Raw genomic sequence first — 57,671 nt, 5'->3', positions numbered from 1 at the left:
CTAACGTGAGTGGTCGACTTTCGAAAACTCTGGTTGACGTGACCGACGGAGATGCGAACGTCATCTTGGACGTAGTCGCAGACGATGCAGGCGTCGGCTTCCATCCGCAGTCCAGGGTTCCGCTCAGATTTGACTACATCTCCAACCGCGGTCACCTCACGAACACCTCTACAAGTCGACGCCAAGCGCACTTCACCACAGAACTCACCTTTGCGAAGTACGAAGTGAGGCCCGGTTCAACGACCACTCGCCGTATCACTCTTGGCCCGATTCCTGATGCCAACGGAAATGAGAGCTACTGGGAAGGAAACGTCACAGTCGCCACGCGCCCCTTGCAGGGCAAGCGCCCTATTCTTGAATCCACAGCCCAAGGATTGCTAGCGACATGGGCGACCCACATCGACCCCCTTGGTATTGAGGAATATGAAGTGGAGTTCGCGAATCCCGTCTCGACCTATGTTCTTCGGACCACTGCACTGGACGGGCTTCGTTCGAGTTTGCCCCAGGGGTCCTACACGGCGCGGGTGCGGGCTCGAAACACCCTCGGCTGGGGAGAGTGGAGCGCGCGTTCGCCAGAGACATACTTCAATGGCCCGGTCCAGGGACAGGTTCCCACCATCATCGGGACCTCCACCGTAGGCAGCACACTTACCGCGGTCCCCGGGACCTGGTCACCGACCGGCGTCGGGCTGGCCTACCAGTGGTCTGCGGACGGCACCCCTATCCTCGGGGCCACCAACAGCACCCTGCACCTCGCCCCCAACCTCGCGGGCAGGTCCATCACCGTTGCCGTCACCGGGACGAAGGCCGGCTACACCACCGTGACCAAGACCTCCACGACGGTGAAGGTCACCACGCCCGCGATCAAGGTCGTACCCTCAGCGCCGACATCGGTCGCTGCTACCGGTAGCTACACCATTCCCTCCAAGGCTGGGGTCAGATACATGGTGAATGGGACGGCGAAGGCACCCGGCACCTACATGTCCGGTTACGCGAACATCAAGATCACTGCCGTCGCGCAGCAGGGATATATCCTGTCGGGGACCGCCTCCTGGACCCTGGATCTGGCTAAGAAGACCGCGGTGGCCGCAGCGCCTACGGTCAGTTACGCAAACAAGACGATCACAATCCCGCGCGTCACAGGGGTCGCGTACTTCATCGATGGGATCGCCAAGGCAGCGGGAAACCACAAGGTCACGACGAACGCGACGGTGAGCGCTAGGGCATCCGCAGCGAACTACGTGGTTTCCGCCAAGGCCTGGAAGCATGATCTGCGAACGGCAGTTACCCCCACCAAGCCGGTGTTCAGCGCCTCCGCCAACACCGTCAAGATCCCGGCCAAGACCGGTGTCGCCTACTACGTCAACGGCGTTCGCAAGGCCGCCGGGACGCACAAGTACTCAGGCACCGGAACCGTGGTGGCAAAGGCCAGCACCGGCTCCTACAAGCTTGTCGGCACCGTGTCCTGGAAGTTCGACAACCGCAACGCCGTCACCCCCACCAAGCCGGTGTTCAGCGCCTCCGCCAACTCCGTCAAGATCCCGGCCAAGACCGGTGTCGCCTACTACGTCAACGGCGTTCGCAAGGCCGCCGGGACGCACAAGTACTCAGGCACCGGAACCGTGGTGGCAAAGGCCAGCACCGGCTCCTACAAGCTTGCCGGCACCGTGTCCTGGAAGTTCGACAACCGCAACGCCGTCACCCCCACCAAGCCGGTGTTCAGCGCCTCCGCCAACTCCGTCAAGATCCCGGCCAAGACCGGTGTCGCCTACTACGTCAACGGCATTCGCAAGGCCGCCGGAACCCACCGTTACACCGGAGCAATAACCGTCACGGCGAAAGCCATCACCGGCTCCTATAAGTTGGCGGGAACGTCGAAGTGGACCGCGAAGCTGTAGCACTTGCGGACAATTGCCGGGTGCTCACGTCGCCAGGTGACAGAACCCTATAGCCAGCGAAGGCTGAACTTGCCTAGTCCCGAAGATCCGGACTTGGTGAGTTGTATCGAGAAAGTGTGAATTAATGGCTGATTTGAAGTTGTTTAGGATCGCAAACGGCACCGCTACCGAGCTTCCATCAAGCAGCGTGGCTTTGGAACGCGATCTGCAGGTGCTTCTCGAAAGCAATCTGGAGGCGTTCTTTGGCGTAAGGTTTTTAGCCAGCGAGTACTCAACCGGCAAGGTTCACCGGGGACGCATCGACTCCCTCGGGTTGGACGAGAACGGGTCTCCCGTGATCCTTGAATACAAGCGGACCATCAATGAAAACGTCATCAACCAGGGATTGTTTTACCTCGACTGGCTAATGGACCACCAAGCGGAATTCCGGCTCCTGGTCGAAGACAAACTTGGTCGCGATGCTTCCATGAGAATTGATTGGTCGACCCCGAGGCTCGTGTGCGTGGCGAACGACTTCACCAGGTACGACGAACATGCGGTGAAGCAGATTGATCGCAACGTGGAGCTCGTTCGGTATCGTGACTTCGGCTCCGATCTAATGGCCATCGAATTGGTGACGACCACATCTGCTACATCCCTGACTCGCAGGATCGTTGCACCCGAGTTACCTGAGTTACCTGGGTCTTCGGGGCAGGTCGCAACCGGCGGCAGGAGACGAAATGCGGGAGATCTCCTGTCGCGGGCCGATGATGAGCTGAGAAGCCTCTATGAAGCGTACGAGGAGTTTGCCCTCTCCCTGGGTGATGATGTGGTCAAGAATGAACGCCAGGATTATTTTGCCTTCAGGAGGCTCAAGAATTTTTCGTGTGTTGAGGTGCACCCAACATCGAAAAATCTGCTCATCTATTTGAAACTCGACCCGCAGACGGTCCAGATGCAGGACGGCTTGATCCGAGATGTTTCCAGCATCGGCCATTTCGGCACCGGGGACGTGGAGTTGCGCATCAAGGACAGAAACGCGTGGGAACTCGTGGAATCACTGACTCGACGGGCATACGAAGCGAATTGACGCCCGCTAGCCGAACTCTCGAGATTTTTTCTTGCAAGGTGTCCGCCCCGGCCCTTTACTATCGCGCTCAAGGAAGGCAGGCCCGGCAGCAGAAATGGGATGACTATATAGCGCTGCAAAAAGAACGTAGCACTTGGAGATGTCCCAGCCTCCACGAGTGACGCACTTCCATCGGATGCAGTCGCAACAAACGATCCGATGATGGGATGCTGACCCGCGTGTCTCCACGCCGAAATCGAAGTGCGGTGAACCGCCGAATTTCGGGAAAACCAAAATTCTCAACATTGTGTCTCGTGTCCTATTTTTCCAAGCAGGCGAAATCCAACCGTTGATAAGACCCGGGGAGTGGGTTTAGCCGGTATTGGTTGTGCGCGGGTCGGTACCGTGGATCAGAATGCCTTGGTGCGGATGTTCGCTTGTGGTAATCCGACGATCGTGATCGACAGCTCCTCGTCCCGGGGCCCGCCACCGGCCGGCCCACAGGATCTGCCCGGTGAGGCCGCTACAGCCAGGCCACCCCCGGGCATCCCGAAGGGATCATCCCGCAAGCCAGCGACCTCGTGTGGACGGGTGCCCAGCCCCTCCAAAAACCCCGGAAACCTGGGGATTTGATTTTCCCTTGAAGCCCTACTATATTTCTTGGCATGCGGGGAGAAGAACGAATTACCCCCCCACGTTGAGGAAGGCGCAGTTGATTCCTTTGGGGGAACCCGCACAGCAGTACCCGGCCGTCGGACAGCTTGAGACGGCCACCGCAGTAATGAAGTACCAGCAGTACCCAAAGGGCGTGGTCCTCGACAGCTTGAGACGACCACAGCAGTAATGCAGTAGCCGGAGGGCGTGGTCGTCGGACAGCTTGAGACGACCGCAGCAGTTCAGCAGGACCGGCAACCCCGGCAGTACAGAAGTATCCGCAGTACAGCAGTAGCCGGAGGGCGTGGTCGTCGGACAGCTTGAGACGACCGCAGCAGTTCAGCAGGACCAGCAACCCCGGCATTAGCAGCAGTACAGCAGTACCCGGCCGTCGGACAGCTTGAGACGGCCGCAGCAAAACCGGCAACACCAGCAGTAAATCAGTAAAGCAGTACCCGGAGGGAGCGGTCGCCGGACAGCTTGAGACGACCACAGCAGTACCAGCAACACCGGGAAGTACCTGCAGTACCGGGCCGTAGGACAGCTTGAGACGGCGACCATAGTAAAAGCAAAAACAACCCCCTATGGGCGGGCTGGTGATGAATTCGCATTCATCACCGGCCCGCCCCTTTCCGTTCTTGCCAAAGTTGGCGTCACTCACCAGGTGCGCGCCACCGGGGCAGGAACCGGAGCCGGCACTATCCAAAAACCCACCTTGCCTCCTTAGGTGTCCCTCTGCCGCTCGTGAGTGCTTCCCCATGGGGGCGGGTTTGGGTAGCAATGGCGTGAAATGTGGACTTCGGCGCTCTGTGAAGGTTTTCGGTTGTCGTTATTTGTCGTTAGTTGCCGATGACGAGGATGCTTGCAGCCGCTTCGATGACATCGTCGATGATGGTGTAGAGCTGGTTGAAGCGGATGGGCTTCCGGGCGGGGTGCGTTATGCAGCGATCACGGAACGCCTCCACTTAGCGATCAAATCCACGCCGGTAACTGTCGAGGAACTGCCAGAAATCGATCCCGTCTTTCCAGCCGCATCATGAGCGGAACGGGGGCCAGTGGCCGATCCTGGCCACTTTTGGTTATGGTTGGCCACCAACCCAACCCCCCCCAACAATTTGAGGGCGTCAGAACGCCGATTAGCTGACATTGAGTGCCGCACCTACGCCGGATAGGAAGTTTTCATGACCACACCTCCCGTCACAGCTGAGAAAGCTGCTGAAATCCGGAAACGGTTTGCAGCAGGAATCAGCAGGGTTCAACTCGCCAAGGAATTTGAGCTGAGCCAAACCGTCATCGGGCAGATTCTCCGCAACGAAGTCGTGGGCAATGATTCACAAAGTGAAGGGTTACGCACGGCACGCGTCCACAACCGGACGAATCCACGCGGCCAAAAACACGCACCGCGAAAGAACTGGTACTAATCCCGTGAAATCCTGGGGTGCCAGCCACCCAGGATTTCACGGCTGGACCCTCACAAGCGGAGGGGCTTCCGGGCCGGGTGCGTTTGCAGCGATCACGGAACGCCGCCACTTAGCGATCAACTCCATAGACAACGTGGTCTCAACAAGGTGTCTCTTGGTATCCGGTGCAGGGAAGGCCGGACCGGATGTTTGGTGGGACATGTCTGTCGGCATGGGGATCTGGGGAGGGCGCCGACAGCGTAATTGGGACTCACTGGCATCGACCCATGAGGGGCGTTGCTAATGCTTCACCTCCAACCAGTGGTGAAGCGGTAGCCGTTTCCTTGGCGAAGGCAAGTGCCGTTGGTCCGGGGCCACGCACAGAACCCCAGGGCATCGTTAGTTCATCGGCTTGTATGAGCGGTCCTCAAGCATCTCGAAAAGCTTGGGCGTATCGTTCTCGGCGGCGATGGCCTGCATGAAGTGACGGTCCAGGTTTCCGGACAGCGTCACCATGTACGGGCGGTTGCGACCGAGACGCTCGAAGATCTTATGCATCATGTCCGTTGCCAGGCCATGCTTCCGGTACTCGTTGTCGACGAAGAAGCCGCTGAGGTAGGTGAACTCGGGTTTGCGCTCCCAGCGTTTGTAGGTCGCTTGGCCGACAATGCTCCCGTCCTTGGTGAATGCCGCCAGCTGGCCCCATGCATCGGTCGGTGTTTCCCCCACCCAGCGAATAGTGATGTCGTCCATGCTCGAATTATGGCAGGCCAGCATTAAGCAAAACAAGATCCATGATTACCGCTTGTCATTCTGGGGTATACCCCTGTCTGGCGAGCTGAAAACCGTGCGGAACTGTCCTGATTGGATCAAAATTCGATCTATTGACAGTCCTTTCGCGTGCTCTTTGAATCTAACTGGACACGCCTAAAATGAGCGAAAAGGCGGAACCGCAAGTGCCGAACACCGGCCTTCGTGGGTGACATATCCGACCATTCGCCTCATCTTCACACTGAATTAGGGAAACCCGCTGATTCGTACGGGCTGGTTAGCGGCCCTTCGAGGGTGCTGATCGTCACGGTTCACGAATCGTTGCCCAGCAGGCTTCGAGGTAAGCAACGACTCTTAGATCTCCGCATCCGTGTGGGACGATAACGAATAGCGGAGACAATCTGGGCAAGCACTATCGTCCGCGGCCTGAGGTTGTTATTAGTGTCGCTACCGCCGCCTATGGTGGATTCTGATTGGGGAAGGGACAAGACGTGACCACTGATAACAAGGCACTAGTGCCAGTATGGACGCTCGCTACAGAAGCCGTGAGCCTCCCGAACGTGCTAGGCGATGAGGGCATGACACCGGCCCGACTTGCAGAACTGCGAACAGTCCTTGCAACGCTTGCTGATTCCCCCATCGCCACGCTGGAAGCGCATCCGATGCCGGCCACGCGCGAACGCACCGGAGGGATTGTGCTTCATGCAACCAGTCCACTCGCTCAGCAGCTGTCGCAGCTCGTGGCTCAGACAGCGAAGTCAGCGCCTGCGAAGCTGAACGTCGCCACTACCGGTGAGGTACTTTACCGAATGGTGGTACCGGCAAAGGTCGCCGCACAAGTCGGTGAGGGACTCGTGAAGCCCATGGTTTCGAAGGCCGTTGCGGGGGGTGTGCATAGCGCGCTGCGCGACTCCGTCGGCATCGTATCCCAAGCTACGTTTGTGCCCGTTGCTGGCAAGGCCGCTGTCGCAGGTGCTGCAACAGGTTCGGCCGCCACCGCTGGTGTGGCCGTGGCCAGTGCCGGAGCATTGACAGTGGCCGCGCCTCTTGTGCTGATGGCCGTCGCGGTCAGTGTCAGCGCCTACGCCGATCACCAACGCCAGAAAGCGATCGAGCGAATCACAGACCTCGTGGAGCAGTTACACGAAGCCGATCTCGAGAACGAACGCAACGTGTTGGACGCTTGTAGTGAAGCGATTGACAATGCGACGTCGGTTCTCCTCGACGACAGCAAATTAGGCCTATCGCTAGGACTTGACTCCGCATCGCTCGCGATCAACACTGCGATCTCAGGAACCCGGACCCGGCTCAATAAATGGCGAGATGCTTTAGCTGCGCTGCCCGAGGGCCCGGTCGAAGTCGGTGCATTGACAAAATCATTCCCAGGAATCACTGATGAAGGCGGGACATTCCGCGCCCACCTAGAACTTGCACGACTCGCTATTGCTCTCAAACGCCGAGTGCTCGTGCTTCAAGCAGTAGAACACGCTCAGCAGGATACGAACAATCCATTCAAGAGCTTCACTGAAAGTTTGCATGCCAACGAGCGTCGCATCGACGAGTTGGAGTCAGACATCTACTCAGTCTTACTTCGACTGTCGACTCTTGAGGTGAAGCCTCACCGCGGGTTCCGAAGCCAGGTGTTCACACACGGCAAGGTCGATGACCTCCTTAAAGCCGTATATCGCCTTCGTGCTTTCGGCGATGGCCTCAACGTGGGGATCCATCAAGCTGATGTTGCGATTGAGATCGAACGAAACCGCGACGGATCGCTTGTAGTGTTCCCTGCAGTCGCTGCCTAACAGGATGCCGCGCGCATACTGATTGACCTACCTCGGTCTCAGCAAATAGAGTCCTCGCAAGCCGTTCCATGCTACTCAAAATCTACGCGATGACTAGCTCATTTCTCTATGAAGACGAAGGGATTTGATTGGAATCGGGGACAGGGATCTGATACTTCCAGAAGGGCCCTCATGCTGGTGGTGTGGTGCGGTGGCGGACTCCAAAGAACACCGTTTCAAGGCATCGCAATTGAGACGAATGTTTAGGAATTCCGAGCACCTATGGTTTGCCAATTCCAAGCGTCCGACGCGTATCAACGGCGCTGGAGCAAAAGCAGTGGTGTTCCCGAAGGTGATGTGCCAGGTCTGCAATAACGTTCGGAGCCAGCCTTTTGACGGCGCCTATGACCACTTCGTTAACTTCGTCTGGGAGTACCCGGAATATTTCAGGACTCGATCGAAATTTGGCATGCTGGAAATCTTTGATGGAGACGCTAGCGGCAGCGCAAACTTAGCGCGTTACTACATCAAGAACATCGCCTGTCGTATTGCAGAGATTGGTTTTGAAGTCCCGCATCAAATAGTTGATTTTATGGATGGGGCTCCTAGAATTCTGGGTGGAACACTGGTTCTCTACAAGGATTTTTCAGCTTTCGATTATTTTTCCGAGCAAGGAACTCAAGGACATTTTCCGCGTGCCAATCGCATGCACAATCCAGAATCCTCGGCCCAAGGACCACTGGCGGTATTTCGTGCCGAGATACAAGATGGCCCAATTGGTGCACTTTTCTGGTGGGATGAAGTGACCCCGACCGGAGTCGTTTTTTCTTCACAGCCGCTCACATACTTGCGAGCACGACAAGACTTGCCGCATCTGGAGCTTCACGATTACTCCGATCTCTATGATTGATTTTGATGTGAAACCAAAACTGTGAACGCCACAGAGAGCCCTCGCTGTTAAAGCGCCCGGGTTCGGTGGAGGGAACCAAGTCGCCAGCCAACCATGTCCAATGCCCTTAGCGGAGTGACTTTGGGACCATCTTGCGGGGCCAATGCGGCGAGCTTTTCCCATGCAGGCAACTGGTCGATGAGATCGCGCTGTATGTCAGGCAAGAGGGCGCGGAGGAATCCCGCTCGTGAGCGTCTCGGGTCAGTGGGTATCGGTGGATCCCCGATCTCCTGGTAGCACTGGCGAATGCACTCATCATAAAGCGGCAGCAGCTGAGGCCTTTTCCGGTGCAAGACCTTCGCGAGCTTGGTCAGCCGAACGTGCGGTTTGGGGAATTCCCAAGCGACATCGAACAGACGGGCAATGGCCTCAAGAGTATCGGAATCGGCATCCTCGAAGCTGCCGGTGACCTTGGGATGTTCCAAGCGGAGGTTGAGCTCCGGGAGCATGTCCGCCATGCCGTAGTACGAGATAATCGCTCGCTGTCCCGCATTCAGTAAGGAAACAGCCGGAAGATCCGCCAGTCCAAGCTCCGCACTCGAATGCCCGGGGTATCCGTCATAGGCGGGATATGACCAGGTGAGATTCTTGTTGCTGGTGTATTCCAGGATGTAGGAGACTGCGTCGTCCCATTTCATGGTGGCACCGCCGACGCGCAATGGTTCATTCATACGGCGAGTCTAAAGGTGCCACAGACTATAGAGGGTGGATGGCGCGATGAATGCCGTTTGTCTTGTCAAAGGATCCCCTTGATGAGGCCACGAGTAGCGTGGGGGCTTTGCCGAGGATGTGTGGTTCAGTCCTCTCAGTGCATCTCAACAATGTGTCTCAGGTAGCTTGTTCGCAACGAAATCGTAAGCCGCCATTACTGGGACATGCACTGGAGCGCGCCAATCCGCCTGCCGGCCACGGCCTGCCAATATCCATCAACTGTAATATAAGAGAAGTGGAGAAATTTATATTTTAGGAATATGGGGAACTGATGTATTTGTCAGAAATTTCTATTGAGAACTTCCGCCAGTTTGGGGCAGGAGACAATAGGTGCATAGTCCCGTTCCGTCCTGGGGTGACGGCACTGGTTGGAGAAAATGATGCCGGGAAATCGGCGATCATCGATGCCATTCGCTTTGTTCTGTTGACGAGGGATTCTGAGTACGCAAGCGTGCAGCATGAAGATTTTCATAATGCATCAGATGGCGAACCCTCGAATGTTATTACGCTCACCTGCCGTATAGCGGCTCTGAGCACCGCCGAACAGGGGGCTTTCGCAGAGTTCCTTTCGTTCGAACATGATCCGGCGGGCCAAGAACGAGCTGTACTTTACATCCAATGGCAGGCGAAAAAGGTAACTTCCGCACCTACAGCGCGCCGGTGGGTCGACATAACGGTTACGTGCGGCCGTGATGGTAGGGGACCAACATTGGATTCAGCCGCACGCCAACTGCTGTCGGCAGCATATCTGAAGCCCCTCAGGGACGCTTCCAGGGAACTATCGGCAGGTCGTCGGTCGAGACTGTCGCAGGTACTCGGCAACATGGAAAGCATCAAGAACGGGAAACGCTTTAGTGACACCCAGCCCCCATCCACGGCAACTGAAGCAATGGATCTTAGCCTTGTCGGGATCTCTCACTACACGAAGCATTTGGTCAACAACCACGAAGGGATTGTTGAAGCGCGTGAAACGCTGAATCAGAACTATCTGTCGCGTATGCAATTGTCCGGGAATTCCGCGATCGGAACGATAAGCGTGTCGGAAGGAGGCAAAGACGACGCAGTTCTCAGGCAATTGCTGGAACGTTTAGAGCTTGTTCTACAGGACGGTCCTGGATTGCCTGCCCGGGGGCCTTACGGCCTGGGTTCCAACAATCTCTTGTTCATGGCTTGTGAACTTTTGCTACTGGGTAGTGAATGGGGTCTTGGTAGTAATGGGGACGGATTGAGCGCTAAGCCCTGCTCGGGCGCGAGGTAGCGTGGTGATATGCCGACTGATCAATATTTGACCGAGGAACAAACGGTGGTGTTCGGGCGGTTCGTAGGCGAACCATCTCCGGCGGAGCTGGAGCAGTTCTTCTATCTCGACGCGGCTGACCTGGAAGGGATTGCTGAGCGTCGCGGTGAGCATAATCGGCTCGGTTTTGCGCTTCAGGTTGGGACAGTGCGGTTCCTGGGGGCGTTCCTGTCGGATCCGCTGGATGTTCCGTGGTCCGTGGTGGAATATTTGGCGGCACAGCTCCGAATCAATGATCCGTCGGTGATCAAGCGGTACCCCGAGCGGGTTGCGACTCCGAACGCTCATGCGCGGGAGATCCGCCGGCTCTATGGCTATGGGGACTTCACGGGAGCTGCGGTCGAGGATCTGAGCGAGTTCGTTTACTCGCGCGCCTGGACGCACGGTGAGGGGCCGAAGGCGTTGTTCGCCCATGCGGTGGCCTGGTTGCGTCGGAAACAGATACTCCTTCCTGGAGTGACGAGACTATTGAAGTCGGTTCAGGCTGCCCGTGAACGTGCAGTGTCGGAGCTGTACGAGCGACTGGCTGGGGCAGCAATGGCCGCGGATCCTCAGTTGCCGGGACGTTTGCTTGGATTGCTGGCCGTTGATGAGGGTGCCCGTGGGTCCAGGTTAGAAGCATTACGCGCAGGGCCTGTGAGGTTGTCCGGGCCTGCCTTGAACAAGGCCCTGGCGCGGGTCGAGCAAGTCAGGGCCCTGGGGATTGGCGCGGTGGAGACTTCAGGAATGCCGGCATCCCGGTTACGGGCGCTGGCACGGTATGGGGTGGAAGCAAAGGCGCAGTCGCTGCGCCGGTTGGCGGAGCCGCGCCGCACGGCCACGTTGGTTGCGACAGTGGAAGCGTTGTCAGTGGCGGCGGTCGATGATGCGTTGGACTTGTTCGATGCACTGATGGCCTCGAAGGTATTGGGACCCTCGAAGAGGGCTGCGGTCGCGGCACGGTTGGAGACACTGCCGGAGCTGGAGAAAGCCTCGGCTGTTCTTGCCCGTGTCGGGCGTGAATTGGTCTGCCTGCTGGAGGAAGCGGGCGAGCAAGTCGATGTAGCGACGGTATGGGCCCGGCTGGAGAAGGTCGCCGCAAGGGATCAGATCGCGCAGTACGCCGACACGGTCGGTGCTCTCATCCCGGACGCCTCGGGACTGGAGGGCGCGATGCGTGTGCAGGTGGCCCGCCGATACCGGACGGTTGCCCCATTCCTGGGGTTGTTGGCTACCGTGTTGCCACTGCGGGCAACGGCAACGGGACAGCCTGTGCTTGATGCCCTGGCCGGATTGGAAGCCCTGCGTGGCCGCCGGCAGCTCCACAAGGACGACGTTACCGAGGCCTTGGTACCGGCTGCCTGGCGCGCGGCGGTGTTCGGTCGCGACGGGGTAGAAGTTGACCGGGAAGCATGGGTTTTGTGCGTGTTGGAGCAGCTACGCGTTTGCCTGCGCCGTCGGGACGTGTTTGCCACACCATCGACCCGGTGGGGCGACCCACGCGCCCAGCTGCTCGATGGTGAGCAGTGGGAGCAGGTACGCGATCGGGCGCTGACCAGCTTGGGCCTGGAAGGGCCGGCTGCCGAGCACCTGAACGATCGTGTTGAGGTGCTGGATACGGCCTGGAGGAGCTTGACGGCAAGCCTCGAGGAAGTGGGCCCGAACGGTTCGGTACGGCTGGAACCCTCAAGTACGGACGGGCGCACACGTTTGAAGGTTGACCGTCTGGATGCCTTGGAGATCCCGGACTCGCTGCGTGAACTCCGTGGGCAGGTCGCCTCGATGCTGCCACGGGTGGATCTTCCCGAGCTGCTGCTGGAGGTTCATTCCTGGACCGGGTTCCTCGACGCCTACACCCACATCGGGCAGTCCAAGGCCCGCATGGATGATCTGCCGCGCTCGGTTGCGGCGCTGCTGGTCGCAGAGGCCTGCAACGTTGGCCTGACACCCGTGGTTGCCGAGGGACACCCGTCCCTGACGCGCGCTCGGCTCGGACACGTGGATGCCAACTACCTGCGCAGCGAGACCCACTCCGCCGCAAACGCGACCCTAATCAAGGCCCAGGGTGAGATCCCTGTCGCCCAGGTGTGGGGTGGTGGGCTGCTGGCCTCCGTCGATGGTCTGCGGTTCGTGGTCCCGGTACGCACGATCAACGCTGCCCCGAACCCGAAGTATTTCGGCCGAGGACGCGGGCTGACGTGGTTCAACGCGGTCAACGACCAGGTGGCCGGCATCGGCGCCACTGTCGTGCCCGGCACCGTGCGTGATTCACTCTACGCGCTGGACACGATACTGAACCTCGACGGCGGTCCCCGACCAGAAACGATCACCTCGGACACGGCTTCCTACTCCGACATGGTCTTCGGGATCTTCGCCCTTCTGGGTTACCGGTTCTCGCCACGGATCGCCAACCTGTCCGACCAACGCCTCTGGCGCGCAACCCCGCGTGGCACCACGGACTCCGATTACGGGTCGCTGAACGATGTCGCCCGCAACCGGATCAACTTAGCCAGGATCGCCGCACACTGGGATGACATGACCCGCGTCGCTGCGTCTCTGGCGACAGGGACGGTGCGCGCCTACGACTTGCTGCGCATGCTCTCCCGTGACGGCAGCCCGTCCCCACTCGGTGCCGCGATCACCGAATATGGGCGCATGGACAAGACCATCCACCTGCTCGCCCTCATCGACCCACTCGAGGAAACCTACCGACGAACGACCCATACGCAGCAGACCGTCCAGGAATCACGCCACCGCCTGGCACGCGCGATCTTCCACGGGCGGCGCGGACAGATCTACCAGCGCTACCGTGAAGGCCAGGAAGACCAGCTCGGTGCACTCGGCCTGGTCCTGAACGCCATCGTGCTCTGGAACACCCGCTACACCGATGCCTCCATCAATGCACTGCGCGAGGCCGGCAACCTCGTGGACGACGCCGATATCGCCCGCCTGTCCCCGCTCGGCGATCAACACGTCAACATGCTCGGTCGCTACGCCTTCACCACCACCACACCAAGCGGGCTCCGCCCCCTGCGTATCTCCCCTGATAGTGCTGACTGAACCATAGGTAGCGGGGTCTGATACTGGTATGGACCAACGTTGCTCTGAAAGTAACCAGTCCCGCAAGGGGAACCTTGAACGGGACAGCTTTGCCTACGCTCGCTGTGCCATGACACTTTTCCGGGCGGTGAAGTCCACCAAGGGGACCAAGGCATGATGCTGATTGGCCTGCGATTGCTAGGGGAGGCCACGCTCGGGAGCGTGGCCTCGCGCACCGATGGGCCCGGACCCGTTGTCGGGGGATCCGGAGCCCCTGGTGAGCGCTGCGAGGGCATTTAGACGCCGGCGTAGGAGTGCAGCCCGTTGAAGTAGAGATTCACGACGGTGAAGTTGAAGACCAAGCAAAGGTAGCCAATAATGCTCAACCATGCCGAGCGTGCACCGGTCCAGCCGCCGGTTGCACGGGCGTGCAGGTAGCCGGCGTAGACAACCCAAATGACGAAACTCCAGACTTCCTTGGTGTCCCACCCCCAGTAGCGGCCCCACGCTGCCTCGGCCCAAATGGCACCGGCCATCACGGTGAAGGTCCACATCACGAACGCCACGGTATTGATGCGGTACGCAAAGTTTTCGAGGGCGGCGGCGCCGGGGACCAGGCGCATGAACGGCAGCTTGTCACTCTTGCCGGCCGCCAGCGCATCCATCCTGGCGTGTTGCACCAGCTGAAGGACGTTCATGGCGAAGGTGATGGTGAACAGGGACGAGGCCAGCACCGCAATAGAGACGTGGATGATCAGCCAGTAGCTCTGCAGGGCGGGCACCAGGTGGGCAACCGGGGTGGGGAAGCCCATGGTGGCGCCGCACAGCATGACGGTGACCAGGCCGATGACGAAGGTGCCCATGAAGCGCAGATCCTTCCTCAACAACACCAGCACGAACACCAGGGCCACCAGGAAAGAACCGGTGGACAGGAACTCGTACATGTTGCCCCACGGCACCCGGTGCGCGGCAATGGAACGGCCTGCCACCGCGAACCCCTGCAGCAGCACGCCCAGCCAGGTCAGCGAGACAGCAACCTTCGCTGCCATGCGCTTCGCGGAGACGGCGGTGTAGTCCATGGAGTCATTGACCAGTTCGTTCTCCGCACCGCCCGAGGGCGGTGTTCCCACGGCACCGGCCGCCACGAGGACCTTCTTTTCCGAGGCGAGCGTTGCGGCGTCGATCTTCCGGATGAGTTTGCTGGACTTGGCAAGGTCCCACGCGAAGGCGATGAAGGCTGCCGCATAGACGATTGCTGCCAGCAGCATGAACAGGTCGCTGTACTGACCCAAGGCCACGTTGATCGTGGGCATGTCGTTTTCCATTCGTTCTCCTAGACTCCGGCTCGCTCAACGGCGGGCCACTGCTGTTCAAGGAGCTTGCGCAGCTCCTTGGCCTCGGATTCAAGTCCGTGGTCTTCTCCGCGGGCCAGCAATCCGTATTCGATGACCCGCTCTTCACGGCCCGAGCCGTCAACGGAGGTCTTGATTTTCACCCAAGCACGGCGACGCGGGGTGAAGAGCGAGATGCCCAATCCCAACAGTGAAAGGGCTGCAAAGACCGCGACGGGGCGCTTGCTCGGGTCGTAGGCGATGTCCACGCCGATATAGCGCTTGAGTCCGTCAAAGGAAATGCTTCCCTTGCCGTCGGGCAATTCGTAGGTCTGCCCGGCACCTAGCACGATGCCGCCGGCCTCGAGGTCGCGGTTGTTCATCTCGGTGAGCCGGTCGGTTTCCAGCACGTAGACGTTTTGCGGCATGCCGTCATCCAGCCCCAGGTCCCCATAGTAGGAATTCAGCTGGAGCTGCGGGTTAATGGCGTTCGGGTCCCCGGAAATCGCGAACCCTGTCTCGTCCGTCATCGCGGTGGGCAGCAGAAATCCCTGGAACCCCAGCTGGTCCGGCTTCGCATCGGGGGCCTTGATGACCATCAGGGAGGTGTACATGCCATCCTGCGGCACGGAGACCACCGGGCCGCTGAAGGCAACGTCACCGTCGCCGTCACGTACGGTGACCACCGGTGCGTAGCCGTTGCCGACCAGGTACATGTCCGCGCCATCGATGCGCAGCGGGTGGTTGACTCGGATCGTTTCCTTTTCGGGTTCGGCGTCGGGGCTGCGGCGGGTTTCGACCTCGGCGGTGAAATCGAGGGGCTGGCCGAAGTGCGTGGTCGATTCGCGGTCGAAGGTGACGTTGAACTTCTCGAGCTTCACCGAGTAGGGGTCCAAGGAGTCTTCCTGGAACCAGGTGCCGGGGGTGAAAGCGTCGTAGGACACCAGGGAGTTGACGAACGTGTCCCCCTCGACCAACAGGTGCTGCCCGTTGTAGCCAAACGCCCCACCGATACCCACCGAGGCCAGGAGTCCCACCAGGGACGTGTGGAACAGGAGGTTGCCGATTTCCCGGGTGTATCCCCGTTCCGCGCCGACCGACGGGTTGGCCCCCTCGGTGCGGGCTTCGGAGCGGTATCCGCGTTTCTTCAAGAGCGCCGCGGCTTCCCTGGCGATTTGCGCGTCGCTGAGACCGGACTCGGAGGCCGGCTGGATCCGGATGGCTCCATTCTGCGGCAGGCGGTCCAGCCGCGAAGGCGTCCGTGGCGGCGGGGTTCGCAGCGCCTGGGCGTGCTTCTTGACCCGGGGCAGGATGCACCCGATCAGGGAGATGAACAGCAGCAGGTAGATCGCCGAGAACCACACCGAGGAATAGACATCAAAGAGCTGGAAGCGGTCAAGCCACTGGCCAAGTACCGGCTTGTTGGCCAGATAGGTGGTCACCTGCTCCGGGTTCACCGAGCGCTGGGGAAAGAGCGAGCCGGGCACCGCCGCCACCGCCAGGAGCAGCAGCAGGAAGAGTGCGGTGCGCATGCTGGTGAGCTGGGTCCAGGCCCAGCGGAGCATCCCAAGGAACCCGAGGGCCGGGACCGCAATGTCTTTTTTAGAAACTTTTTTCGCCATTAGATGGGCAACCTGACCTCATTGGTGAACCAGTCCTGCAATTGCGTGACCCACGAACCCCACAGGCCGGTGGCCATCAGGAGTCCCAGCAGTATTAACATGCCGCCGCCGAAGCGCATGATCGCCAGTTGGTGGCGGCGGAAGAATTTCATGGCACCCATGCCGCGGCGCAGACCAAGTGCGATGAATACAAATGGCAGGCCCAAGCCCATGCAGTAGAAGAACGTCAGCAGCGCACCCTTGGCGGGGTTCGGGTCGATTCCGGAACTCATCGCGAGGACTGCCGCCAGCGTTGGCCCGATGCAGGGAGCCCAGCCCAGGCCGAAGGTCACCCCGAGCACCGGTGCCCCCCAAAGCCCTGCGGGTGGTTTGCGATGGATTTTCGCATCGCGTTGCATGAAGGAAAAACCGCCCATGAACACCACGCCCATGAGGATCACCACCAGACCAAGCAGCTGGGTTACCCAAGAACCTTCGAATCTCATCCAGACGGCGATCTGTGAAAAGACCACGCCCGCCAGGACAAAGACGGCAGTGAAACCGAGGATGAACAGGCCAATGCCCGCGACCATGCGACCACGCTTCTGTTCGGCGAGGTCGGCGCCGGACAGGCCGGTGACGTAACCCAGGTAGCCAGGCACCAGGGGCAGCACGCACGGGGACAGGAAGGAGACCAGTCCCGCAAGGATGGCCACGGGGACCGCGAGGATCAGCGAACCGTCCTGCACAATCTCTGCAAACTGGTTGCCCCCCTGTGCAGGAATTGCGAGGGAAGCAACGAGCGATGAAAGCATCACAGGGCCTCGGTGAGGGCGGTATCGATCAGGGCCTTGAGCGTACTTTTTTCTGCAGCACCCAGAATGCGTGCCGCGACCCTGCCCTGCCTATCCAGCACCAGGGTGGTGGGCACCGCTTGCAACGGAACGTACTGGGTCATGGCCAGCTGGATCGCGCCCTGGGTGTCCTGCACCGAGGGGTAGGTGATGCCGAAGGTGCGCTCGAACGCCTCGGCGGCCTCCTTCTCGTCGCGCACATTGATGCCAATGAACTCGACCTTGCCCTCATATTCGCTGCTGAGTTCCACCAGGTGCGGGGCCTCAATGCGGCACGGTGCACATGCCGCGTACCAGAAGTTCAGCACCGTTGCCTGGCCCACCCAGGTGGCCGAATCAATGGCTGTTCCGTCATAGGCCACCGCGCTGATCTCGACCGGGGCCGTGCGTGAGCCGGGACCGTATTCCTCCACCGAGCCATCGCCGGCTATGTAGTTCTTGTTGTTTCCCTCCCGCGCCTGCTTGGCCAGGGAGTCCTCATCTCCCACACATGCCGCCAGTGGCAGGACAGCGGCGCCAAGCACGGCTGCACGCAGGAAAGCGCGGCGTCCCGCATGCTTCAAGGGGGACGGAAGGGGGTCGGTCATGATTTCTAGCTCCTGGGATGTTCGCAGCGTTGGCCAAGAGGTCCACGCTGGGTATATACATTGCGGACTGCGAGGCGGGTTCCGGTATTACCGGCACCGTCCCCACCGTGGATTGCTGGGGTTATGTGGCAACCTGTTCCAGTTCGGTTTCGGGGTTCGGGGATTGCGGTGACGAAAGCGTGCCGGCCCTGTCCTTGCCGGAGGTGGACTTGTTAGAGTCCAAAGGCCCCTCCCTCGACGAGGATGAACACCCCGAGGCCGATGAGGACGAGAGGGAACAAGATGTGTTCCCAGCGTTCCAGGACCTCGGCAATCGGCCGGCGCGTGGCAAGGAACTTGGCCAGCACCACGAGAACTGCAACCAGTGCGAGGAAGGCGATGCAGTATGCCACCACGGCGGTCGGTCCCACGCTGAGGAAAACCGGAACATAGACCCCGATGTTGTCCCCGCCGTTGGCGAAGGTGACAGCCGCGACAGTCAATACCCCCACGTTCTTGCCAGCGACTTTGGCATCATCGTCGTCGTCGGCTGCCCGCCAGGCTCGCCAGGCTCGCCATGCCGCCCACAGGCCGAGGAACAGGGGGATGAGGCCGAAGTAGGGGATCGCCTGGGGAGGGAGGAATACCCCAGCGCCCAGCGCCACGAGGACGGCCGTGGCGAGGATTCCGCCAAAGCCGAGATACTGGCCCGCCAGGATCCGGGCCGTTGTCCCACGCTGTCCGGCACCGCGGGCGAAGAACAATGAGAGCACGATGATGTCGTCGATGTTGGTGGCCATGAACAGGCCGATGGCCTGCAGGATGGAGGGGATGAGATCCATGGTGTCCTTTCAGGGTGGGGGATCGGTGGCGCCGCCTGGCTCCGGTGGCGCCACCGGTATTTTGTCCGCGCTGCGCCGGATTGCGGCAGGGCGAGTCGGACGGACTATCCGGGATTTTCTTCCGGTTGGCGCCTGAACGCCCCGAGGACCATCAAGGCGGCACCCGCGGTGACAAGGACGTCTGCGAGGTTGAAGGTGGGGAACCATCCGCTGTGCAGGAAGTCCACGACCCCGCGCCCGTCCAGCCGGTCAATGAAGTTCCCCAGTGCGCCGCCGAGCAACAGGGCCGCGCCCGTGCGGGAGAGCCCGGTCATGGCCGGTTCGGAGGCCAGCAGGAACCAGGACAGGGCCGCGATAATCAGCCCGGTCGCGGCCGCGACTGTCCAGGGCGGGAGGGATGCGCCGAGGCTGAAGGCCACCCCGGTGTTGTAAAACAGCCTGATGTCCAGCGGCCCCAGGCCCAGGGACTCGCCCACGGTCAGGTTTCTCTCCGCCACCCACTTCGAGACAAGGTCGGTGGCGGCGAGCAACGCCGCCCCGCCCAGCATCACGGTCCGGGACCGGGACCGGAAGTGGCCGGACCGCCCTCCTGTGGTCCGCTCGGCTGCCGCGCTCATGCCGCAGGCTCCAACACGGGGCCGGGCTGCCGGGCGTCAAGCTGGTTTTTCCGTGCTATCCGTCCGGCACGCACGCCGTTGGCGATGACAAGGATCTCGGCCAGCTCGTGGATCAGGACCACGGCCGCCAACCCGAGGATCCCGAACAAGGCAAGCGGGATCAGGAGGGCGATCAGCAGCAGGGACAGCCCGACGTTTTGCAGCATGATGCGGCGGGTCCGCCGGGCGTGGTCCAGCACCTGGGGCAGGTGGTTCAGGTCCTCGCCCATCAGTGCGACATCGGCGGTCTCGATGGCGACGTCGGTGCCCATGGCACCCATGGCGATGCCGGTGTCGGCCGTGGCCAGGGCAGGGGCGTCGTTGACGCCGTCACCGACCATGGCGGTGGGCCGGTTCGCCTTGAGCCGGCGGATGATGTCCGCCTTGTCCTCGGGGCGCAGATCGGCGTGGACCTCGGTGATGCCGGCGTCCTTCCCCAGGGCGTTGGCGGTGATGGTGTTGTCGCCGGTGAGCATCACTGTCGTGTAGCCGGACCGGGTAAGCCGGGCGATGACTTCGCGGGCTTCGGGGCGAAGCTCGTCGCGGACCGCCACGGCTCCCACTACCTGGCCGTCCTGTTCAATCAGCACCGCCGTGGCACCGGCCCGTTGCATGCGCTCCACATCCGCGGCCAGTTCACCGGGCTCGATCCAACCCGGGCGGCCCAGGCGCACCTTTTGCCCGTCGAGCAGGCCTTCCAGTCCGGCTCCGGGGACCGTGTCCACGTCGGTGACGTTGGCCCGGTCCGGGGTCGCGGCGAGGATGGCGCGCGCCAGCGGGTGCTCGCTGCGTTCTTCGAGCCCGGCGGCCAGCGCCAGCACCTGCGCCCGGGTCGCCGGGCCGGCGGTGGCGACGTCGATGACGGCCGGTTGGTTGCGGGTGAGGGTGCCAGTCTTGTCCAAGGCGATGGTGCGGATCCTGCCCAGGGTTTCCAGCGCCCCGCCGCCCTTGATCAGCACGCCGATGCGGCTGGCCGCACCGACGGAGGCCACGACGGTGACGGGCACGGAGATCGCCAGCGCGCAGGGCGAGGCGGCGACCAGCACCACCAGGGCGCGTTCGAACCAGAGCACCGGTTCCCCGACGATGAACCCGAAGACGATGATCAGGCCCGCGACGATGAGGATACCCGGGACGAGCCGCTTGGCGATGGAGTCGGCCAGGCGTTGGCCGGGGCCCTTGCGGGACTGTTCGGCCTCCACGATGTGCACGATGCGTGCCAGGGAGTTGTTCTCCGCGGTGCTGGTGACCTCGACCTCCAGCGGGCCGGTGCCATTGATGGAACCGGCCCAGACCTCGGTTCCCGGACCGGCTTCGACCGGCACCGATTCGCCGGTCAACGCCGAGGTGTCCAGGGAGGTGCGCCCGGTGACGATCCTGCCGTCCGTGGCGAGCCGTTCCCCCGGGCGCACGACCATCCGATCCCCGGGGACGAGTTCTGCCGGGGATACGGTGAACTGGGTGCCGTGGCGCAGCACCGTTGCCTCGGCCGGGACGAGGTCCAACAGGGCGCGCAGACCCCGCCGGGTCTTGGCGAGGGAATATTCCTCCAGGCCTTCGGAGATGGCATAGAGGAAGGCGAGCATCGCTGCTTCCTCGATTTGTCCCAGCAGCACCGCGCCCACCGCGGCGATCGTCATCAGGGTGCCGACGCCGATCTTGCCCCTAACCAAGCGCCGCAGCGTGGAGGGAACGAAGGTCCAGGCCGCGACCAGCAACGCGATGATTTCCAGCGGCAAGGTCAGCCACTGCGGGCCCCCGACCAGGGAAGTGATCCAGCCAGCCAGCAGCAGCACCCCGGACACGGCGGCGGCACGGACCTCTCTCACCTGCCAGAAGCCTTCCGCTTTCTCTTCGCCTGCCGTGCCGGGGGCCATTGTTTCGTCGCTGCAGCCGCAGGTGTCGCTCATCGGGCACTCTCCTGGATGGTGTCGTTTTCCCTGGCGGCGGTGCCATAGGTCGGGCACAGGCTCACCGCGTTGCCGGTCGCGGCCAAGAGGATTTCGGCCTGGGCCAGCATGTCCATGAGCTCGGGACGCGTCAGCGAGTAGTAGACACTGCGGCCCTCTGCGCGGCCCTCGACGAGTCCACAGTCCCGCAGGCAGGCCACGTGCGTGGACACGGTCGATTGGGCCAACCCCAGCTCATGGGTCAGTTGGCTGACCCTGACCTCACCATGCGCCATCCGCTTGACGATGGCGAGGCGGGCTGGATCGCCCAGGGAATGGAACAGGGCGGCTGCCGGGTCAAGCCCCTTGCAGCCGTCTTCACCGCTATATTCAATCGTCATACATCGATCATATCGTAAATTACGATATATCGAGTTTGATGAACGCAGTGGAGGCTTCCAGGGCACGCTCCTGACCTCGACTGACGGGAGCGTCGGGGGTCGAGAAGGCGTAGTCGGGCCGAATGCTGGATGCCGAGTGAGGTGGCTTTCACCCGACCTCGGAAATGGATCACTATACATTGGATCATGTACCGTGGTGTTTGATGAAAAGCGCAACCCCCACGCATACCTCGGCCTTGACGCAATTGGGCCACGCCCTGTCGGACGGGACCCGGACCCGGATCCTGTTGGCCCTGCGTGACGCCCCCGCGAGGCCCTCGGACCTGGCCACGGAGCTGGGCGTCTCCCGGCAGTCGATGTCGAACCAACTCACCTGCCTGCGCGGATGCGGACTGGTTGCGGCCCAGCCGGAGGGCCGCAACACCTGGTACCGGTTGGCCGACCCACGGCTCGGATCGGCCTTGGGTGATCTGCTGGAACTCGTCCTCACCGTGGACCCGGATTGCTGCACCCCCGAAGGATGCACCTGCCGGTGACGGGACAGCCGATCATCAGGGAACCGCATTCCTCCTTGCCGCGGTGCACCGAACAGCCGCGCCCGGCTACGGCCATTCCACCCCACACTCCCCACCCGTCCGGCCTGCCCTAGTGCACGCCGGCCACAGAACGGAACACCACGTGAGCACTCCCATCCCTCCCAGCACCCGATCCCCGAAGAAACCCAAGATCGTCGTCTGGATCCTGCTGGCCGCCGCCGTTGTCGCTGCGATCATCGGCTACGCCGTCGCCCAGGGAAACTCCAAGGCCGCTTCCCCCCAAGCAGCCGACGCCGCCACCACCGAACAGCAGGTCGTGCGGGAGAACAGCCGGGTGCTTTCCCAAGCACCAAGCGAGAAGGCGGTCCTGGTGGAGTTCCTGGACTTCGAGTGCGAGGCCTGCGGTGCGGCCTACCCGTTCGTCGAGGAGCTGCGCGCCGAGTACTCGGAGAACGTCACCTTCGTCCAGCGGTACTTCCCGCTGCCAGGGCACCTGAACTCCATGAACGCCGCCGTGGCCGTGGAGTCCGCGGCGCAGCAGGATGCCTACGAGCCGATGTACAAGAAGATGTTTGACACCCAGGCCCAGTGGGGCGAATCCGCCGACAACAAGAGTGCCCTGTTCCGCACCTATGCCGAAGACCTGGGACTGGACATGGCCGCCTACGACGCCGCCGTCGCCGATCCTGCCACCGAGGAACGCGTGAAGCTCGACGTCAACGACGGCAAGGCCCTGGGCGTCACCGGGACCCCGACGTTCTTCCTCGATGGGAAGATGCTCAATGTGCAGACCCTGGAACAGTTCAGGGCCGCCGTCGAAGCGACGGCCGCCAACTAATCCGCCGTCGCCAGATCCGGAAGAAGACTCCATGAGCACACCTGTCACCGCTGATCCCGTAGCCGGCCCCCGGGACCCGGCGATCCGGGTGCCCCGCTTCGCCCGCCCCCGCACCTTCGGCTTCGTGCTGCTGGTCACCGGGGCGGTGGGCTGGGTCGCCTCGGCCATCCTCGTCCTGGAACGTCTGGCCTTGTATGAGGACCCGGGCCACGTGACCAGTTGCGATGTAAACCCGTGGGTGTCCTGCGGGCGGGTCATGGGAACCTGGCAGTCGGAACTCTTCGGCTTCCCCAACCCGTTGATCGGCATCGTCGCCTTCGCCCTCATCCTGGCCACCGCCATGATGGTGCTCTCCGGGGCTGCCCCGGGGCGCTGGTACTGGGCCGGGCTGCAAGCCGGAGTGAGCCTGGGGATGGTGTTCGTTATCTGGCTCTGGAGCCAGGCCCTGTTCGAGATCTACATCCTGTGCCTGTACTGCATGGTGGTGTGGGCGGCGATGATCCCCTTGTTTATCCTGCTCACGGTCCGCAACCTCGTCCACGGCGTCATTCCCGCGCCCCGGGCCGTGACCAGGTTCGCCGCCGAGTGGGCAGGCACCCTCGTGGCCATCGCCTACGTCTTGGTCGCAGGGTCGGTCTTTCTGCGATTCCTGCCCGCTTTCATCGGCTGACCGGTCACCCAGACAATCGGGGCCGTCAACCGCATTTTCTGCCAACCCATGGAGAGCCTAGAGATGTCCGTCGAATTAAACTCCGTGGTGTCGTGCCCGTCGTGCGGCGTAGCCACTTCCGTTCAGATGCCGACCGACGCATGCCAGTTCTTCTGGGTATGCCCCGGCTGCGGGGAGCGTCTACGCCCAGCGGTGGGGGACTGCTGCGTTTTCTGCTCCTATGGAACGGTTCCCTGCCCACCCAAACAGCAGGAGCGGGGTCTGCTCTAAGCGGGATACACCGCGACTGGACGTAGCATGTCGAGAAACGGTCATTTGACGACATCCCGAACCTGTCGGCGACACGCCGCGGAAACCATGTCGGAAACCCGTGCCGGAAATCAACGTCGTCAAACCATGCAGCACCGGTATTATCGACACATGTTGATCGGATACGCGCGGGTCTCCACCGCCGACCAAAACCCTGACCACCAAACGGATGCCCTGGCCCGCGCCGGCGTCGACCCGGCAAACATCTACCTCGACCATGCCAGCGGTGCCAAGGCCAGCAGGCCCGAGCTCGACAAGGCCCTCGCCTCGGCCAACCGCGCCGGCGACCAGCTGGTCATCACCCGCCTGGACAGGCTCGGACGCTCGGTGCTCCACCTGGTGACCCTCGGTGCGGCCCTCCGCGAGCGTGGTGTGGGATTACGTGTCCTTGAGCAGGGCATCGACACCACGACCGCGGAAGGACGTGCGATGTTCGGAATGCTCTCCGTCCTGGCCGAACTGCAACGAGAACTCATCGTCGCCAACACCCGCGACGGACTCGCCGCCGCCCGCGCCCGCGGGCGAACAGGAGGAAGACGCCCGAAGCTCACCCCCGACCAGGCCCACCACGCCCAGCAGCTCTACGACGCGGGGACCCATACGGTCCAACGCATCGCCGACCTCCTCCAGGTCCCGCGCTCCACCATCTACGGGCACCTCGACAAGGCAAGCATCGGACGGCGCCCCACCGCCAAAGCGACCCTGGAGGCTTAGCGCTCAATCCGTCCCCATTACTACCAAGACCCCGGTTCCTGGGGGTCATCGATGATCAGGGCCCCATAGAGGGCACGTTCTCGTTGCATCTCCACGTGCGAGTGGTACCAGTAGGTGCCCGGGTGCGGCAACTTGAAATCATAGGGAAAATTCGTGCCGGCGCCGATTTCCTTTTGAGTGAGGCCCGGTACTCCGTCGGCATCATTACGCATTGCGAGCCCATGCCAGTGGATGCTGGTGGACTCGGTGAGTTTGTTGGTGACGGTGACGTTGAGCTGGTCGCCGACGGTGCCGCGCAGAGTGGGGGCGACGAGGGAATCGTTGTATCCCCACGTGGTGATGGCCCTCCCTGCCCGGGTTGTGGACAAAGGCCCCGCAGTGAGCGTTTGGCTGACGGTCTTGCCGGTGCTTACCCGCCGGGCTTCGTAAGTGGCGATGATCGGGTGGGTGGGCAGAATCCGAGCGGCTCCTGCCTTGGTAGGGAGTGTGGGTGTGCAGGCGGCTAGGGCTGCCACTGCGGTCGTTGCGATGGAGAGCCCGAGGAAAGAACGACGCTTTAGTTGTTGGGTCATGAATGAATCCTTTGAAAAGACGACTGCATAGGCAGGTAAGAGAATGGCTAGGTGCCAGCGCCCATGTGCACCGGTGGGGCAACAGGACATGGGCCTGCCGGTGGTGGATCTAAGGAATCCCGGATCCACCACCGGCAGGGTCAACTCTGATGGGCTGTTAAAGGTCCGCGAGTAGGTCCTGCATGTCTTTTATTTCGGATTCTTGGGAGGAGACGATGGTCTGGGCCAGGGTCACGGCGTCCGCGTTCTTGCCATCTGTGACCTCGGTCTGGGCCATCTCCACGGCACCTTCGTGATGGGCAATCATTTGGGTCAGGAACAGTTTGCTGGCTTCTGTGCCCTGGGCTGCGGTGAGTTTGTCCAAGTCGGCATCGGACATCATGCCGTCCATGCCATGGTTTCCGGCCCTGGTGGTCGGCTCGGACCATCCGGTGAGCCAATCGGTCATCTTTTGGATTTCCGGACCCTGCGCGGCCTTGATGTCCTGGGCCAACGTCTCGATCTTGGGGTCCATGCCGGTTTTGGCCAGCATGATGTCGCTCATCTCCACTGCTTGCTCGTGGTGGGGAATCATCATCTGGGCGAACATGGTGTCGGCGGAATTGTGCTCCACGACGGTGTTGGCCGCTGAGCTACTGGAGGTTGCCGAGGTGCTGTGGTCCATGCCCGGCATGTTCTCACCGGTCCCGGTGGAGCATCCCGCCAAGGCGATGACAGCGGCCAATGCGGTGGTTGAAAAGACTAAGAATTTCTTCACAAGGATCATTCCTTCGATAAAAGGGTTTCGAGAGGTAAACGGCGCCCCATGGGGCGTATGACTGAGGTCCTGTCGCTGAGGGGGCAGGGGAATTCGTCGGTTTACGTTCGAATGATCGAGAGCCGGGTCAACGAGGGAGGATCGGGAATCCGGCCCTTTGACTTGGGGCCCGGGATGCTGGTGAATGCGGTTCTCGGGTGGGCCCAGGTGAGTATCCCCGGCAGAGGAACGACCAGTAAATCCGGGCCAAAGGAGGGAACGCAGGTGTCGTGGCCGCCCATGGAGGCCTGACCGTCGGGGGATGACCCGCCGCAGGAAAATGGGTCACCTTGGTGGGCGGGTGCAGCCATGGTTGCGGTTGCCAACGGAGAGGCCGAGGGGAGGGCACTCGAGAACCCGTGGTGGTTCGGCGCCGCCGTATGCATGGTTGCTGTTGCTGTGCCGGCCATTGACGCCGGTTCCAGTGCATGGACTCCGCCAATCACGTGCATGCCAAGAATGCCCCCGATGATGGCCAGCACAACGGCCAGCCAACCGATCTTGGACAGAACAAACCCCGCGGAGGGCAGGTCATGGGGGTTGTGCACGGCGGGGTCCTTCCTTTGGATAGTCGCGATGATCGGGTTGTTGCGGATTTTACGCATACTGGCTGGGTTGCGCCTCGGTGCCAGAGTCAGCGGACGTCGGCCGGGTTGAGCTTGAGCCGGCGCAACAATTGGGCGTTCAGGGCGACCACAATGGTCGACAGGGACATCAGGACCGCGCCGGCGGCAGGGGAGAGCACGATCCCGGCAAACGCGAACACCCCGGCCGCCAGAGGCACGGAAATGATGTTGTAGCCGGTGGCCCACACCAGGTTCTGCCACATTTTCCGGTAGCTGGCATGAGAGAGATCCACCATGGACAGGACAGCCCTCGGATCGTTACCGGCCAACACTACCCCCGCCGATTCCATCGCCACGTCGGTGCCGGCACCGATGGCAATGCCTACCTCGGCACGGGCGAGGGCCGGGGCGTCGTTGACGCCGTCACCGACCATGGCCACCTTCAGCCCGCGGCCCTGCAGTTCAGCGACCTTCTGGTCCTTGTCCTGTGGCAGGACCTCGGCGAACACCTCATCGATGTGAAGTTCGGCGGCGACGGACTGGGCCACCTGGCGCGCGTCCCCGGTGATCATGGCGACCTTGATGCCCCGGTTCTGCAACGCCTGGACGGCCTGTCGGGACTCGTCCCTGACCTTATCCTCCAGGGCGACAGCGCCGATTACGGCTCCGTCGCGAATCACGTGCAACACCGAGGCACCCCGTTCCTTCCAACTTCTGGTTGCTACGGCGATGTGATCGGGCTCGGTCAGATTCAGTTCCGCCAATAGGGCGGGCCCGCCCACGGCGAGGCTCGAGCCGTTGATGGTTGCCTGGACCCCGATGCCGGTCATGGAGCGGAAATCCGTGGCCGTCGGCACGGATGCACCCGTGAGTTGGGCGGCATTCACGATGGCGCGGGCCACGGGGTGTTCGCTGTCAGATTCGACGGCAGCGGCGAGGACCAATAGGTCATTGGTCGACAGGCCCTGGATCGCTTCCACAGCGGTGAGGGCAGGTTCTCCCTTGGTCAGGGTGCCGGTCTTGTCGAACAAGACCACGTCGATGGTGCGCATCCGTTCAAGGGCCATCCTGTTTTTGATCAGGACCCCGGCCCGGGCGGCCCGCTCGGTGGAGATGGCAATCACCAGAGGGATGGCCAGCCCCAGAGCATGCGGGCAGGCAATTACCAGGACCGTCACGGTACGGGTCACCGCATCCGGGATACTGCCCAGCAGTGACCAGACGATGAAGGTGATGACACCGGAACCTGCAGCAAAGTAAAACAGGAACGCAGCGGCCCGGTCGGCCAGGGCCTGAGCCCGGGAGGTGGATGACTGGGCTTCGGCCACCAGCCGCTGAATCCCGGCCAGTGCGGTGTCGTCTCCAATAGCGGTGACCCTCAGGCGCAGGGAGCTATCAGTGGCCACTGTCCCGGCCACCACGGGATCTCCCACGGTGCGGGAGACGGTTTTTGACTCCCCGGTGATCATCGACTCATCCACCTCGGCGGAGCCCTCGGTGATCAGCCCATCTGCCGGCATCCGCGCCCCTGAACGCACCAAGACAATGTCCCCGGAAACCAGCTCTGCGATGCCGATGGTTTCGGTGCCGCCATCGATGACCCGCTCGGCTTCATCGGGGAGCAGCGCCGCCAGCGCATCTAGGGCCCCGCGGGCCGAACCCAGCGCCCGCATTTCGATCCAGTGCCCCAACAGCATGATGGCCACTAGCAGAGCCAGTTCCCACCAGAAATCCAGATCGAAACCGCCAAGACCGAGGCTCGTCACCCAGGAAGCGATGAACGCCACGGTGATGGCCATGGAAATCAGCAGCATCATGCCCGGCTGCCGGGCCTTGATTTCTTGCCAGCCGCCCCTCAAGAACGGTTGCCCGCCATAGAAGAAGATGACAGTGCCCAATATGGGTGCAATCCATCTCGATCCGGGGAATTCTGGCGCAACGTATCCCAGAAGATGCCCGACCATGGGACTGAAGTACACCACGGGAATGGACAGGGCCAGGGTCAACCAAAAGCGGTTTTTGAACATGACGGTGCTGTGCCCGGCATGCTGACCCTGGGCGTGGACCGCATGGTCGTCATGGTCCGTGCCCCCGTGCCCCATGGCCGAATGATCCATGCTCGGCATCGTCTCTTGGTGGAGGTGCCCCTTGCTGTGCTCTTCCATGATTCTCCTTGCTCAGTGCGGACCCGGCAGGTGACTGGACTGTTCGCCAATAACATCCCAAACATACCCCTAGGGGGTATGTTTGTTCAAACGGTAATTCCTTGACGGCGGCCTCGACATTCGCTCGATGCAGTTGCCGCCTGTGAGCGACTACTGGAAGGAGTGGTGATAGGTGTGGATGGGCGTCCCGTCCTTTGAATATCGTTCTTCCACGCGTTCCCAGCCAATCTTCGTGTAGAACCTTCCCGCGCCCTCGGCTCCTGCCGTGGTCACGAGCTCGGCCAGAGATGCCTGGTCCGCCTCCGCACGTTCCAGGAAGTCCTCCACCAGGAATCGTCCGATTCCCTCACCCCGCACTGTGGGCAGCACCACGAGTGAGGTGATCACGGCCGTTGCCGGTCTGGGGACGGACCCGTCATCCGGGCCGTTGTTGTGCCCCATGATGCGGCGCAGGTAGGGTCGGGCACGGGTACGCAGAAAATGAAATAGCACCCGCGGACGAAGGCATAGCGCCACCAGCCCCGCGCGCAGCAGGCTCCACTTATGCTGGTGCAGGACGTCGGCGACGTGGTGGATTTGGTTGGTTGAACCGATCAGGAAACCCACTTGCTGCCGTGGGGCATCGATGGTTACCGCGACGAGGGCCACCCCATACTGTTCGGTCAGAAAGGTCTGCATCCACCGCCGCACGAAGCGTTTGCCCAAATGGGGGAAAAGCCCCTCGGGTAGATATCGGATCATGTCCGAAGCCATCAATTGCAGGTCTTCTTCCGTGGCCTGCCTGATGAGAACGGGAGATCGAGTGCTGGGAAATTTCGGTTCCATCTGGCTCATTTGGTTTCCTCGGTGAGGGTGGTGCCGTCGTAGGTGAACTTGACCAGTCCGCGGTCCATGGCCATCCAGACGGAGATGTTTCCATCCGCGGTTCGGGTGGCGCCCATGGCCGCCGGTTGGTCGACCTCGGTACCGGTTCCTTTCCAGGAAAGCCCGGCGTCGAGACTCAGGTGCACGCTGCCTTCGGGTGTGACGCCCACGATGGTCATCGGATCCGCGAACGCGGCCGTAAGGAGCCGGGGTCCTCCGTTGGGGGCAGACCAGGTTTTTCCGCTGTCCAGAGAGCGCCACACTCCCTCCTCGGTGGTGGCCAGGACCACGGTACTCTCGGGGTTTCCCACCAACGCATAGGGAGTTGGTGACATGGGACCGATATCCGACCATTTTCGGCCATCAACGGTTGAACGGAGGTTCCCGTCGTAGCCGATGATCAGGTCGTTGGTCACGGTCAACGCATGAAAGTCGGATTCCCCCTGCAACGAGAGGGGTGTCCAGGATTTTCCGCCGTCGGTGGATTTCGTCAGTCCCAGGGGATTTGGCAGATCGGTGCCCGGCCCGGGATGCCCGGAAGCGTAGAAGGTCCCATCCGATGCGGCGGTGAATCCCATGAGGTCTATCGTTGGGCCGATCTTTTGGGGAACGGTATCGGTGGCGTCAAAGAGGCCGTTGTGGGTGGCGAGCAGGACGCGTTGGGTTGATTCTTCGATAGTGATGGCGTGGATGTGGCCATAGGGGTTGGCCGGGGGCGGTGCGTCGGCGCTTGAACTCTGGGGCTCACCGCACGCGGCAAGCCCCAGAGTGGCGAGCGCGGCGATGGCCGTCGCAGACCACCTTCGGGTACGTCGAAGTATGGGCAGGGTGGAAGACATGGTTCTCCAAGGAAAAAAGAGCAAAGTTGAGCCTGCCGGGGCGAGTTTTTTGGGTGCCCCACACGCACATAATGCGTGGATGGGGGCAGCGGACCGCTAACCAAAAGCGTCGATCGGGTCGGCAAATGTTACTCGTTGGGCAGAAGTGGTTTTCCCAAGGCGCTCATCGCCGATTCGTGGTGTCGTTCAAGATCCGGAGTCACCACAGCAACTACGGATGTGGGGTCGGTGACGACAGGACAGGTGGCCCTGCGCGCGGGCACCTCGGGGGAGCCAAGGACGGCGCTAACATGGGGGCTACTCTGCCGAAAAAGGGCACGAAAAAGGGGATGCCTGGCCTGGGGTGAGGCACTGCTCTTACGTACGACTGATCGAAAGCTGAACCAGTGAAGGTGTTGTGTGGGTGCGACTTTGCGGAATCCAGGTCACCGGTGGGGCCGATAGCCCACGTCCGGGGACCGGCCGGAAGGCCCGGGAAATCAGGTGGAAAAAGATTCCACCGAGAGACAGCGCAAGGACACACAGGCCGAGCGCAGCCGATTCTATGCCGTTCAACGAATCGACCGCAAGAGATGCGGGGGACTCGTCTATCAGGGTGTGCTGCCCCAGAACCGACTGGTGGGTCAGGTCCGGTGAGGAATCAGGAATCGACTGGTGGGTGACAGCACTGGGGGAACTATGGGTTCCGTGCGGCACCTGGTGATCCACGCCGAGGATGTGCATCGCGAGCAGGCCAAGGACCAGCGCCACCATCAGGAATGCAGGGCGAAACACTGAGGGCAAGATTGCTCGTCGTTTGTTCACGGCGGGCGTCCTTTCCTGGAAGTGGTTTCTGAGCTGCTGATGTGGTGGTTCGGTAACGTAGATAGGATTCAGGCCACACCGCGAAAAACGTGGTGCCTTGAGCGGTATGGTAACCGTCGAGACCCGTGGCAGGATCGCAGCTGCTGCTGCCGTCGCCGCGTTAACGCCGACAAATGCCGGGTCGGTGAAACCCTGAGCTTGTACCCGGCTGCCCCATGTGCCTCCGAATCATTTTACGCGCGCGGGCACGCGAATGAACAATCACGCAGCGCAATTGCCCATCACCATAGTGGTTGGGGTCTGTGGCTCCGAATCATCCTTCAGAGGTCAGTTAATCCGAGCCCTTTGTCGTCGAGGCAGAGTGAGCGTTTTCCTGCCGGGGTCCCAACGGAGCGCCGGCACGTGCATGCCGGCCCTTTGACCGCCGGCATGGTGCGCCACACGAAGCGTTGCATTTTGTTGAACGAACCGAAATCCAAGACTGCGCCATCGAGTTTGGGAGCCAGGTCGCGGCTGACGCTGAGTAAGATTTCCTCGCCGCCCGTCCGGTTCCCCACATCGAGGGAATCGCTCCCTGACCAGCCCGGGCCACTAAGTAAGCAGCGAACGAACTTCTTCGGTTCCGACAGAGAGAAGTACAAGCCCTGTCCGCGACAACCTCCGGTCCCCTGGTAGCAATGCAGCAACCCACCGAACGCCACGATCATCGTTAAGGCCTCCCAGGTCACTACGAAGTTGCCGTGCCCGGGGACACTCGCCGACAGGACCTGCCCAGTCCTTGGAGTTGACATCTGACCGGCTTCCTTAGCGATGGCCGGCATGCGTGGACAATTCACCGTCGACCACACCGTCGTCTGTCGACGTGATGGCTTTGAGGACTACGTCGTCGAGTTTCGGGAGCGCATGCCCAAGCCGATGCTCGGCATCCTTGATGATCCCCTCAACACTCGAGAGCTCCGCATCGGCGACAACGATGGTTGCCGCGCCCTGCAGACGATGCCCTACCCATCGCAACTGCAGCCGTGACACGGACAAAATGCCGGTCGTGCCCTCAAGAACGCTCTGCGCACGGGACACCAGATCGGGTTCGATGCCGTCCATGAGCCTACGGCCAATGCTTTTCACCGTCCCGAAAAGCAGAACAATGATCGCCACCGAAATCAACAGACCAATGATCGGGTCAGCCAGCGGGAAACCGAGCATTACACCCACGGCACCGAACACCACGGCGAGGGACGTGAACCCATCTGTGCGGGCATGCACGCCATCGGCGACGAGCGCGGCAGATCCAATTTTTTGCCCAACACGGATGCGGTACACCGCCACGATCTCGTTGCCAGCAAATCCGATCACGCCGGCCGCGAGCACCCACCACAGATTTTCCAGCGGTTGCGGGTTGAATAGCCGCTCGATCGACTGCCATGCGGCCAGAACCGCGGACAGTGCGATGACCACGACGATGAATAAACCGGCAAGGTCCTCGGCCCGCCCATATCCGTATGTGTATCGTTTCGTGGCCACGCGGCGTCCCAGAATGAAGGCAATCCACAACGGCACGGCGGTCAGCGCATCAGAGAAATTGTGGATGGTGTCCGCCAGCAGCGCCACAGAACCGCTGATCGCCACCACAATGACCTGCAAAACCGTGGTGGCCAGCAAGATCACCATGCTGATCTTCAAGGCACGGACGCCTTCCCTGCTCGCTTCCAAGGCATCGTCGATGGAATCGGAGGAATCATGTGTGTGTGGCACAAACAGCTCAAACAACCACCCCTTGAAACCCGAGTGGTTCTTGTGAGTGTGTCCGGCGTGGTCATGGCCATGAGGTTCGTGGGAATGGCTGTGGTTCTCGTGGCCATCGTAGGAGTGGTGGCCGGGCTGCTCGGTGGTGCTCATGCCGTGGCCTGCTCCGCGCGGTGGTGTGCTGGCACTCCGCCGAGTGCGTGCTCGGCCTGATAAATAGCGTCGACCACCAGCTGCCTAGCATGTTCGTTTTCCAGCCGGTACATGACTTTGGTGCCGTCCTGGCGGGTGGAGACCATCCGGGCCAGTCGCATCTTAGCCAGGTGTTGTGAGACCGCGGCCGGGGACTTGCCCACCGTCTCGGCCAGCGCACCGACTGCCATTTCACCGTCGCGAAGGGCAAGGATGATCCGCACCCGGGTGGCATCGGCCAGCATGGAAAAGACCTCCACCGCCAGCTCCACGTATTGGCTGTCGATATCCAGCGAGCAAACTCTATTATCTGCATTCATACGCATATTATGACATTAAATGGTCAACACGCCTCCATCCACCCTGTGGTTTGGATTGAGGCTCTGTCTGCGCTCACCGCGCGGATCCGGTAGAGAAAATTAGATTAAAAGAAAGAAACAGGGTCTCCGGTTGATCCTTGCGGATCGGCCGGAGACCCTGGAAAGCCTGTGTTTTAGCCCTTGAGGGTGTAGTACCCGTAGAGAGGGTTACGCGTAACATCGTGGAGAAGAGTGTCCGTTGTTGGATTCTGCGCACCGATCATCTTGCCGCCACCGAGATAGATGCCGACGTGGCCACCACCGTTCTGGAAGACCAAGTCTCCTGGCTTCGGGGAGCTGGTGCGCACGAACTGGCCCGAGGCGCGGATGGCCGAGGTGCCCCGGGCGATGTCGATGCCGTGTTTCGCGTAAACGTACTTGACGAAACCCGAGCAGTCCCATCCCGCCGGAGTGTTGCCGCCCCAAACGTAGGGAACGCCCCCGTATTTGGCCGCCGTAGCAGCAATGCCCGAGAGATTCGCGGTATTCATCGAGTCGCTCTTGGGCTTCGGAGCCGTGGCTTCCGGTGCGCTGTCTCGGTTCGAGCGGGTGACCGGGGCGTAAGCATCTGAATCGTTGCTGGAGCGTGTCACCGGGGCGGTGTCGTTGGAGGGCGTTTTCGTTGCGGTGTCGTTGGAGCGTGTCACCGGGGCAGTGTCGTGGGAGTGTGTTTTCGTTGCGGTGCTGCTTGGCGCAACTTTCTTGGCCACGGCAATCACTACGGGAGCTGGTGCCGGCTTGGAGGTGAACGCTGCGCGCTCGATCGTCAGGTCTTTGCTCTGCTGCGCAGGGACCGAAACGGCCTTGACGGCGACGCGCTCTGCGGATAGGCCTTCAACGGGAACGGCAGTTGCTTCGCGGGAAACATTTCCCTGAGCTGCCGGAACACCGAGGGTCAGTACGAGACCTGATGCGGCTGCAATAACTGCTGCCTGGCGGCCAACCGATCCAGCGTTCGAGGCGACTGCCTTCGAGATGGATTCTAGCGGGTTGGCCCGAACTGCGGTCGCGCGGTGGCGGCCTAGTGCTTGACGTGTAGTCACGTAGAAATACCTCTCCTGATGCCTGCGAGGTGAGCTGTCGGGTTCGAGTGGGAGTCACTCGGCAATCCGGTCCCTAGACCGAACTACTTAACCCCAAGGCTTCCTGTGTGGAAACCGAAAGTGGGTCCCCCGCCACTGCCAAACGAGTTTCAAACGGACACCGTGGGCTGGCAGTGCTCGGCACTTCCCGCGGCGGCGAGCAGGGTTGTTCCCGGGTCGTTCGCTTAGGATATAAGAAGCGTATCCAAAAGTCACGTTTTGATTACGAAATGATGACGGTCATCGTTATATTTAGCCCTCGGGGCACACCCATTTGCCGTTAGTAATGGCTTCAAGGCGGACATGTGGGCCATGTTTATCGCCGGTCTAGATCCCAAGGGTGGGAGAGCGAAGATCCGCTGTCAGTCAGGAAGTTTTGTTGTTGCTGCTGTTGTGGCGGCCCTTTCGCGGAGAATCGAAAGGATCTCGGGTCGATAGCGTTGCTGCACGCGATGTTTGGTTCCCTTCTGCATCTCAGCGATCAGCTTGCTGATCGATTCGGCGTGCCGAAATTCCCCGCCCGCAGCGAAAAAAGCTCTCAGCCAAGTTCCCTTGTCTAGGGGATAGCCACCAGCAGTGAAAGCGCGGATCAGTTGAACGACAGCGGCTTTACCGTTCCCGGTCGATAGTCGGCCTTGGGGGCCAGCGGTACAGCGGTGGGCGCTAAGCATGTGATGGTGGTCCCGGGCTGGGTTCATCTGGTGCCAGAGTCGTCTGCACTCCACTGGGGAATCAGTGATCACTGGCTTTTGACGGATCCTGCGTTTTGGCCAAGGTGACGGTAGAGCGTCGCGCGACTCCACCCGACCAAACGTGCCGCGTCTTCGGCGGTGCGTCCCTTCGCACGGGCGTCCTTCGCGATCGCGAGCTTGTCCGCGATCACTGCCGGGTCGGAGAGTGGCCGGCCGAACCGGGTGCCTGATTGACGCGCCGCGGCGATCCCGGCATTGACCCGCTCCACGATCAGCTCGCGCTCGTACTCGGCCAGGGAAGCCAGCAGGTTCAGCATCATCCGCCCGGTCGAGGTGGCCGGGTCGATCCCGTCCGAAATGGACCGGACGTTCACGCCGCGTTCGCGCAGCAGGTTCACGGTGTTCAGGACATCGACCAGGGACCTCCCCAGCCGGTCGACCCGCCAGACCACCACGGTGTCCCCGGCCTCGGCGTATTCCAGGAGCTTCTTCATCCCGGGCCGATCGACCGCGTTCCTGCTGCCGGAGGTGACATCGGCGAACACGTCGCGTTTCTGCACCCCGGCAGCGACCAGTGCATCCAGCTGCAACGTCGCATCCTGGCTCGAGGTGCTCACCCGTGTGTATCCTAAATGTCTCATCTCGACATTTTGGCTCAAGAACCCCTCTGCGACAACTGCGTGAGACGTTTTACAGTAAGACGACTTTTTGGAACAAAAGGCCTCCCGCGAATGAGCCACCGCCGATCGACGAAAACGGTGCCGTGCGCATGTCTTAGAAACCTTTAGGTTTTCAAGACGGTGGTTTCCCGGCTTATCCGCTCAATAACTGTTGTCCGTGGCTGCAACGCCCATCACTCTTTGCTGACTTGGCGGGTGGTGGTCGGCGCGTTTGGTGCCCTCACCACTGCCCGGAACCGGACGGTTCATGGGCCGAGTCCTAAAGTACCTGGATCCGGATGAAAACCAGGAATCGGTGCCCGTTAGCGATGTTGGAATCGTGCGAGCGACCTGTGCCAATGAGGTGAGAACCTAGGTACCTACTGTTCCGGAGATTTCCTTCAATGCCGCCTGAAGCCTGGCGTCGGCTTCGTTGGCGACCTCACGTGTCGCATCGCTCTGGCTGAGCTTGACCATGGTTTGCGGGTCGAAGGCCTCGATGGTGGTTTCCGTGGCGGCGGGAGCGCGACGTACGACGACGTTGCACGGGAGCAGTGCGCCCAGCTGCGGTTCGGCGGTGATGCCGCGTTGGGCCAGTTGCGGGTTGCAGGCCCCGAGAATGATGTAGTCCCCCACGGAGGCCCCGGCCTCCTGGCCCAGCTTTTGGGTGAAGGTCGCCTTCACATCGATCTCCGTCAGGACACCGAATCCCTGTTCTGCCAGGGCGCCGCGTGTCCGTTCGACGGCGTCTTGCCAGGACAGCGGGACGGTGATGGCGTGGGTGTAGGTCATGGCGGTTCTCCTCGGGTCGTGGTGTGGAGGCGTGCCGAGCGCGACTGCGTGCTCCGCCACGGCAGGGGACCTCGGTTCTGTGGCCATGCTACGGGTTGGTGTGGTCGCGCGGAAGTGTTGCCAGGGTATTGCCCGCAGGGGTCGGCCGGGGATGCGGTGGGTGCGTTTCATACATGCGGATCGCGACGATCAGCCCTGCGGCTGCACTGAGTGCCGCGGCCATCCAGACGCCGGCGTTGAGCCCGAACAGGTCGGCGACGATCCCGCCCAGGATAGCACCGACGGCATATCCGAGGTCGCGCCAGACCCGGTAGACGCCCACCGCGCGTCCCCTCCAAGCGGGATGGGCGACGTCGCCCACGGCGGCCAGCAGCGTGGGGTAGACCATGGCGGTTCCCGCGCCGAGCAATACGGTTCCCGAGGCCCAGGCACCAAAGCCGTCCCCGAGCGCGATGATCGCCAGGGCTCCGGCCTGGACCAACATGCCGGTGGTGATGAGGTGTTTGCGTCCGATCCGGTCCGAGAGAGCACCGGTCGCCATTTGGCCGATGCCCCAGACCCCGGGATACAGGGCGAAAAGCAGGCCGATCTGGCCCATGCTGAGATCCGCGGTGGCGAACAGGAGGGGGAACAGGCCCCAGGAGAGTCCGAAGTTCAGGTTGTTCACCAGGCCGGCCAAGCTCGCCGAGGACAAGGCCGGTTCCCGGAAGCTGGTCAGGGAAAAGATTTGGCCGTTGGCTAGGTTGGCGTCCAGGCCATGCCGGGCGGAGGCGCCCCGGGCATCCATGTTTCCGGCATCCAGGAGGGCATGTGGGTGGGTCTCCCGGACGAAAAGGCCCGACAGCAGCAGTGCCAAGGCGGTGTAGGCGATTCCCAAGAGGAAGGGCGCCGGACGCAGTCCGTACTGTTCGGCGTGGTATCCGGCCAGCAGGGACGTGGCGGCCACGGCACCGTAGCCAGCGGCCTCGTTCAGTCCCATGGCCAGGCCGCGCTGGGCCGGGCCTACCAGATCGATTTTCATGATGACGGTGGTCGACCAGGTCAGGCCCTGGTTGATGCCCAGCAGAACGTTCGCGGCGATGACCCAGCTCCAGTCCGGGGCGAAGATGAGCATGAGCGGCACCGGGATGGCGAAGAGCCACCCGGCCAGCAGCACGGGCTTTCGTCCGTAGCGGTCCGAGAGGGTCCCGGCGAACCAGTTGGAGGTCGCCTTGGCGATCCCGAAGGCCGCCACGTAGGCAAACAGGAACGTGTATCCGCTCAGGCCGAACTCGGCGTGGGCGAGCAGTGGCAGGACGGTTTGTTGCTGTCCAACCATGCCCCCGACCAGCGCGTTGACCGCGACGAGCAGGGTGAACTGCGCCGCGTTGGCGCGCAAACCCAAGATGGGGAGCGCCCTGGTGGTGGACTGCTTCATGCTCGGTCTCCTGGTGTGCTGGGGCTGAAAGGCCGGACGGCGATGAGCCGGCGGTTAGTGGGCTTCGGTTGCCGGGGTGGCGGCAGGGGGTGTAAGCGATTTACGCCGCAGGGGGCAGGCGGGGATCACGAACCAGCACAGCGCCGCAACCGCCGCGGCTGCGCCGGCGGTGAGGCCGAGAATGAGGTTGGCCGGGGAGGGCAGTTCCTGGACGAGGACGAAGACGCCCATGACCAGGACGAAGAAGCCAAAGCCCTTGCGCAGGGCCGCTTCGGGGATCCGTCCGGCCAGCCGGGCTCCCAGGAAGGAACCGAGGATCGCGGCGGCCGTGACCCCGCCGACCAATGCCCAGTCCAGGGAGACGGTGGTGAGGTAGCCGCCAAGTCCGGCGAAGGACTTCATGGCGATAACCACCAGCGAGGTACCGACCGCGACGGGCATCGACAAGCCACCGAGCAGGGCGAGTGCCGGAACGACGAGGAAACCGCCGCCGGCGCCGACGAGCCCGGTGACCAATCCCACGACCAGGCCCTCGAGGATGACCTTGAGCACGGGGAGTTCACCGTCGTGGGCCACGGTGGTGTGGTTCTTGCGGCCGCGGATCATGGCCAGGGAGGTGGCGACCATCATGAGAGCAAACGCGATCATGAGGATCGTTCCGGGAATATGGCCCCCGAGCAGGCCGCCGCCGAAGGCCCCTGCCATGCCGGCAGCCCCGAAGACCAGACCGGTACGCCATTTGACGCGCTTCTTGCGGGCGTGGGTCACCGCGCTGACGGCGGAGGTCGCGCCGACGACGAAGAGCGAGGCGGCGATGGCTTCCTTGGGGTTCATGCCTGCAACGTAGGTGAGGATCGGGACGGTGAGGATGGACCCGCCCCCGCCGAGCAGGCCGAGCGAGAGCCCGATCAGCACCGAAAACAGGAGGGTGAGTACGAGGGTGAGGGTCATGGAGGTGGCCTTGTCTGGGGGAGGAAGGGCGGAGGGCGTGCGGGTTAGCGCCGGTGCGTGGTTTTAGGTGACGGGCAGGCCGGCACGTTGCCAGGCGGTCATGCCGCCGGCCATGGTGTCGGCGGTGAATCCGGCCCCGGTGAGGGCATCGGCGACACGGGCGCTGCGGTTGCCGCTGCGGCAGATGACGATGACGGGGCGGGTCCGGTCGATCTCCCCCAGACGGGTGTTGAGCTCGCCCATGGGGATGTGGAGGGCGCCGGGGATCATGCCCTCGGTGATTTCGAAGTCTTCGCGGACGTCAAGGAGCTGATCCGTGGCACGTCGCTGGTCGGTGTCGGTGATGGTGATTTCGGGCATGGTCTGCTCCTTCGGGGGCGTGTTCAAGGGGTATGTGGGTGCTTTCCGGGCCCGGATCAACGCGACCCGGGCCCGGAAACCGGGTGTGTGCTAGGACTTCTTGGGGGGAAGCTGGGCGAGGACCGATGCACGGGTCGGCTCGTTGCCGGTCTTGTTCCACGGCATCTTGGCCAGGGCCTTGCCCATGGCGCAGGTGTTGGTGGCCGCGGAGAAGGTCAGTCCCGCCCCGATGACCCCGGCAACGGTGCGGATCTGCGGGGACAGGAACTTGCCCCCGGCCAGGCCGGCGATCACCAGGGAACCGGCGGCCATGCGCACCTGGCGTTCCAGGTCCCAGCGCTTGGAACCTTCCACGGTCCGGCCGCCGGCCTGCTTGTAAGCCGGGACGCCGCCGGCCAGGACATGGGCGTTGCCGAATCCCACTGACGCGAGGTTGGTCTTGGCTTCGGTGGCGCGCACGCCGGATTGGCAGACCAGCACCACCTTGGTGTCAAGCTTGGCCGCGAGTTCCTCGGTGTGTTCGGCCAGCAACGGGAGGGGGACGTTGTAGGAGCCCAGGATGTGCAGGGATTCGAATTCGGCGGCTGAGCGCACGTCAAGCACCACAACGTCGGAGCCAGCTGCGATCCAGTCCTTGAGTTCTTCGGGGCTGGTGGTCTGGGGAATGGGGTTCATGGCTTGTGGGCCCTTTCTGCCGGGCATGGCGCCCGGCCGGTCCCGCATCCGGAAAGGGGGATGCGGGACCGGGAATACGTAGAATTTATTGTTGAGGGATGGGCAGTGGAGAACCTAGGCGTTCTGCATTTGCTTCCAGTCGGCCCAGCCGGCGTAGCTGCCCTCGAGCTCGACGATGTCGAACCCGGCCCGGCGCAGGGCGGAGGCGGCCACGGAGTTGCGCACCCCGGACTGGCAGAAGCTCACGATCACGCCGTCGGCCGGAAGCTTGTCGGTGTGCCAGAGCACCCGTCCGGCGTTGAGCTGTTCGGAGCCGGGCACGTGTCCGGCGGTGTGCTCGGTCTTGTTGCGCACATCCAAGACCATGGCCGCATCGAACCCTGCCAGGTCGGCCGGGGAGATCGTGCGGGGCACGTAGACCGGCAGGCCGTCCAGGGAAGTGATGTATCCGGCAACCTTGTCGATACCCACGCGGATGAGGTGGTCCCACATCTCCATGGCGCTCTCGCTGTCCGGAGCCAAGAGGACCAGCGGGCGCTGGTCCGTTTCCGGGTCCACGGCCCAGGCACCGTAGCTTGCGGCTTTGGTGCCGGCGGGGATGTTCAGCGCCCCGGCAACGGTGCCCTCGTGGACCTGGGTGTGGGGGCGGGTGTCGACCACGCCGATGTCATCCGCGGCCAGGGCGGTCGCGACGTCTTCGGTGACTAGCTCGGCCAGCGGTGTGCGTTCGCCCAGGACAGCCGGGCCCTGGCGGTTTTCGCGCTTCATCCGGCCAAAGTAGGCGTGTGCGTCGGGCTGCCCGTCAAGCAGTGCCTCGACGAACCCCGCCTCGTCGCCTGCCGCGAGGTAGGGACCCCACCATGCGAAGCTGCGCTCATACCCGACGGTGGAGGACGGGATGGCGCCCAAGGCCTTGCCGCAAGCGCTGCCGGCGCCGTGGCCCGGGTAGACCTGGACGTAGTCAGGCAGGGTCAGGAACTTGTTCTTCAGCGAGACGAAGAGGTCGTGGGCCCCGGCGAAACGGGTGTCGGTACCGCCGGCGGCCTCGTCGAGCAGGTCCGGGCGGCCCAGGTCCCCGGAGAAGACGAAGTCGCCCGAGAGCAGGAAGCCCGGCTTGTCACTGAAGGCGCCGTCGGTGACCAGGAAGGAGAGGTGTTCAGGGGTGTGTCCGGGGGTGTGTAGGGCGGTGACGGTGATGTTTCCCAGCGTGATGGTGGACTGGTCAAAGAGGCGTTCGGCTTCGAATTCGTATTGCCAGTCCGGCCCGCCCTCGCCCGAAACGTAAATCTCCGCGTCGGTGGCGGCGGCCAGCTCCCGGGTGCCGGAGAGGTAGTCGGCGTGGATGTGGGTCTCGGTGACGGCGGTGATCTTCATGCCGTTTTTTGCGGCAAGGTCCCGGTACACCTGGATGTCGCGCCGGGCGTCCACCACGAGGGCCTCGCCCTTGGCCTGGCAGCCGATGAAGTAGCTGGCCTGTGCCAGGTCCTCGTCATAGATTCGTTCGAGAAGCATTGGTTCTCCTTGTGGTTGGTCAGTTTACCCTTCATACCCCTGGGGGTATCCGGTTCACAGGCAACAATAATACCCCCTGGGGTATCCGTCAAGTCGTTCACGGATGCACAAAAAAGCGGCGATCGACACCATCGGGAATGGTGCCGATCGCCGCAGGCGCATGCGAGGCTGGGCCTAGCGGCCCAAGAGGCGCGCGAAGAAGCCGCCTTTCTTGCCGGACTCCTTCGGGGCATTTGGATCGCAGGAGCAGCGCTCGCTCCGCGGCACGTGGGCCATGACCTGCTTGACATGCTGGCCACATCCGGCCCAGGTGGTTTTCTGACACTTACGGCATTTGGTCGCACGGCACATATGGTGACTCCTTGCGTCTGGGGTTGTTGATGGAGGCTTGGCCGCCCCCTCTGTATTCGAGTATGGCATATACCCAGGGGGGTATCGAGAATCACTGCCATTGATACGCTAAGGAAACCCCCGGGGGTATACCATTGAAGAAATCAACACCTTGAAGGGACCCACCATGGAACTTGAAGCGGACACCATGAAACCGGCCATCAACAGGCTCAAGCGCGCCCAGGGCCAGCTGAACGCCGTGATCCGCATGCTGGAGGAAGGCGGCGACTGCCGCGCGGTGGTCACCCAGCTTTCCGCCGCTTCGAAGGCCATCGACCGCGCGGGGTTCTCCATCATCGCCACCGGGCTCGAACAGTGCCTGAAAAGTGAGGATCCCACCGCCGACCGCGCCGACATGGAAAAGCTCTTCCTCTCGCTGGCCTAACGCACCCACCCGGCGGTCGCCTTCCCCGGGCATTAAGCACAGCACTCCGGCGGTCTGGCAGCGCCCATGCGCGAACTTCGGCATCTCGGCGGCTTGGCAACCGCCAGGGCATCATTCCCCTAAACCCATCAGTCGCTGCGCCCTGAGTGGCGGCATCTAATGTAGTTGCTTCATCCAGCGGCCCGAAGACGCAACAGCAAAGTCCAGAAAACACGGTCACTAAGCGTTGTGTCATGGGCCGAGGGGTCTTCCCGGAAGCGACTGGTTCCGGTGAACGGCAGGTCGAGCGTGGCAGAGGCCTTTCGGTCAGACATGGACTCCCGGGGGCCCGCAACCCGGACTCCTGGACAGGCTTTGGCCGGTGGGGCTACTTGGCCTGCAGGTCCTGGATGAAGGCTTCGGCCCGGCTGAGGTTCAGTGCCAGCTTGTCCAGCTTCGCGTTGGCATGGGCAATGAAGCCTTCAAGCCTGGCCCGGGCCTCCGGATTGTTCGTGTCGTCGGCCAGGGCGTCGACCGTATCGAGCAGCTCGCCCATTTCCTCCAGGCTGAATCCCAGCGGTTTCATGGAGCGGATCACGAGCATGCGCTGCAGGTCGGAGTCGGTATAGATCCGAAAGCCCCCCTCGCTGCGCGTGGTTGCCGGAAGCAGGCCGACCTCGTCGTAGTGGCGGATGGTGCGCTGGGACAGGCCGGTGGCCTCGGCCAGGTCCCCGATGTGCATCGTCTGGCCAGCCTTGATGGGTCGGGTCGTTTCATCCATAGGGGTCTCCTTCTTCCTCGAATTTCAACCTTACCTTTACGTTAAGGTAGATTTGAAATCACTTGATGCGCTGCCACGGCCATTCCTAGTCGCGGCCATGCATTGCACAACGCAATGGCGCACACACCCCACTGATTCTATGTAGCTGAGCGCCAGAGCGCGCCGACCCCCTGAACGGAGCCACCCATGGCCACGAAAACCACCCCAGGACACCCGGTCCTGGCCCCGGAGGAACGCCAGTCCGTCGTACGCACCCTCAGGTCCCCGCGCCTGCTCAAGACCGAGGTCCTGGCCGGGCTGGTCGTGGCGCTGGCCTTGATTCCCGAGGCCATCGCCTTCTCCATCATTGCCGGCGTCGATCCCCGTATCGGGCTGTTTGCCTCCTTCACCATGGCCGTGTCCATCGCCTTCCTCGGCGGGCGGCCGGCCATGATCTCCGCCGCCACCGGCGCCATTGCCCTGGTCATCGCCCCGCTGGTGAAAAGTCATGGCGTGGACTACTTCATCGCCGCAGTCATCCTGGCCGGGATCCTCCAGATCATCCTGGCGCTGCTGGGCGTGGCCAAGCTGATGCGCTTCATCCCCCGGCAGGTGATGGTCGGATTCGTCAACGCCCTGGCAATCCTGATCTTCATGTCCCAGGTCCCCGAACTGCTCGGGGTCCCGTGGTTGGTCTACCCGCTCACGGCCCTGGGCCTGCTGATCGTCTTCGGCCTGCCCAAGATCACCACCGCGGTCCCCGCGCCCCTGGTCGCCATCGTGGTACTCACGCTGATCGCCGTCCTGGCATCCCTGGCCGTGCCGACCGTCGGGGACAAGGGCGAAATGCCCGAAAGCCTGCCCTCGTTGTTTTTGCCCAACGTTCCGTTGGACCTTGAGACCCTGCAGGTCCTGTTCCCCTACGCTTTGGCCATGGCCTTCGTGGGACTGCTTGAATCCCTGATGACTGCAAAACTCGTCGATGACGTCACCGACACCCGGTCCAACAAGACCCGCGAATCCTGGGGCCAGGGCGCGGCAAACATCATCACCGGGTTCTTCGGCGGCATGGGCGGCTGCGCGATGATCGGCCAGACCATGATCAACGTCAAGGCCTCCGGCGCCCGCACCCGCATTTCCACCTTCCTGGCCGGGGCGTTCCTGCTGATCCTGGTCGTCGCCCTGGGGGATGTCGTGGCCTTGATCCCGATGGCAGCACTGGTGGCAGTGATGATCTTCGTGTCCGTGACCACCTTCGACTGGCACAGCATCAAGCCCTCCACGCTGCGCATGATGCCCAAGAGCGAAACCACCGTCATGCTCGTCACCGTCATCTTCACCGTCGCCACCCACAACCTGGCCATCGGCGTCGGCGTCGGGGTCCTGACCGCGATGGTCCTCTTCGCCAACCGGGTCGCTCACCTGGTCACCGTGGAACGGCGCATCGAGGAGCACTTCGGGGAACAAATTGCCAAGTACGAAGTCAACGGGGAACTGTTCTTCGCCTCCTCCAACGACCTCTACACCCAGTTCGACTACGTCGAGGATCCCAACCGCGTGGTCATCGACCTGTACAACTCGCATTTGTGGGACGCATCCACCATCGCTTCCCTAGACGCCATCACCGCCAAATACGCCAAGTACGGCAAGACCGTGGAGATCGAGGGACTGAACGCGGCCAGCCTGAAAATGCGCGAACGCATGGCCGGGAAACTCGGAGCGGGGCACTAAGCGTCTATCCCCTCCGAGCCCGTGCTCATTCGGCCAATTAGCACTGCAAAAACCACGCCATTTATCGCTGCGATTCACACTGCTGGGCGGTGAGGTCTTGTTGATTGGTGGAGACTCGGGCGTACCCGACCAGATGCTGTGGCATGCCATTAGTGTAGCGTTTAGGCTACCTTCACCGGGCTTTATTGCGGGCGGGGCATGCGCGAATGAGGTTTCCGTGAAATTTCAACCTTTTTAGAGATCGGATTTTCGATGATCGGGTGTCGCGCTGGGGGATCGGCATACGCAATCCTCCGCTTAAGGATGACAGTTCAAGAATTAAACCCTCGACGGATTCACTGCTGTCTTTTCATCCACTGAATCTTGGCCGGCCCGTGGCTGGTTGGCAAATTGCTAATACGCCGACCGGGCGTGAGCCGCTCATTTGCCGACCTGCCCCGAAAGGTCCGACTTCTGGCAAGTCCGACCTTCGGGCTAGGACCTAACAAATCGAAATGTCCTCAAGCCCGGGATGGCTTGAATTGCGGTTACGACTCTTGACCCGCCAACCTGGGCCAAGACGGACGTCCCAGGAGGGATTCGATGGCCCGGCCGACGCTGAAGACCGTGGCCTCGTCGTAGGGGTGGCCCACTACCTGCACCCCTGTGGGAACCCCGTTGTCCGCCAGTCCGCTGGGTAGTCCCAGCACCGGACAGCGGTTGGCAACGTTGAACGGGCTGGTCAGGTGCGCCTCCCAATAGTGGCCCAGCCGATGGCCGCCGGCCTGGATTCCTTCGAGATAGTCTCCATCGGCCGCAAGCGAGGCCACGGCGGATGTGGGGCACAGCAACACGTCGAACCCTTCCATGGCGGCTGCCAGATCCACTTGCATTCTCCGGTCAAGTTCCAGTGAATCCACCAAGGTGTGCCGCTGGCCTGCCGCGCGCGCATCAGCCATGAACTTCCTTGTGTATGCGGCCAGGTGGTTCTCGGTGCCCGCGGTTTCAGCCTCCATGGCCGGTCCCAGGATGTGCCCGAAGTGGGCGAAGACCGTTTCGGTGATTTGCTCCGTGGTCCATGGCAGATCCACGGGCACGACGACGGCGCCTGCAGCCTCCAGTGAACCGGCCACTGCAAGGGTGTTGGCCAGGATCTCCGGGGCCACGGGGTAGTTTCCCAGCGTGGTGGACAGGGCAATCCTGACGCCCTTAACCGAGACCGTCCCGGCCGGGAAGCCGAGGCCTGCCCGCCCGTCCGGTGCCGGGCCCCAGGATCCGTGGTCGGTGCCATGCCTACCCGAGATGACCGCGGCCAGCAGGGCCGTATCGGCAACGGTGCGTGCCATCGGGCCATCACCGCGGTACCAGTCGGCCGTCAACGGACCCGCCCCGGGCACTCGTCCGTAGGGTGCCTTGTAGCCGACGGTGCCGGTGAAGCCGGCCGGGATACGGGTGGAGCCGGCGATGTCGCTGGCAGTGGCCAGTGTGGTCATGCCTGCTGCGAGGGCTGCGCCGGCCCCACCGGAGGAACCTCCAGGGGAACACTCCAGATTCCACGGATTGCGGGTGGTGCCCCACATGGGGCTGTGCGTGACCGTGGCGCAACTGAACTCCGGCGACGTGGTGCGGGCATGGATGATGCCCCCGGCCGCCCGGATGCGTTCGATGACCGGGTGGTCGTTCTCGGCGATGCGCCCACGGTGGGCGTACAGGCCTTGTTCGATCCGGTGCCCGGCCAGCGCATGCTTTTCCTTGGTCGCGACCGGCAGCCCGAGCAGTGCTCCTGGTTCATCCCTGGTTCTGGCGCAGCGTGCATATTCATCGGCGGCGGCCCGGGCCTGCACCATGGCTCCGTCGAGGAGCAGTTCGGTGAATGCGTTGATGCCGGTATCCCGGTCCCCATTGACGGTCTCGATGCGTTGGACGATGCTGGCCAACAGTTCCACGGGGGAAAGCTGCAGCGATCGGAATGCTGCGCGGGCACTGCAGGCATCAAGATATGCCAAGTTCCCGACGTCACTCGCAGTGTCATTAACCCCGCCGAGGGCGCTTTTGCCCACAGCAGCGTTCTGGGTTGGCTTGGCCTTATTTTTCAACGGGTACCTTCATCATGGGTGAGCCGAATCGATGGGATATGTGTGTTCTCACTTCCCGGCGAGACCTGCGTTGATTGCTCCTTCGATGCGTTTGGAGAAGAAACGCAGGGCAAGGCCCAGTGCAATGGCGATGACGGCGATCATCCCCAGATACACGTTCTCATTCATGGTGGAGTAAATCTGGCCTAGAAGTCCGGACAAGGACGATCCCGCGGCTAATGCCAGGAAGATCAAGGCGACAAGTTGCGACTTGTATTTTTCCGGTGCGATGCGTGTTGCCAAAGACAGTCCGATGGGACCGACCATGACCTCGGAAATCCCGACGATGACCATGAAAAACAACATCACGAGCAGAGGAATCCGCGTTCCGGAGACCAGGGACGCGCCAAGCAGCACGAGGTAGCCGACTCCAATCTGGAGCATGCCGAACGAAAACTTGTTTGCTGCCCCGGGCTGTCGAGCGCCCATCCCGGTCCACATCCGAGCGATCAGGGGAGTGGCCAAAACGGCGGCAAGTGGGCCCATGGTGGTGACCCACGCTGCTGGGAAAGACCAGGAACCGAGATTGAGATCCACTCGCTCGGTGATGATGATGGCGATGGTGGTGAAGTTCTGGAAGAGGAACCCAAAATAAAGGCCGCTGCATACGAACAGGGGGATGAAACCTCGAAGGCGTACCTTTTCTACGGGGGTGACGACCTTGGAGGAGAGCATGATGGTGAAGTAAATGGCAGAAGCAGCGACGATGGTCAGGGCAGTGGCATTTGCCATGTTTGCGCTATTGAGAAGGCCACTGGTCCATGCAAGGGCAATCAGGGCGGCGATTGAGGCAATGACCAGCACCGGCTTGCCGAGGCTGCGTGGTGGCAGGGGATTGCGGACCAGTCCGGCTTGGACCGGAAGTCTTCGCATGCCCACCATGTACTGGATGAGGGCGGCAACCATGCCGATGGCTGCGAGGCCAAAGCCCAGGTGGAAACCAGCGGTGCTCTGCGCGAAGCCGGTGGCCAAAGGACCGAGGACGGCACCGATATTAATTGCCATGTAGAAGTAGGAGAAACCTGCGTCGCGTTTGGACTGGTCGGATTCCAATAGGAAACCGACGATTGAGGTGATGTTGGTTTTCAAGGCTCCCGTGCCCAGCACGATGAGACCCAATCCCGTGGCCAAACCCACGAGCCCGGGAAGGAAAGCCAAGGCCACGTGTCCGAACGTGATGACAACACCACCCCACAACACCATTTTTTTGGGAGCCAGAACCCGGTCACCCATCCAGGCCCCGAAGATCTGGGCCAGATACACGGCGCCACCGTATGCACCGACAATGCTGACCGCAGTGGTGGGGCCAAGGTTCAACCCTCCTTCTTCAATCGAGTAAAGAAGGTAGAACGCGAGAATGCCCTGGAGACCGTAGAAACTAAAGCGTTCCCAGAGTTCGGTAAAGGCCAGCCCACTCAACCCCGCCGGTAGGCGACTGGTCCGGGGAGCGGAGTGTGGCGCGCCGGATGCGGTGCGTTGGTCTGTGGTTGTCATGGGGATTCACCTTGGGTTGGAGAAGGTCGGAGGAAAGGCCGGGTGGATGATGCCGGACACATGGTCCTGTAATCTAAGCCACATACATGAAACCATGAGTAAATGTCTTGGTCAATGACATTGACTAAGATGACGTTGAGCCCTTTAATGGAATGATCGATCTCTCGACGGACCCTAGCAAGGAGTTTTTATGGAGATGAATGATGAATTGGCGCGGACCAAGCTCCCGCGGGGAGCCCTCTCCGAACGAGTGATCGCGCAGCAAGCCCTCCGCTTGTTGGACAGCGCGGGAACCAGCGGTTTCACCCTGCCCTCGCTTGGGCGCGCCCTGCGGGCCGACCAGACTGCTGTATACCGTCACTTCTCCGGGAAAGACGAAATTATTCTGGCCGTCGCTGACTTACTGCTCGAGGAGGTGCTAACGGGCTTCGAGCCTTCCGAATGCTGGAGAACAACCCTGGCTGACCTCAGTCGCAGAATGCGTGATGTCTACAAATTGCATCCCGCTGCCGGTTCGCTTTCGGCTTCCCGAACCACGGGCAGAGAAGGCGAAAAGAAGGTGGTGGAGGTTTTCCTGGCCGCCATTCTCGATGCCGGCTTTAAGGATCGCGAAGCTGCGCTGTATTACCGTGTTGCCGCTGACTTCTCATTGTTCTGGGCAGGTGGGCACGCCAGCTACCTCTCGCTTGACCCCTCACGACAGCTGAACGACGAAACTTCATGGTCGCGCGAGTACTTCAATGCCGACCCCTCGATCCATCCGCATACGGCGGCAATTCGCGGACACCTGGTAGAGGTCGGTTTTGATGAGATTTTCGAAGCGGCATTGACCTTGATGCTCGACGGGATCAACGCACGGGCATCCAAGCCATGCCAATGCCCAGCTGCCGACATGACCCCAACGGACGCACGCCGAGCCCGAACGTAAACGCCAATCATCGCGTAGGAGCAATTTGATGACCAACAATTCAGAACCACCCCTGGATGTAATCATTGTCGGAGCGGGTGTGGCCGGTCTTTGCGCTGCCCGCACGCTTAAAGACCGCGGGTTGGAAGTCCTCGTACTGGAGGCACGCAACCGCATGGGCGGGCGCGTCCTGACCTCTCGCAGTGATCAACACCGCCCCATCGAACTCGGCGCCGAAATGCTCCATACCAACGGGAACCCACTGCTGGAAGTGTTCGCAGCCGCCGGAGTGGATACGCCCTATGTGGGGGGTACCCGGACGCTATCTGCAGACTTCCACGACCGCCTGAAACTGCTCCTCGAGGATGCGCCCGCACCGGCCAACGGACAGCCTGTCAGCACATACCTTGACCAGTTCCCTTCCGGGACAGAACGAAACCTCATGGAGGAAGCCCTTGAGGCACAGCTGGGCCGTGAAGCGCACCGGAAAACGAGTGCCTCCGACGCAATCAATGAACTCAAGCTCGAACTCGAACACGGCGAATTCATGGGAGTCCACAACTCTCGGGTACCGCAGGGGCTTGACCAAATCACACAGGTACTCGCCAGTGATTTGCAGGTACAGACTGCGACACGGGTTGAACGCATTGCACTAACCGACGACGGCGTCGAAGTCAGCGCAAAAACCGCAGACTCTACCCAAATCTTCCGGGCTGCTCGTGTTGTCGTTACCCTGCCGCTTGGAGTTCTAAAGAATAACGACGTCCAATTCGTTCCGCCGCTGCCCGAGCGCACGGTTCGAGCGATCCACGAGATGACAAGCTTGGATATAGTGAAGGTTCTCTTCGGTTTTGATGGGGACGTGTGGTCCGGCGGGGACGATATCGTGCATTGTGAATCCGGGGCACTGAGCTCCATTTGGAATTCAACCTACGAGGGGACGCCCGCCGACCAAACAGTCCTCGTCGCGTGGGCTGTGGGTGACAAGGCACGACGGCTTCTCGAAATGCAGAGCCCCGATGTCATTGACGAGACACTCGGAGAAGTCCGAAGGGAACTGGACAACCCCCACCTCGTGCCAAGCTTTTCCGCATACCACTCGTGGATGGGGGACCCCTTCGCACGAGGGGCCTATAGCCACCTTCCACCTGGCGCCGCACCGGATTCGCGGCACCGCCTGTCCCAAGCAATCGAAGACAAAATTTTTTGGGCCGGCGAAGCCACGGCGCAGTGGCGCCCCCGCACGGTCCAGGGCGCATATCTATCCGGTCTGCGGGTTGCCGATGAGATCGCACCGGTAAACGCGTAGGGATGAGCGCGTGGAACGAATGGCCCGATAAGTAGTATCCGAGTGCTGGGATGGGCCTTCAATACGCTTCAGAAGTCGTCCGATCGATTTACGGATCGGACGACTTCGGCCAGACATGTTGATCGCAGCACCAATTGGCCGGGACATGTCAACGACATGTGGCCAGGTGACGGAAACGCTTCCCCGCAACCCAGTGATCCTCATGCTTGAGGCAATCACAATACGGCTAGAAATCCCCCTTGCCGCCATGATCCAACGGCTTGTCGCTAAGAATCGCCGGTCTTCTTCATGGGCCGCCATGCGCTGTGGAAACCGAGCAATTTACCGCGGCTTTTCACAGTATTCAACGGTCTGATTTTTGGTGCCAGGGCGTCGCGGTGGGGGATCGGCCATTGCGACGCTTCACCATTCCCGAAAACGAAACGGCAGTACCGCGTCCGACGGATGGCGGACTACGGTACTGCCGTTTCGCGTAGGACGTTTTACGGCCAGAATGTTGCCGGAGTCATCCCGGCGCGGAGGCTATCCGCCGATGCCGGTGATGGCGACCATGATGGGGACGATGCTGATGATGAGGATGGCGCCAAGGATGTCGAAGACCACTCCTGTGCGGATCATCCTGGTGATGGGCACGGTTCCGGAGCCGTAGACGATGGCGTTCTGCGGGGTTGAGACAGGGAGCATGAACCCGAAGGAGGCCGCGAAGGTCGCCGCGAGGGCGGGGATGAACGGGTCGACGTCCATGGCCATGCACAGGGGGATGACGATGGGAACCACGACGGCCGCGGAGGCGGTGTTGCTGGTGGTCTCGGAAATGAGGATGGCCAGGATCACGGCGAACGCGGTGATGGTGACGATGTTGGTGATGCCCAGGCTCTCGGAGGCGCTGGTTCCGATGGTTTCGGCCAGTCCCGTGGCGGCCAGAAGGGAGCCGAAGATGATGCCGGTGCCAAAGAGGATGATTGTTCCCCAGTCGATCTTGGCGGCGTCCGACCAGGTGAGGGTGGCTTGGCGCTTCTTCCAGTTGGTGGGGAGGATGAACAGCAGCGAGGCGCCGAGCACTGCCACGATGCCTTCGTCCAACCTGTCGTCCAGGAAGATGTACGGTTCTGAATCCGCGCCGAAGATCAGGCTTGCGAAGGCCGGGAGAAGCCAGAGAGTGACGGTGAACCCGAAGGCGATCAGGGTGTTGATCTCGGCGCGCTTCATCTTGCCGTGGGCGGCCTTTTGCTCACGGATGAACTCGTCAACGCCTTCAATGTGGCGGATTTCGGGTTTGTTGATCAGGAACATTACCAGGGCCAGCACGACGAACATGGCCAGGCAAAGCGGTGCTGCGGTGGCGGTCCACTGGGCGAAGGAAATGCGTTCCCCGGTGGCTTCCTCAATGAGACCGCGGCCAATGAGGTTTGGCGGGGCTCCCACGGGTGTGAGCAGTCCGCCGACGCTGGCGCCGTAGGCCAGCATCAGCATGAGGGCCGCGCCAACGCGCAGCCGCAACGGGTCGAAGTCTGCCTTGACCACTCCGCGATCCTGCATGAGTTGGGCAATGACAGCCAGGATGCCCAGTGCGGTGGGCATGAGCATGGCGACCGTCGCGGTGTTCGAGACGAAGGCCGAGAGAATGCAGGTGATCACGCCGAAAGCGATGATGATGCGGTAGGTGGATTTGGCGACCCCGGGGATGGAAAGTACGGCGAAGGCCAGTCGCTGGGCTATGCCGTGCTTCAGCATCGCCTGGGCAAGGATGAACGCGCCGATGAAGGTGAAGATGGTTGTTGAGCCGAAAGGCCGTAGGACATCACTGGCTGGCGCGACCCCGAGGATCACGGTGGCGGCGACGCCAATGAGCCCTCCCACCGGGATGGGAACTGGTTCACAGATCCAGAGGATGATCACGCCCAAGAGGATCGCTGCCAGTAGTTGTTGCTTCGGGTCCATGGCCGTGGGCAGTAGGGCGAAGATGATCGCCACGGCCGGGGCTAGGAAGAACCCCAGAGTTTGGCGTCCCCGCTCGAATTTTTCTTCGCGGGGCGAGAGGGTTTGCTCGCTCAGGCTGCGGAACGTTTTCCCGCCCAGCAGGGCGGCCGTGACGTTGGTGCGCCGGGGCGATGCTGTTGTTTGCGTAGGTAGGGGGAGATTGTGAGACATCCTCGTCCTTTGGTCGATGGGTGACACCAAACATCTCTCGGTGATCCGCATCACGTCTAAGACTAGTTTCCTACCACCTGGATAGGTAAATCCGATGCAATGGCTCCTGGTGCCGAGGGCTCTGCGGCCGCCGGGACCTCGGCACTCGCGCGGCCGCAGTGCCGGATAACGTGGTTTGCAGGCGTGGAACATAATGGGTGGAGGCTGCGCCACCGGAGGTGCGGCTCGGACAGGTGGGGAAGTGCGCATGGATATCAGGCAGCTGAAGTATTTCTTAGCGGTAGTGGATCATCAGGGTTTCAACCGTGCCGCCGAAAAACTCCTCATAGCCCAGCCTTCCTTGTCGCAAACGATCAAGACACTGGAGCAGGAAGCGGGGGTTCCGCTATTCCACCGGGTGGGACGCAGGGCCGTTCTCAGCGAGGCCGGCAAGGCGCTGGTGGGCCCGGCGCGTTTGGTGCTCCGGGACCTGGAGGCGGCGCAATCCGCGATGGCGGATCTCAAGGGAGTACGCAGCGGCAGGCTCGAGCTGGTGGCCATGCCCTCTCCTGGCATCGAGCCGCTGACGACGATGATCGCCACGTACACCCGGCTGTATCCGGGTATCACGGTAAGCACCGATGCGGCCTTCACGGTCGAGGATGTCGTGACCTCGGTGCGCAACGGCAGCGCAGAGATCGGATTGCTGGGTTCGGACAGTCCCATCAAGGTCCCGGATGTCGACGTCATCCAGCTGGAGCGGCAGCCGCTGGTGCTGATCATCAACCCGCAGGCTGATGAATTCGGCGGCCGAGAGGTCCTGTCCCGCGAGGATCTCGGCGGCCACCGGGTCGTTGTCTCGCAGCGCGGCTCGCTGATGCGGACCTTAGTCGACGATGTCCTGGCCGACGGCGTAGCGGTGGAGATTGTGGCTGAGATCGCCCACCGGACTTCGGTGCTCCCACTGGTCCTGGCCGGCGTGGGGCATGCGGTCATGCCGCAGTCCTGGGCGCCGCTGGCCCGCCAGTCAGGGTTGCGGGTGGCGAGCATTGAGCCGGTATCGGAGCTTCATGTGGCCATCCTGAGCCGCCAAGCCAACCTGACTCCCGCCGCCCGCGCCTTTTTGGAAGTCGCTACGCAATACGCGGCATCGCACACCAACCACGGTTGATAGGTTTTACCTATCTGACGAATCCATTTTTGGTCTTAGACGCATTTCAAGTTAAAGGCTCTAATTGATACCAACGCCGCATGTGATGCGGAGCACTTTCGATTAGGAGTTTGACCATGAGTGAGACCCACGTTTTCAAGATTGCCTCGATCCCGGCCGACGGTGTCGGCAAGGAGGTCGTCGCCGCTGGCCGCAGAGTCCTGGACACCGTCGCCGAGCAGTCCGCCGGAAAGTTCGCCTTCGACTGGACCGAATTCCCGTGGGGCTGCGAATACTACGCCGAGCACGGGGTCATGATGGACCCCAACGGCCTGGAGACTCTGAAGGGCTTCGATTCGATCTATTTCGGCGCCGTCGGCTGGGAAAACGTCCCGGACCACATCAGCCTCTGGGGCCTGCGCCTGAACATCACGCAGAACTTCGACCAGTGGGCCAACATCCGCCCGGTCAAGTTCCTGCCCGGCGTCACCTCCCCGCTGCGTAAGGCCGATGACACCGAGCTCGACTGGATTGTCGTTCGGGAAAACAGCGAGGGCGAATACGCCGGCCTGGGCGGGCGCAACCTCTCAGGCCGCGGTCCGGGCAACGAGATCGCCCTGCAGACCGCATTGTTCACCGAAAAGGGCTGCGAACGCATCATCCGCTTCGCCTTCGATCTGGCCCGCACCCGCACGGTGAAGAAGGTTTCCTCGGTCACCAAGTCCAACGCCCAGCAGTACGGCATGGTGCTCTGGGACGAGACCTTCAACCGCGTGGCCTTGGACTACCCGGACGTGCGCACCGAGAGCGTGCTGGTCGACGCCATGAGCGCCAAGTTCATCCTTAATCCGGAAGACCTGTCCGTTGTCGTCGCCTCGAACCTCAACGCCGACATCCTCTCGGACTTGGGCTCGGCACTGGCCGGCAGCCTAGGCCTGGCCGCCAGCGCCAACCTGAACCCCGAGCGCCGCTTCCCCTCCATGTTCGAGCCGGTCCACGGCACCGCGCCGGACATCGCCGGGAAGGGCATCAGCAACCCGATCGGCGCCATCGCCAGCGCCGCCCTGATGCTTGACCACTTCGGGCTCCACGAAGAAGGACGCCGGGTCGAGGCCGCCATCGAAACCGCAACGGCCTCCGGGAACCTCACCCGTGATATCGGTGGCACCTCCAGCACCGATACCGTCACCGAGGCCATCCTCGAGGCCCTGAGCAAGAAGCTCACCGCAGTCTAGATCTCCAGATCCGAGCACCAACCCGGGGGCGGGTCGCATCAGTAACCTGCCCCCGGGACCCAAGCCGCGAAGTGTTTCCGCCTTCCGGCCCACCCAATCACTTTCCAAGTCCCGCCTCCGAACAAGCGTGAGAGTCCCCGGAGCACGACTTATTCCAACAACGAGGTAGGAATCATGGGCAACACCCTGCACAGCGACACCCTCCGGCCCGTACGCAAGCGCTGGTACCGGCAACTCTACTTTTGGGTCTTGATCGGGATCGTCAGCGGCATCCTGGTCGGTTGGCTGCTCCCGTCAACGGGCGAGGCCCTGCAACCAATCGGCACCACCTTCATTGAAGCAATGAAAATGCTGATCGGCCCCATAGTCTTCCTGACCATTGTCGGGGGAATCGCCAGCGTCGCCGACCTGAAAAAGGTTGGAACAACCGGATTGAAGGCTCTGGGATACTTCCAGATCGGCACCATCTGTGCCATGCTCTTGGGCCTGGTCGCGATCAACATCTTCCGCCTGGGTGACGGTGTCAACGCAGATGCGAGCAAGCTCGAGGCTACCGGAAGCGCCGCCGACCTGATCGAAAAGGGCGAGAACCAGCAGTGGTGGGAGTTCCTGACTCACGTTATCCCCGGCAGCGTGGCATCTCCCTTCGTCGAGGGCGACATCCTGCAGATCATCTTCATGGCCGTCATCTTCGGCATTGCCCTGAATGCGGTTGGCAAGGTCGGGGCACCAGTGCTGGACTTCGTTGAGCGACTGACGGCCATTGTCTTCAAGGTCCTGAACTTCATCATGAAGGCCGCGCCGCTAGGCGCCTTCGGTGCCATGGCCTTCGCCGTAGGCAAGTACGGCGTGGAAACACTCAGCAGCCTGGGCTGGCTCGTCCTGCTCTTCTACGGCACCTCTATCGTCTTCGTCGTCGTGTTCCTCGGCGGGGTCATGGCCTTCTTGAAACTGAACATCTTCTCGATGCTGCGCCACTTTAAGGAAGAACTCCTCCTGATCCTGGGAACCTCCACTGCCGAACCTGCGCTGCCGGGACTCATGCGCAAGCTTGAACACGCGGGCGTGAAGAAGGAAACGGTCGGACTGGTTGTCCCCACCGGGTACAGCTTCAACCTCGACGGCGCCGCGATCTACCTGTCCCTGGCGGCGCTGTATATCGCTCAAGCAACGAATACCGAATTGACGATCGGCCAACAGTTCGGGCTTCTGGCCGTCATGTTGCTGACCTCCAAGGGTGCGGCGGGAGTCGCCGGGGGTGGCTTCATCGCACTTACGGCGACGCTGAGCACACTGGGCACCATTCCGGCGGCGGGAATCATGCTGATCTTCGGCATCGACAAGTTCATGTCCGAATGCCGCGCCGTAGTGAACTTCTGCGGCAACGCGGTCGCCACCCTCTTCATCGCATGGTGGGACAAGTCCCTCGATATTGACCGGGTCCGCCGGGTCTTCAACGGCGAAGACGTCCCTCCCCTGGAAGCCATCGAAACCCAAACCGTCACCGATGTGGATTCCTCGACCTCAGGAACGCCTCTCGCCGAGCCGGCCGTATCGCCGCCAGGGCACGGACCGACGGCGGAAGACGAAACACTGGTGGGGGCGGGCGCACGATGAACACGATGAAGGTCCTGCTGGCGCTGGACAAGTTCAAGGGATCGCTCAGCGCCACCGCGGCGGCACAGGCACTGTCGGTGGGCCTGACCGCCCACCCCGGGACGTCCGGGGTTGAGTGCCGCTTCCTGCCGCTGGCAGACGGAGGGGACGGCAGCGTCCAGGCTGCCCTGGCCGCCGGGTTCGCACCACTGCCCATGCACGTCTCCGGTCCTTCCGGCGCCCCGGCCATCGCGACCATCGCCTTCAACGGCACCGCGGCCGTCATCGAGGTCGCCACGACCTCGGGATTGCAGATGCTGCCACCCGGGAACCCGGCACCACTGTCCAGCAGCAGCAACGGCTTCGGCCAAGCCATCAAGGGGACCCTGGGACACGGGCCAACCCAGCTGGTCCTGGCCTTGGGCGGAAGCGCCACCACCGACGGCGGGGCAGGGATGCTTTCAGCCCTGGGCATGCGCTTCTTCGACGCCGCCGGACAGGGCTTCGTACCGGCCGGAGGCACGTTGAAGGACATTTCCTATATCGACGCCTCAGGCCTGGTCCCACTGGCCGGCATCGACTTGGTCGCCGCCAACGACGTGCAAAACCCGCTACTGGGGCAGGACGGAGCGGCGGCCGTGTACGGGCCGCAAAAAGGCGCCACCGCACAAGACGTGCAGCTGCTCGAGGCAGGGCTGGCACACCTGGTCCAAAAGC

General features: G+C 62.0%; 53 protein-coding genes and 1 riboswitch (1 of these 54 cut by a window edge). Of the genes, 21 read left to right on the top strand and 32 right to left on the bottom strand.

The genetic code is table 11. The annotated features are described in order from the left end of the window. The first annotated feature begins 428 nt into the window (after window positions 1-428). The 4 genes from BLJ79_RS09335 to BLJ79_RS22880 all read left to right on the top strand — a co-directional run bounded on the left by BLJ79_RS09335 (window position 429) and on the right by BLJ79_RS22880 (window position 5,021). Complete coding sequence (locus BLJ79_RS09335; protein WP_071214418.1) at window positions 429-1,898, top strand: hypothetical protein; 1,470 nt, start codon at window positions 429-431, stop codon at window positions 1,896-1,898. 124 nt (window positions 1,899-2,022) lie between these two features. Further along, complete coding sequence (locus BLJ79_RS09330; protein ID WP_071214417.1) at window positions 2,023-2,967, top strand: DUF5655 domain-containing protein; 945 nt, start codon at window positions 2,023-2,025, stop codon at window positions 2,965-2,967. A 1,403-nt stretch (window positions 2,968-4,370) separates the two neighbouring features. Continuing rightward, window positions 4,371-4,640: a hypothetical protein gene (locus BLJ79_RS22885; protein ID WP_139194796.1), complete on the top strand. Its 270-nt coding sequence runs from the start codon at window positions 4,371-4,373 to the stop codon at window positions 4,638-4,640. Window positions 4,641-4,781: 141 nt separating this feature from the next. Continuing rightward, window positions 4,782-5,021 (top strand): helix-turn-helix domain-containing protein, encoded by a 240-nt coding sequence (locus tag BLJ79_RS22880; protein WP_139194795.1) that lies wholly within the window; start codon window positions 4,782-4,784, stop codon window positions 5,019-5,021. Between the two features lie 378 nt (window positions 5,022-5,399). On the opposite strand, the gene BLJ79_RS09325 is transcribed toward BLJ79_RS22880, so the two are convergent. Further along, window positions 5,400-5,753, bottom strand: a complete 354-nt coding sequence (locus BLJ79_RS09325; protein WP_175475427.1) for a GNAT family N-acetyltransferase — start codon at window positions 5,751-5,753, stop codon at window positions 5,400-5,402. A gap of 509 nt (window positions 5,754-6,262) precedes the next feature. Between BLJ79_RS09325 and BLJ79_RS09320 the strand changes: the two genes are divergently transcribed. Continuing rightward, on the top strand, window positions 6,263-7,573 hold the full coding sequence (locus BLJ79_RS09320) for a hypothetical protein (RefSeq protein ID WP_071214535.1): 1,311 nt from the start codon (window positions 6,263-6,265) through the stop codon (window positions 7,571-7,573). Window positions 7,574-7,811: 238 nt separating this feature from the next. Beyond that, window positions 7,812-8,462: a hypothetical protein gene (locus BLJ79_RS22875; RefSeq protein WP_139194794.1), complete on the top strand. Its 651-nt coding sequence runs from the start codon at window positions 7,812-7,814 to the stop codon at window positions 8,460-8,462. 47 nt (window positions 8,463-8,509) lie between these two features. Here the strand turns inward: BLJ79_RS22875 and BLJ79_RS09310 are convergent, their stop codons facing one another. Continuing rightward, entirely contained in the window at window positions 8,510-9,172 is a 663-nt protein-coding gene (locus tag BLJ79_RS09310) for a DUF6308 family protein (protein WP_139194793.1), read from the bottom strand. A gap of 311 nt (window positions 9,173-9,483) precedes the next feature. Between BLJ79_RS09310 and BLJ79_RS22390 the strand changes: the two genes are divergently transcribed. Beyond that, entirely contained in the window at window positions 9,484-10,470 is a 987-nt protein-coding gene (locus tag BLJ79_RS22390; RefSeq protein WP_083411137.1) for an AAA family ATPase, read from the top strand. 9 nt (window positions 10,471-10,479) lie between these two features. Beyond that, entirely contained in the window at window positions 10,480-13,548 is a 3,069-nt protein-coding gene (locus BLJ79_RS09305) for a Tn3 family transposase (RefSeq protein WP_071214413.1), read from the top strand. A 275-nt stretch (window positions 13,549-13,823) separates the two neighbouring features. Here BLJ79_RS09305 and ccsB read toward each other — a convergent pair whose 3' ends face one another. The 8 genes from ccsB to BLJ79_RS09265 form a co-directional block, all read right to left on the bottom strand. Next, window positions 13,824-14,840, bottom strand: a complete 1,017-nt coding sequence (ccsB, locus tag BLJ79_RS09300; RefSeq protein WP_071214534.1) for a c-type cytochrome biogenesis protein CcsB — start codon at window positions 14,838-14,840, stop codon at window positions 13,824-13,826. A gap of 20 nt (window positions 14,841-14,860) precedes the next feature. Continuing rightward, on the bottom strand, window positions 14,861-16,480 hold the full coding sequence (gene resB / locus BLJ79_RS09295) for a cytochrome c biogenesis protein ResB (RefSeq protein ID WP_071214412.1): 1,620 nt from the start codon (window positions 16,478-16,480) through the stop codon (window positions 14,861-14,863). Next, entirely contained in the window at window positions 16,480-17,274 is a 795-nt protein-coding gene (locus BLJ79_RS09290; RefSeq protein ID WP_071214411.1) for a cytochrome c biogenesis CcdA family protein, read from the bottom strand. The genes resB and BLJ79_RS09290 overlap by 1 nt, the downstream gene beginning before the upstream one ends. Continuing rightward, window positions 17,274-17,900: a TlpA family protein disulfide reductase gene (locus BLJ79_RS09285; protein ID WP_071214410.1), complete on the bottom strand. Its 627-nt coding sequence runs from the start codon at window positions 17,898-17,900 to the stop codon at window positions 17,274-17,276. The genes BLJ79_RS09290 and BLJ79_RS09285 overlap by 1 nt, the downstream gene beginning before the upstream one ends. Window positions 17,901-18,112: 212 nt before the next feature. Next, the gene (locus tag BLJ79_RS09280) at window positions 18,113-18,721 is read right to left on the bottom strand and encodes a cadmium resistance transporter (protein ID WP_071214409.1); all 609 of its coding nucleotides are present in this window, start codon (window positions 18,719-18,721) and stop codon (window positions 18,113-18,115) included. A gap of 104 nt (window positions 18,722-18,825) precedes the next feature. Then, window positions 18,826-19,338: a signal peptidase II gene (gene lspA, locus BLJ79_RS09275; RefSeq protein ID WP_071214408.1), complete on the bottom strand. Its 513-nt coding sequence runs from the start codon at window positions 19,336-19,338 to the stop codon at window positions 18,826-18,828. After that, entirely contained in the window at window positions 19,335-21,287 is a 1,953-nt protein-coding gene (locus BLJ79_RS09270; protein ID WP_071214407.1) for a heavy metal translocating P-type ATPase, read from the bottom strand. Before BLJ79_RS09270 ends, lspA begins: the two co-directional genes overlap by 4 nt. Beyond that, entirely contained in the window at window positions 21,284-21,667 is a 384-nt protein-coding gene (locus BLJ79_RS09265) for an ArsR/SmtB family transcription factor (protein ID WP_071214406.1), read from the bottom strand. Before BLJ79_RS09265 ends, BLJ79_RS09270 begins: the two co-directional genes overlap by 4 nt. A 203-nt stretch (window positions 21,668-21,870) precedes the next feature. Between BLJ79_RS09265 and BLJ79_RS09260 the strand changes: the two genes are divergently transcribed. From BLJ79_RS09260 to BLJ79_RS09245, 5 genes are all read left to right on the top strand, one after another. Continuing rightward, the gene (locus tag BLJ79_RS09260; RefSeq protein WP_071214405.1) at window positions 21,871-22,203 is read left to right on the top strand and encodes an ArsR/SmtB family transcription factor; all 333 of its coding nucleotides are present in this window, start codon (window positions 21,871-21,873) and stop codon (window positions 22,201-22,203) included. A 142-nt stretch (window positions 22,204-22,345) separates the two neighbouring features. Next, a complete protein-coding gene (locus BLJ79_RS09255) occupies window positions 22,346-23,041 on the top strand; it encodes a DsbA family protein (RefSeq protein ID WP_071214404.1) in 696 nt (231 codons plus the stop codon). A gap of 31 nt (window positions 23,042-23,072) precedes the next feature. Next, on the top strand, window positions 23,073-23,711 hold the full coding sequence (locus tag BLJ79_RS09250; RefSeq protein ID WP_071214403.1) for a vitamin K epoxide reductase family protein: 639 nt from the start codon (window positions 23,073-23,075) through the stop codon (window positions 23,709-23,711). Window positions 23,712-23,759: 48 nt separating this feature from the next. Further along, window positions 23,760-23,981: a GDCCVxC domain-containing (seleno)protein gene (locus BLJ79_RS23705; RefSeq protein ID WP_425570053.1), complete on the top strand. Its 222-nt coding sequence runs from the start codon at window positions 23,760-23,762 to the stop codon at window positions 23,979-23,981. Window positions 23,982-24,131: 150 nt separating this feature from the next. Further along, complete coding sequence (locus BLJ79_RS09245) at window positions 24,132-24,734, top strand: recombinase family protein (protein WP_071214402.1); 603 nt, start codon at window positions 24,132-24,134, stop codon at window positions 24,732-24,734. A gap of 20 nt (window positions 24,735-24,754) precedes the next feature. Here BLJ79_RS09245 and BLJ79_RS23550 read toward each other — a convergent pair whose 3' ends face one another. The 18 genes from BLJ79_RS23550 to BLJ79_RS24055 all read right to left on the bottom strand — a co-directional run bounded on the left by BLJ79_RS23550 (window position 24,755) and on the right by BLJ79_RS24055 (window position 42,125). Further along, entirely contained in the window at window positions 24,755-25,306 is a 552-nt protein-coding gene (locus BLJ79_RS23550; protein ID WP_071214401.1) for a multicopper oxidase domain-containing protein, read from the bottom strand. Between the two features lie 157 nt (window positions 25,307-25,463). Next, window positions 25,464-26,072, bottom strand: a complete 609-nt coding sequence (locus BLJ79_RS09235) for a DUF305 domain-containing protein (RefSeq protein ID WP_071214400.1) — start codon at window positions 26,070-26,072, stop codon at window positions 25,464-25,466. Window positions 26,073-26,164: 92 nt separating this feature from the next. Further along, window positions 26,165-26,650 carry a DUF6153 family protein gene (locus tag BLJ79_RS22870; protein WP_139194791.1) on the bottom strand — a complete coding sequence of 162 codons (486 nt, stop codon included), beginning with the start codon at window positions 26,648-26,650 and terminating at the stop codon, window positions 26,165-26,167. Window positions 26,651-26,736: 86 nt separating this feature from the next. Continuing rightward, window positions 26,737-28,833 (bottom strand): copper-translocating P-type ATPase, encoded by a 2,097-nt coding sequence (locus BLJ79_RS09225; RefSeq protein ID WP_071214398.1) that lies wholly within the window; start codon window positions 28,831-28,833, stop codon window positions 26,737-26,739. Window positions 28,834-28,983: 150 nt separating this feature from the next. Further along, window positions 28,984-29,667, bottom strand: coding sequence for a GNAT family N-acetyltransferase (locus tag BLJ79_RS09220; protein WP_286135320.1), 684 nt, complete (start codon window positions 29,665-29,667; stop codon window positions 28,984-28,986). Continuing rightward, a complete protein-coding gene (locus BLJ79_RS09215; protein WP_071214397.1) occupies window positions 29,664-30,536 on the bottom strand; it encodes a F510_1955 family glycosylhydrolase in 873 nt (290 codons plus the stop codon). Before BLJ79_RS09215 ends, BLJ79_RS09220 begins: the two co-directional genes overlap by 4 nt. Window positions 30,537-30,893: 357 nt before the next feature. Beyond that, window positions 30,894-31,340, bottom strand: coding sequence for a DUF6153 family protein (locus tag BLJ79_RS22865; RefSeq protein ID WP_139194790.1), 447 nt, complete (start codon window positions 31,338-31,340; stop codon window positions 30,894-30,896). Window positions 31,341-32,144: 804 nt separating this feature from the next. Next, window positions 32,145-33,236 (bottom strand): cation diffusion facilitator family transporter, encoded by a 1,092-nt coding sequence (locus tag BLJ79_RS09205; protein WP_071214395.1) that lies wholly within the window; start codon window positions 33,234-33,236, stop codon window positions 32,145-32,147. Continuing rightward, window positions 33,233-33,595, bottom strand: coding sequence for an ArsR/SmtB family transcription factor (locus BLJ79_RS09200; RefSeq protein ID WP_071214394.1), 363 nt, complete (start codon window positions 33,593-33,595; stop codon window positions 33,233-33,235). The genes BLJ79_RS09205 and BLJ79_RS09200 overlap by 4 nt, the downstream gene beginning before the upstream one ends. A 173-nt stretch (window positions 33,596-33,768) precedes the next feature. Further along, complete coding sequence (locus BLJ79_RS09195; RefSeq protein ID WP_071214393.1) at window positions 33,769-34,677, bottom strand: C40 family peptidase; 909 nt, start codon at window positions 34,675-34,677, stop codon at window positions 33,769-33,771. A gap of 5 nt (window positions 34,678-34,682) precedes the next feature. Continuing rightward, window positions 34,683-34,843: riboswitch (cyclic di-AMP (ydaO/yuaA leader) on the bottom strand. Between the two features lie 612 nt (window positions 34,844-35,455). Then, window positions 35,456-36,049, bottom strand: coding sequence for a recombinase family protein (locus BLJ79_RS09190; RefSeq protein ID WP_071214392.1), 594 nt, complete (start codon window positions 36,047-36,049; stop codon window positions 35,456-35,458). A 390-nt stretch (window positions 36,050-36,439) separates the two neighbouring features. Beyond that, the gene (locus BLJ79_RS09185; RefSeq protein WP_071214391.1) at window positions 36,440-36,859 is read right to left on the bottom strand and encodes a DUF302 domain-containing protein; all 420 of its coding nucleotides are present in this window, start codon (window positions 36,857-36,859) and stop codon (window positions 36,440-36,442) included. An 88-nt stretch (window positions 36,860-36,947) separates the two neighbouring features. Next, window positions 36,948-38,276, bottom strand: a complete 1,329-nt coding sequence (locus BLJ79_RS09180; RefSeq protein WP_071214390.1) for an MFS transporter — start codon at window positions 38,274-38,276, stop codon at window positions 36,948-36,950. Window positions 38,277-38,330: 54 nt separating this feature from the next. Further along, window positions 38,331-39,227: a sulfite exporter TauE/SafE family protein gene (locus BLJ79_RS09175; protein ID WP_071214389.1), complete on the bottom strand. Its 897-nt coding sequence runs from the start codon at window positions 39,225-39,227 to the stop codon at window positions 38,331-38,333. A gap of 63 nt (window positions 39,228-39,290) precedes the next feature. After that, window positions 39,291-39,587, bottom strand: a complete 297-nt coding sequence (locus BLJ79_RS09170) for a rhodanese-like domain-containing protein (protein ID WP_071214388.1) — start codon at window positions 39,585-39,587, stop codon at window positions 39,291-39,293. 90 nt (window positions 39,588-39,677) lie between these two features. After that, complete coding sequence (locus BLJ79_RS09165) at window positions 39,678-40,262, bottom strand: rhodanese-like domain-containing protein (protein ID WP_071214387.1); 585 nt, start codon at window positions 40,260-40,262, stop codon at window positions 39,678-39,680. Between the two features lie 114 nt (window positions 40,263-40,376). Further along, window positions 40,377-41,774: an MBL fold metallo-hydrolase gene (locus BLJ79_RS09160; protein WP_071214386.1), complete on the bottom strand. Its 1,398-nt coding sequence runs from the start codon at window positions 41,772-41,774 to the stop codon at window positions 40,377-40,379. Window positions 41,775-41,948: 174 nt separating this feature from the next. Further along, complete coding sequence (locus BLJ79_RS24055; protein ID WP_022876877.1) at window positions 41,949-42,125, bottom strand: DUF8730 family Cys-rich protein; 177 nt, start codon at window positions 42,123-42,125, stop codon at window positions 41,949-41,951. Between the two features lie 166 nt (window positions 42,126-42,291). Between BLJ79_RS24055 and BLJ79_RS09155 the strand changes: the two genes are divergently transcribed. Continuing rightward, window positions 42,292-42,549 (top strand): metal-sensitive transcriptional regulator, encoded by a 258-nt coding sequence (locus BLJ79_RS09155; protein WP_022876876.1) that lies wholly within the window; start codon window positions 42,292-42,294, stop codon window positions 42,547-42,549. Window positions 42,550-42,916: 367 nt separating this feature from the next. Here the strand turns inward: BLJ79_RS09155 and BLJ79_RS09150 are convergent, their stop codons facing one another. Then, a complete protein-coding gene (locus BLJ79_RS09150) occupies window positions 42,917-43,309 on the bottom strand; it encodes a MerR family transcriptional regulator (RefSeq protein ID WP_071214385.1) in 393 nt (130 codons plus the stop codon). Between the two features lie 186 nt (window positions 43,310-43,495). On the opposite strand from BLJ79_RS09150, the gene BLJ79_RS09145 reads away from it, so the two are divergent. Continuing rightward, a complete protein-coding gene (locus tag BLJ79_RS09145) occupies window positions 43,496-45,019 on the top strand; it encodes a SulP family inorganic anion transporter (protein ID WP_071214384.1) in 1,524 nt (507 codons plus the stop codon). A 527-nt stretch (window positions 45,020-45,546) separates the two neighbouring features. Here the strand turns inward: BLJ79_RS09145 and BLJ79_RS09140 are convergent. Beyond that, window positions 45,547-46,944 carry an amidase gene (locus tag BLJ79_RS09140; RefSeq protein WP_286135319.1) on the bottom strand — a complete coding sequence of 466 codons (1,398 nt, stop codon included), beginning with the start codon at window positions 46,942-46,944 and terminating at the stop codon, window positions 45,547-45,549. Between the two features lie 198 nt (window positions 46,945-47,142). Continuing rightward, window positions 47,143-48,627 (bottom strand): peptide MFS transporter, encoded by a 1,485-nt coding sequence (locus BLJ79_RS09135; RefSeq protein WP_071214382.1) that lies wholly within the window; start codon window positions 48,625-48,627, stop codon window positions 47,143-47,145. Between the two features lie 196 nt (window positions 48,628-48,823). Between BLJ79_RS09135 and BLJ79_RS09130 the strand changes: the two genes are divergently transcribed. Continuing rightward, window positions 48,824-49,555 carry a TetR/AcrR family transcriptional regulator gene (locus tag BLJ79_RS09130; RefSeq protein ID WP_175475426.1) on the top strand — a complete coding sequence of 244 codons (732 nt, stop codon included), beginning with the start codon at window positions 48,824-48,826 and terminating at the stop codon, window positions 49,553-49,555. A gap of 28 nt (window positions 49,556-49,583) precedes the next feature. After that, on the top strand, window positions 49,584-50,843 hold the full coding sequence (locus BLJ79_RS22380) for a flavin monoamine oxidase family protein (RefSeq protein ID WP_083411134.1): 1,260 nt from the start codon (window positions 49,584-49,586) through the stop codon (window positions 50,841-50,843). 522 nt (window positions 50,844-51,365) lie between these two features. On the opposite strand, the gene BLJ79_RS09110 is transcribed toward BLJ79_RS22380, so the two are convergent. Further along, window positions 51,366-52,994 carry an SLC13 family permease gene (locus BLJ79_RS09110; RefSeq protein WP_071214377.1) on the bottom strand — a complete coding sequence of 543 codons (1,629 nt, stop codon included), beginning with the start codon at window positions 52,992-52,994 and terminating at the stop codon, window positions 51,366-51,368. A 247-nt stretch (window positions 52,995-53,241) separates the two neighbouring features. Between BLJ79_RS09110 and BLJ79_RS09105 the strand changes: the two genes are divergently transcribed. From BLJ79_RS09105 to BLJ79_RS09090, 4 genes are all read left to right on the top strand, one after another. Beyond that, the gene (locus tag BLJ79_RS09105; protein ID WP_071214376.1) at window positions 53,242-54,144 is read left to right on the top strand and encodes a LysR family transcriptional regulator; all 903 of its coding nucleotides are present in this window, start codon (window positions 53,242-53,244) and stop codon (window positions 54,142-54,144) included. Window positions 54,145-54,260: 116 nt separating this feature from the next. Beyond that, complete coding sequence (locus BLJ79_RS09100) at window positions 54,261-55,358, top strand: tartrate dehydrogenase (RefSeq protein WP_071214375.1); 1,098 nt, start codon at window positions 54,261-54,263, stop codon at window positions 55,356-55,358. 174 nt (window positions 55,359-55,532) lie between these two features. Beyond that, complete coding sequence (gene dctA, locus BLJ79_RS09095) at window positions 55,533-56,975, top strand: C4-dicarboxylate transporter DctA (protein WP_071214374.1); 1,443 nt, start codon at window positions 55,533-55,535, stop codon at window positions 56,973-56,975. Further along, window positions 56,972-57,671 carry the 5' portion of a glycerate kinase gene (locus tag BLJ79_RS09090; RefSeq protein ID WP_217641856.1) on the top strand. Its footprint extends 452 nt past the window's final position, so the window shows 700 of its 1,152 coding nt (coding positions 1-700); the start codon lies at window positions 56,972-56,974; the stop codon falls past the right edge of the window. Before dctA ends, BLJ79_RS09090 begins: the two co-directional genes overlap by 4 nt.

This window comes from Arthrobacter sp. UCD-GKA, assembly GCF_001863355.1.
GTDB lineage: Bacteria > Actinomycetota > Actinomycetes > Actinomycetales > Micrococcaceae > Paeniglutamicibacter.
Note: the sequence above shows the minus strand (reverse complement) of the source record. Positions and strands in the feature narration are given on the sequence as shown.

Coding starts and splice junctions, on each gene's coding strand:
- BLJ79_RS09330 (WP_071214417.1), top strand. CDS start 2,023: ATGGCTGATTTGAAGTTGTTTAGGATCGCAAACGGCACCGCTACCGAG.
- BLJ79_RS09100 (WP_071214375.1), top strand. CDS start 54,261: ATGAGTGAGACCCACGTTTTCAAGATTGCCTCGATCCCGGCCGACGGT.
- BLJ79_RS09265 (WP_071214406.1), bottom strand. CDS start 21,667: ATGACGATTGAATATAGCGGTGAAGACGGCTGCAAGGGGCTTGACCCG.
- BLJ79_RS22390 (WP_083411137.1), top strand. CDS start 9,484: ATGTATTTGTCAGAAATTTCTATTGAGAACTTCCGCCAGTTTGGGGCA.
- BLJ79_RS09325 (WP_175475427.1), bottom strand. CDS start 5,753: ATGGACGACATCACTATTCGCTGGGTGGGGGAAACACCGACCGATGCA.
- BLJ79_RS09150 (WP_071214385.1), bottom strand. CDS start 43,309: ATGGATGAAACGACCCGACCCATCAAGGCTGGCCAGACGATGCACATC.
- BLJ79_RS09180 (WP_071214390.1), bottom strand. CDS start 38,276: ATGAAGCAGTCCACCACCAGGGCGCTCCCCATCTTGGGTTTGCGCGCC.
- BLJ79_RS09250 (WP_071214403.1), top strand. CDS start 23,073: ATGAGCACACCTGTCACCGCTGATCCCGTAGCCGGCCCCCGGGACCCG.
- BLJ79_RS09200 (WP_071214394.1), bottom strand. CDS start 33,595: ATGAATGCAGATAATAGAGTTTGCTCGCTGGATATCGACAGCCAATAC.
- BLJ79_RS09185 (WP_071214391.1), bottom strand. CDS start 36,859: ATGACCTACACCCACGCCATCACCGTCCCGCTGTCCTGGCAAGACGCC.
- BLJ79_RS09135 (WP_071214382.1), bottom strand. CDS start 48,627: ATGACAACCACAGACCAACGCACCGCATCCGGCGCGCCACACTCCGCT.
- BLJ79_RS09280 (WP_071214409.1), bottom strand. CDS start 18,721: ATGGATCTCATCCCCTCCATCCTGCAGGCCATCGGCCTGTTCATGGCC.
- BLJ79_RS09160 (WP_071214386.1), bottom strand. CDS start 41,774: ATGCTTCTCGAACGAATCTATGACGAGGACCTGGCACAGGCCAGCTAC.
- BLJ79_RS09155 (WP_022876876.1), top strand. CDS start 42,292: ATGGAACTTGAAGCGGACACCATGAAACCGGCCATCAACAGGCTCAAG.
- BLJ79_RS23705 (WP_425570053.1), top strand. CDS start 23,760: ATGGAGAGCCTAGAGATGTCCGTCGAATTAAACTCCGTGGTGTCGTGC.
- BLJ79_RS09220 (WP_286135320.1), bottom strand. CDS start 29,667: ATGAGCCAGATGGAACCGAAATTTCCCAGCACTCGATCTCCCGTTCTC.
- BLJ79_RS09305 (WP_071214413.1), top strand. CDS start 10,480: ATGCCGACTGATCAATATTTGACCGAGGAACAAACGGTGGTGTTCGGG.
- BLJ79_RS09110 (WP_071214377.1), bottom strand. CDS start 52,994: ATGTCTCACAATCTCCCCCTACCTACGCAAACAACAGCATCGCCCCGG.
- BLJ79_RS09105 (WP_071214376.1), top strand. CDS start 53,242: ATGGATATCAGGCAGCTGAAGTATTTCTTAGCGGTAGTGGATCATCAG.
- BLJ79_RS09260 (WP_071214405.1), top strand. CDS start 21,871: ATGAAAAGCGCAACCCCCACGCATACCTCGGCCTTGACGCAATTGGGC.
- BLJ79_RS09130 (WP_175475426.1), top strand. CDS start 48,824: ATGAATGATGAATTGGCGCGGACCAAGCTCCCGCGGGGAGCCCTCTCC.
- BLJ79_RS09190 (WP_071214392.1), bottom strand. CDS start 36,049: ATGAGACATTTAGGATACACACGGGTGAGCACCTCGAGCCAGGATGCG.
- BLJ79_RS09205 (WP_071214395.1), bottom strand. CDS start 33,236: ATGAGCACCACCGAGCAGCCCGGCCACCACTCCTACGATGGCCACGAG.
- BLJ79_RS22380 (WP_083411134.1), top strand. CDS start 49,584: ATGACCAACAATTCAGAACCACCCCTGGATGTAATCATTGTCGGAGCG.
- BLJ79_RS23550 (WP_071214401.1), bottom strand. CDS start 25,306: ATGACCCAACAACTAAAGCGTCGTTCTTTCCTCGGGCTCTCCATCGCA.
- lspA (WP_071214408.1), bottom strand. CDS start 19,338: ATGAGCGCGGCAGCCGAGCGGACCACAGGAGGGCGGTCCGGCCACTTC.
- BLJ79_RS09270 (WP_071214407.1), bottom strand. CDS start 21,287: ATGAGCGACACCTGCGGCTGCAGCGACGAAACAATGGCCCCCGGCACG.
- BLJ79_RS09225 (WP_071214398.1), bottom strand. CDS start 28,833: ATGGAAGAGCACAGCAAGGGGCACCTCCACCAAGAGACGATGCCGAGC.
- BLJ79_RS09290 (WP_071214411.1), bottom strand. CDS start 17,274: ATGCTTTCATCGCTCGTTGCTTCCCTCGCAATTCCTGCACAGGGGGGC.
- BLJ79_RS09245 (WP_071214402.1), top strand. CDS start 24,132: ATGTTGATCGGATACGCGCGGGTCTCCACCGCCGACCAAAACCCTGAC.
- ccsB (WP_071214534.1), bottom strand. CDS start 14,840: ATGCCCACGATCAACGTGGCCTTGGGTCAGTACAGCGACCTGTTCATG.
- BLJ79_RS09235 (WP_071214400.1), bottom strand. CDS start 26,072: ATGATCCTTGTGAAGAAATTCTTAGTCTTTTCAACCACCGCATTGGCC.
- BLJ79_RS09285 (WP_071214410.1), bottom strand. CDS start 17,900: ATGACCGACCCCCTTCCGTCCCCCTTGAAGCATGCGGGACGCCGCGCT.
- dctA (WP_071214374.1), top strand. CDS start 55,533: ATGGGCAACACCCTGCACAGCGACACCCTCCGGCCCGTACGCAAGCGC.
- BLJ79_RS24055 (WP_022876877.1), bottom strand. CDS start 42,125: ATGTGCCGTGCGACCAAATGCCGTAAGTGTCAGAAAACCACCTGGGCC.
- BLJ79_RS22875 (WP_139194794.1), top strand. CDS start 7,812: ATGTTTAGGAATTCCGAGCACCTATGGTTTGCCAATTCCAAGCGTCCG.
- BLJ79_RS09165 (WP_071214387.1), bottom strand. CDS start 40,262: ATGAACCCCATTCCCCAGACCACCAGCCCCGAAGAACTCAAGGACTGG.
- resB (WP_071214412.1), bottom strand. CDS start 16,480: ATGGCGAAAAAAGTTTCTAAAAAAGACATTGCGGTCCCGGCCCTCGGG.
- BLJ79_RS09310 (WP_139194793.1), bottom strand. CDS start 9,172: ATGAATGAACCATTGCGCGTCGGCGGTGCCACCATGAAATGGGACGAC.
- BLJ79_RS22880 (WP_139194795.1), top strand. CDS start 4,782: ATGACCACACCTCCCGTCACAGCTGAGAAAGCTGCTGAAATCCGGAAA.
- BLJ79_RS09175 (WP_071214389.1), bottom strand. CDS start 39,227: ATGACCCTCACCCTCGTACTCACCCTCCTGTTTTCGGTGCTGATCGGG.
- BLJ79_RS09170 (WP_071214388.1), bottom strand. CDS start 39,587: ATGCCCGAAATCACCATCACCGACACCGACCAGCGACGTGCCACGGAT.
- BLJ79_RS09145 (WP_071214384.1), top strand. CDS start 43,496: ATGGCCACGAAAACCACCCCAGGACACCCGGTCCTGGCCCCGGAGGAA.
- BLJ79_RS09215 (WP_071214397.1), bottom strand. CDS start 30,536: ATGTCTTCCACCCTGCCCATACTTCGACGTACCCGAAGGTGGTCTGCG.